General features: G+C 35.9%; 59 protein-coding genes, 2 tRNA genes and 1 riboswitch (2 of these 62 cut by a window edge). Of the genes, 36 read left to right on the top strand and 25 right to left on the bottom strand.

Annotation, left to right across the window (positions count from 1 at the left end):
• A protein-coding gene (locus J2Z60_RS02765) for a glycerol-3-phosphate acyltransferase (protein WP_425352208.1) crosses the window boundary here: on the top strand, positions 1-375 show its 3' portion. Its footprint begins 252 nt before the window's first position; only the last 375 of its 627 coding nucleotides appear in the window; its start codon lies off the left edge, out of view; it ends in the stop codon at positions 373-375.
• A 104-nt stretch (positions 376-479) separates the two neighbouring features.
• On the top strand, positions 480-3455 hold the full coding sequence (locus J2Z60_RS02760) for a sulfatase-like hydrolase/transferase (protein ID WP_209686142.1): 2976 nt from the start codon (positions 480-482) through the stop codon (positions 3453-3455).
• 56 nt (positions 3456-3511) lie between these two features.
• On the opposite strand, the gene J2Z60_RS02755 is transcribed toward J2Z60_RS02760, so the two are convergent.
• Positions 3512-4078: a TMEM175 family protein gene (locus J2Z60_RS02755; RefSeq protein ID WP_209686141.1), complete on the bottom strand. Its 567-nt coding sequence runs from the start codon at positions 4076-4078 to the stop codon at positions 3512-3514.
• Between the two features lie 355 nt (positions 4079-4433).
• On the opposite strand from J2Z60_RS02755, the gene tyrS reads away from it, so the two are divergent.
• The 9 genes from tyrS to J2Z60_RS02710 all read left to right on the top strand — a co-directional run bounded on the left by tyrS (position 4434) and on the right by J2Z60_RS02710 (position 13717).
• The gene (gene tyrS, locus J2Z60_RS02750; RefSeq protein ID WP_209686140.1) at positions 4434-5696 is read left to right on the top strand and encodes a tyrosine--tRNA ligase; all 1263 of its coding nucleotides are present in this window, start codon (positions 4434-4436) and stop codon (positions 5694-5696) included.
• Between the two features lie 159 nt (positions 5697-5855).
• A complete protein-coding gene (locus J2Z60_RS02745; RefSeq protein WP_209686139.1) occupies positions 5856-7481 on the top strand; it encodes a peptide ABC transporter substrate-binding protein in 1626 nt (541 codons plus the stop codon).
• A 127-nt stretch (positions 7482-7608) separates the two neighbouring features.
• Entirely contained in the window at positions 7609-8538 is a 930-nt protein-coding gene (opp3b, locus tag J2Z60_RS02740) for an oligopeptide ABC transporter permease (protein WP_209686138.1), read from the top strand.
• A gap of 2 nt (positions 8539-8540) precedes the next feature.
• Positions 8541-9572, top strand: coding sequence for an ABC transporter permease (locus tag J2Z60_RS02735; protein WP_209686137.1), 1032 nt, complete (start codon positions 8541-8543; stop codon positions 9570-9572).
• A gap of 8 nt (positions 9573-9580) precedes the next feature.
• A complete protein-coding gene (locus tag J2Z60_RS02730; protein WP_209686136.1) occupies positions 9581-10627 on the top strand; it encodes an ABC transporter ATP-binding protein in 1047 nt (348 codons plus the stop codon).
• A gap of 16 nt (positions 10628-10643) precedes the next feature.
• Entirely contained in the window at positions 10644-11585 is a 942-nt protein-coding gene (locus tag J2Z60_RS02725) for an ABC transporter ATP-binding protein (protein ID WP_209686135.1), read from the top strand.
• A gap of 56 nt (positions 11586-11641) precedes the next feature.
• Positions 11642-11714 (top strand) — tRNA-Thr (locus J2Z60_RS02720).
• Positions 11715-11745: 31 nt separating this feature from the next.
• Positions 11746-13059, top strand: a complete 1314-nt coding sequence (locus tag J2Z60_RS02715) for a C1 family peptidase (protein WP_209686134.1) — start codon at positions 11746-11748, stop codon at positions 13057-13059.
• A 1-nt stretch (position 13060) separates the two neighbouring features.
• Positions 13061-13717 carry an HD domain-containing protein gene (locus J2Z60_RS02710; RefSeq protein ID WP_245328689.1) on the top strand — a complete coding sequence of 219 codons (657 nt, stop codon included), beginning with the start codon at positions 13061-13063 and terminating at the stop codon, positions 13715-13717.
• 239 nt (positions 13718-13956) lie between these two features.
• Here the strand turns inward: J2Z60_RS02710 and J2Z60_RS02705 are convergent, their stop codons facing one another.
• The 5 genes from J2Z60_RS02705 to J2Z60_RS02685 all read right to left on the bottom strand — a co-directional run bounded on the left by J2Z60_RS02705 (position 13957) and on the right by J2Z60_RS02685 (position 17869).
• Positions 13957-14439 (bottom strand): hypothetical protein, encoded by a 483-nt coding sequence (locus J2Z60_RS02705; protein WP_209686133.1) that lies wholly within the window; start codon positions 14437-14439, stop codon positions 13957-13959.
• Entirely contained in the window at positions 14432-15031 is a 600-nt protein-coding gene (locus J2Z60_RS02700) for an ATP-binding cassette domain-containing protein (protein ID WP_209686132.1), read from the bottom strand. Before J2Z60_RS02700 ends, J2Z60_RS02705 begins: the two co-directional genes overlap by 8 nt.
• Positions 15032-15043: 12 nt before the next feature.
• Positions 15044-15610, bottom strand: a complete 567-nt coding sequence (locus J2Z60_RS02695) for a hypothetical protein (protein ID WP_209686131.1) — start codon at positions 15608-15610, stop codon at positions 15044-15046.
• Positions 15610-16425, bottom strand: coding sequence for a hypothetical protein (locus J2Z60_RS02690; protein ID WP_209686130.1), 816 nt, complete (start codon positions 16423-16425; stop codon positions 15610-15612). Before J2Z60_RS02690 ends, J2Z60_RS02695 begins: the two co-directional genes overlap by 1 nt.
• A gap of 133 nt (positions 16426-16558) precedes the next feature.
• The gene (locus tag J2Z60_RS02685; protein ID WP_209686129.1) at positions 16559-17869 is read right to left on the bottom strand and encodes a C1 family peptidase; all 1311 of its coding nucleotides are present in this window, start codon (positions 17867-17869) and stop codon (positions 16559-16561) included.
• 165 nt (positions 17870-18034) lie between these two features.
• Here J2Z60_RS02685 and J2Z60_RS02680 point away from each other — a divergent pair, with 165 nt between their 5' ends.
• The 4 genes from J2Z60_RS02680 to J2Z60_RS02665 all read left to right on the top strand — a co-directional run bounded on the left by J2Z60_RS02680 (position 18035) and on the right by J2Z60_RS02665 (position 19854).
• Positions 18035-18586, top strand: a complete 552-nt coding sequence (locus J2Z60_RS02680) for a hypothetical protein (protein WP_209686128.1) — start codon at positions 18035-18037, stop codon at positions 18584-18586.
• On the top strand, positions 18587-19048 hold the full coding sequence (greA, locus tag J2Z60_RS02675) for a transcription elongation factor GreA (RefSeq protein ID WP_209686127.1): 462 nt from the start codon (positions 18587-18589) through the stop codon (positions 19046-19048).
• Positions 19049-19104: 56 nt separating this feature from the next.
• On the top strand, positions 19105-19431 hold the full coding sequence (locus tag J2Z60_RS02670; RefSeq protein WP_209686126.1) for a hypothetical protein: 327 nt from the start codon (positions 19105-19107) through the stop codon (positions 19429-19431).
• Positions 19432-19650: 219 nt separating this feature from the next.
• Positions 19651-19854, top strand: a complete 204-nt coding sequence (locus J2Z60_RS02665; protein WP_209686125.1) for a hypothetical protein — start codon at positions 19651-19653, stop codon at positions 19852-19854.
• A 140-nt stretch (positions 19855-19994) separates the two neighbouring features.
• Here J2Z60_RS02665 and J2Z60_RS02660 read toward each other — a convergent pair whose 3' ends face one another.
• Together J2Z60_RS02660 and J2Z60_RS02655 are read right to left on the bottom strand one after the other, a co-directional pair.
• Positions 19995-20813, bottom strand: coding sequence for a LytR/AlgR family response regulator transcription factor (locus J2Z60_RS02660; protein ID WP_209686124.1), 819 nt, complete (start codon positions 20811-20813; stop codon positions 19995-19997).
• 17 nt (positions 20814-20830) lie between these two features.
• Positions 20831-22213, bottom strand: coding sequence for a GHKL domain-containing protein (locus J2Z60_RS02655; protein ID WP_245328688.1), 1383 nt, complete (start codon positions 22211-22213; stop codon positions 20831-20833).
• A gap of 263 nt (positions 22214-22476) precedes the next feature.
• Here J2Z60_RS02655 and J2Z60_RS02650 point away from each other — a divergent pair, with 263 nt between their 5' ends.
• Together J2Z60_RS02650 and J2Z60_RS02645 are read left to right on the top strand one after the other, a co-directional pair.
• On the top strand, positions 22477-23289 hold the full coding sequence (locus J2Z60_RS02650; protein ID WP_209686123.1) for a CPBP family intramembrane glutamic endopeptidase: 813 nt from the start codon (positions 22477-22479) through the stop codon (positions 23287-23289).
• Positions 23290-23320: 31 nt separating this feature from the next.
• Positions 23321-23515 carry a hypothetical protein gene (locus tag J2Z60_RS02645; RefSeq protein ID WP_209686122.1) on the top strand — a complete coding sequence of 65 codons (195 nt, stop codon included), beginning with the start codon at positions 23321-23323 and terminating at the stop codon, positions 23513-23515.
• A gap of 67 nt (positions 23516-23582) precedes the next feature.
• Here J2Z60_RS02645 and J2Z60_RS02640 read toward each other — a convergent pair whose 3' ends face one another.
• Positions 23583-24008, bottom strand: a complete 426-nt coding sequence (locus J2Z60_RS02640) for an Hsp20/alpha crystallin family protein (protein WP_209686121.1) — start codon at positions 24006-24008, stop codon at positions 23583-23585.
• 102 nt (positions 24009-24110) lie between these two features.
• Positions 24111-24941 carry an AraC family transcriptional regulator gene (locus tag J2Z60_RS02635; RefSeq protein WP_209686120.1) on the bottom strand — a complete coding sequence of 277 codons (831 nt, stop codon included), beginning with the start codon at positions 24939-24941 and terminating at the stop codon, positions 24111-24113.
• Between the two features lie 225 nt (positions 24942-25166).
• Between J2Z60_RS02635 and J2Z60_RS02630 the strand changes: the two genes are divergently transcribed.
• Genes J2Z60_RS02630 through gtfA form a run of 6 tightly spaced genes read left to right on the top strand, consistent with a single transcriptional unit; the run spans position 25167 to position 32944 of the window.
• On the top strand, positions 25167-26423 hold the full coding sequence (locus tag J2Z60_RS02630) for an extracellular solute-binding protein (protein ID WP_209686119.1): 1257 nt from the start codon (positions 25167-25169) through the stop codon (positions 26421-26423).
• Between the two features lie 11 nt (positions 26424-26434).
• The gene (locus J2Z60_RS02625) at positions 26435-27307 is read left to right on the top strand and encodes a carbohydrate ABC transporter permease (RefSeq protein ID WP_209686118.1); all 873 of its coding nucleotides are present in this window, start codon (positions 26435-26437) and stop codon (positions 27305-27307) included.
• An 11-nt stretch (positions 27308-27318) separates the two neighbouring features.
• On the top strand, positions 27319-28152 hold the full coding sequence (locus J2Z60_RS02620; RefSeq protein ID WP_209686117.1) for a carbohydrate ABC transporter permease: 834 nt from the start codon (positions 27319-27321) through the stop codon (positions 28150-28152).
• Positions 28153-28163: 11 nt separating this feature from the next.
• The gene (locus J2Z60_RS02615; protein WP_209686116.1) at positions 28164-29276 is read left to right on the top strand and encodes an ABC transporter ATP-binding protein; all 1113 of its coding nucleotides are present in this window, start codon (positions 28164-28166) and stop codon (positions 29274-29276) included.
• 17 nt (positions 29277-29293) lie between these two features.
• Positions 29294-31492: an alpha-galactosidase gene (locus J2Z60_RS02610; protein WP_209686115.1), complete on the top strand. Its 2199-nt coding sequence runs from the start codon at positions 29294-29296 to the stop codon at positions 31490-31492.
• A gap of 12 nt (positions 31493-31504) precedes the next feature.
• Positions 31505-32944 carry a sucrose phosphorylase gene (gene gtfA / locus J2Z60_RS02605; RefSeq protein WP_209686114.1) on the top strand — a complete coding sequence of 480 codons (1440 nt, stop codon included), beginning with the start codon at positions 31505-31507 and terminating at the stop codon, positions 32942-32944.
• A 116-nt stretch (positions 32945-33060) separates the two neighbouring features.
• Here the strand turns inward: gtfA and J2Z60_RS02600 are convergent, their stop codons facing one another.
• Complete coding sequence (locus J2Z60_RS02600; protein ID WP_209686113.1) at positions 33061-34509, bottom strand: 6-phospho-beta-glucosidase; 1449 nt, start codon at positions 34507-34509, stop codon at positions 33061-33063.
• Positions 34510-34718: 209 nt separating this feature from the next.
• Here J2Z60_RS02600 and J2Z60_RS02595 point away from each other — a divergent pair, with 209 nt between their 5' ends.
• From J2Z60_RS02595 to J2Z60_RS02575, 5 genes are all read left to right on the top strand, one after another.
• Positions 34719-35213, top strand: coding sequence for a PTS cellobiose transporter subunit IIA (locus J2Z60_RS02595; protein WP_245328687.1), 495 nt, complete (start codon positions 34719-34721; stop codon positions 35211-35213).
• Positions 35214-35234: 21 nt separating this feature from the next.
• On the top strand, positions 35235-36596 hold the full coding sequence (gene celB, locus J2Z60_RS02590; protein WP_209686112.1) for a PTS cellobiose transporter subunit IIC: 1362 nt from the start codon (positions 35235-35237) through the stop codon (positions 36594-36596).
• A gap of 97 nt (positions 36597-36693) precedes the next feature.
• Complete coding sequence (locus J2Z60_RS02585; RefSeq protein ID WP_209686111.1) at positions 36694-37401, top strand: GntR family transcriptional regulator; 708 nt, start codon at positions 36694-36696, stop codon at positions 37399-37401.
• Positions 37402-37473: 72 nt separating this feature from the next.
• Entirely contained in the window at positions 37474-38046 is a 573-nt protein-coding gene (locus J2Z60_RS02580) for a VanZ family protein (protein ID WP_209686110.1), read from the top strand.
• A 283-nt stretch (positions 38047-38329) separates the two neighbouring features.
• Positions 38330-39553, top strand: coding sequence for a CPBP family intramembrane glutamic endopeptidase (locus J2Z60_RS02575; protein ID WP_209686109.1), 1224 nt, complete (start codon positions 38330-38332; stop codon positions 39551-39553).
• A 184-nt stretch (positions 39554-39737) separates the two neighbouring features.
• Here J2Z60_RS02575 and J2Z60_RS02570 read toward each other — a convergent pair whose 3' ends face one another.
• The 8 genes from J2Z60_RS02570 to J2Z60_RS02535 form a co-directional block, all read right to left on the bottom strand.
• Complete coding sequence (locus J2Z60_RS02570) at positions 39738-39944, bottom strand: hypothetical protein (protein ID WP_209686108.1); 207 nt, start codon at positions 39942-39944, stop codon at positions 39738-39740.
• Positions 39945-40255: 311 nt separating this feature from the next.
• The gene (locus J2Z60_RS02565) at positions 40256-40462 is read right to left on the bottom strand and encodes a hypothetical protein (protein WP_209686107.1); all 207 of its coding nucleotides are present in this window, start codon (positions 40460-40462) and stop codon (positions 40256-40258) included.
• Between the two features lie 309 nt (positions 40463-40771).
• The gene (locus tag J2Z60_RS02560; protein ID WP_209686105.1) at positions 40772-40978 is read right to left on the bottom strand and encodes a hypothetical protein; all 207 of its coding nucleotides are present in this window, start codon (positions 40976-40978) and stop codon (positions 40772-40774) included.
• 181 nt (positions 40979-41159) lie between these two features.
• A complete protein-coding gene (locus tag J2Z60_RS02555) occupies positions 41160-41882 on the bottom strand; it encodes a GntR family transcriptional regulator (RefSeq protein WP_209686103.1) in 723 nt (240 codons plus the stop codon).
• A gap of 4 nt (positions 41883-41886) precedes the next feature.
• On the bottom strand, positions 41887-42210 hold the full coding sequence (locus tag J2Z60_RS02550) for a PTS lactose/cellobiose transporter subunit IIA (protein ID WP_209686101.1): 324 nt from the start codon (positions 42208-42210) through the stop codon (positions 41887-41889).
• A gap of 99 nt (positions 42211-42309) precedes the next feature.
• On the bottom strand, positions 42310-42630 hold the full coding sequence (locus tag J2Z60_RS02545) for a PTS sugar transporter subunit IIB (RefSeq protein ID WP_209686099.1): 321 nt from the start codon (positions 42628-42630) through the stop codon (positions 42310-42312).
• Positions 42631-42746: 116 nt separating this feature from the next.
• The gene (locus J2Z60_RS02540) at positions 42747-44051 is read right to left on the bottom strand and encodes a PTS sugar transporter subunit IIC (protein WP_209686240.1); all 1305 of its coding nucleotides are present in this window, start codon (positions 44049-44051) and stop codon (positions 42747-42749) included.
• 24 nt (positions 44052-44075) lie between these two features.
• The gene (locus tag J2Z60_RS02535) at positions 44076-45455 is read right to left on the bottom strand and encodes a glycoside hydrolase family 1 protein (RefSeq protein ID WP_209686097.1); all 1380 of its coding nucleotides are present in this window, start codon (positions 45453-45455) and stop codon (positions 44076-44078) included.
• Positions 45456-45681: 226 nt separating this feature from the next.
• Between J2Z60_RS02535 and J2Z60_RS02530 the strand changes: the two genes are divergently transcribed.
• Positions 45682-46350: a CPBP family intramembrane glutamic endopeptidase gene (locus tag J2Z60_RS02530; protein ID WP_209686095.1), complete on the top strand. Its 669-nt coding sequence runs from the start codon at positions 45682-45684 to the stop codon at positions 46348-46350.
• Between the two features lie 49 nt (positions 46351-46399).
• On the opposite strand, the gene J2Z60_RS02525 is transcribed toward J2Z60_RS02530, so the two are convergent.
• Both J2Z60_RS02525 and J2Z60_RS02520 read right to left on the bottom strand, forming a co-directional pair.
• Positions 46400-46470: transfer RNA gene (locus J2Z60_RS02525), tRNA-Gly, on the bottom strand.
• A gap of 54 nt (positions 46471-46524) precedes the next feature.
• Positions 46525-47133 (bottom strand): SOS response-associated peptidase family protein, encoded by a 609-nt coding sequence (locus J2Z60_RS02520; RefSeq protein WP_209686093.1) that lies wholly within the window; start codon positions 47131-47133, stop codon positions 46525-46527.
• 126 nt (positions 47134-47259) lie between these two features.
• Here J2Z60_RS02520 and trpS point away from each other — a divergent pair, with 126 nt between their 5' ends.
• The 3 genes from trpS to J2Z60_RS02505 are packed head-to-tail and all read left to right on the top strand — an operon-like array spanning position 47260 to position 49365.
• Positions 47260-48282: a tryptophan--tRNA ligase gene (gene trpS, locus J2Z60_RS02515; protein ID WP_209686091.1), complete on the top strand. Its 1023-nt coding sequence runs from the start codon at positions 47260-47262 to the stop codon at positions 48280-48282.
• 20 nt (positions 48283-48302) lie between these two features.
• Positions 48303-48797, top strand: coding sequence for a deoxycytidylate deaminase (locus tag J2Z60_RS02510; protein ID WP_209686089.1), 495 nt, complete (start codon positions 48303-48305; stop codon positions 48795-48797).
• Positions 48787-49365, top strand: coding sequence for a TPM domain-containing protein (locus J2Z60_RS02505; RefSeq protein WP_209686087.1), 579 nt, complete (start codon positions 48787-48789; stop codon positions 49363-49365). Before J2Z60_RS02510 ends, J2Z60_RS02505 begins: the two co-directional genes overlap by 11 nt.
• 102 nt (positions 49366-49467) lie before the next feature.
• Here the strand turns inward: J2Z60_RS02505 and J2Z60_RS02500 are convergent, their stop codons facing one another.
• Entirely contained in the window at positions 49468-49800 is a 333-nt protein-coding gene (locus J2Z60_RS02500) for a helveticin (protein WP_209686085.1), read from the bottom strand.
• A gap of 101 nt (positions 49801-49901) precedes the next feature.
• Between J2Z60_RS02500 and J2Z60_RS02495 the strand changes: the two genes are divergently transcribed.
• Positions 49902-50483: a hypothetical protein gene (locus J2Z60_RS02495; protein ID WP_209686083.1), complete on the top strand. Its 582-nt coding sequence runs from the start codon at positions 49902-49904 to the stop codon at positions 50481-50483.
• Between the two features lie 47 nt (positions 50484-50530).
• Here the strand turns inward: J2Z60_RS02495 and J2Z60_RS02490 are convergent, their stop codons facing one another.
• Complete coding sequence (locus tag J2Z60_RS02490; protein WP_209686081.1) at positions 50531-52606, bottom strand: glycoside hydrolase domain-containing protein; 2076 nt, start codon at positions 52604-52606, stop codon at positions 50531-50533.
• A gap of 272 nt (positions 52607-52878) precedes the next feature.
• A riboswitch (M-box (ykoK) riboswitch) is annotated at positions 52879-53053 on the top strand.
• Between the two features lie 129 nt (positions 53054-53182).
• Between J2Z60_RS02490 and J2Z60_RS02485 the strand changes: the two genes are divergently transcribed.
• Together J2Z60_RS02485 and J2Z60_RS02480 are read left to right on the top strand one after the other, a co-directional pair.
• Complete coding sequence (locus J2Z60_RS02485; protein WP_209686079.1) at positions 53183-53899, top strand: P-type ATPase actuator domain-containing protein; 717 nt, start codon at positions 53183-53185, stop codon at positions 53897-53899.
• A gap of 396 nt (positions 53900-54295) precedes the next feature.
• Positions 54296-54940, top strand: coding sequence for an endonuclease III domain-containing protein (locus J2Z60_RS02480; protein WP_209686077.1), 645 nt, complete (start codon positions 54296-54298; stop codon positions 54938-54940).
• 90 nt (positions 54941-55030) lie between these two features.
• On the opposite strand, the gene J2Z60_RS02475 is transcribed toward J2Z60_RS02480, so the two are convergent.
• Together J2Z60_RS02475 and J2Z60_RS02470 are read right to left on the bottom strand one after the other, a co-directional pair.
• Positions 55031-55201 (bottom strand): hypothetical protein, encoded by a 171-nt coding sequence (locus J2Z60_RS02475; protein WP_209686075.1) that lies wholly within the window; start codon positions 55199-55201, stop codon positions 55031-55033.
• Between the two features lie 15 nt (positions 55202-55216).
• Positions 55217-56785, bottom strand: coding sequence for a multicopper oxidase family protein (locus J2Z60_RS02470; protein WP_209686073.1), 1569 nt, complete (start codon positions 56783-56785; stop codon positions 55217-55219).
• A gap of 274 nt (positions 56786-57059) precedes the next feature.
• Between J2Z60_RS02470 and metG the strand changes: the two genes are divergently transcribed.
• A protein-coding gene (gene metG, locus J2Z60_RS02465) for a methionine--tRNA ligase (RefSeq protein WP_209686071.1) crosses the window boundary here: on the top strand, positions 57060-57671 show its 5' portion. 1374 nt of this gene lie beyond the right edge of the window; only the first 612 of its 1986 coding nucleotides appear in the window; it begins with the start codon at positions 57060-57062; its stop codon lies off the right edge, out of view.

The following is a 57671-nucleotide window of genomic DNA, read 5'->3' as shown; positions in this document are numbered from 1 at the left end:
GCAATTGCTTGGTGCGGCTTAGGGCTAGTTTTAGGACACTCATTCCCATTTTGGAATCATTTTAATGGTGGTAAGGGAGTCGCTGTCAGCGCTCAATGGATTGTATTTTTCAATTGGCGCGCGGGCTTTACTTTTTTGTTAGTTGCTTTAATTTTAGTAATTTTTATGAAAAACCTAACCATTCCACCCCTAGTTTATATGTTAGGATATAGTATCTATGTCTGGTTATTAATGGGTTGGCAATGTGGCTTAATCTTCTTATTAGGCATGCTAGTAATGATCTTCAAGTTTAGAAAAGATATTATTGACTTCTTTACCGGGCAAGGTAAGAGAGTGGACATTTTAACAACTATTAAGAAAAAAATTAAGGTCTGAAAGTCCTTTCAGACCTTATTCTTTATTTTTTCGTAATAATTTTAGGATATAATGTGAACTGATTGTCAGAGTGCAATTAAATTAATTTTATGGAAGAGAGAAAAATGGATAAACAAAAGAAAAAATCTCTAACAGTTGGGCAAACTATTTGCTTAGTGTTAGTTACTTTCTTCATGCTCGCACAGGGTTTATCATTGGAATCAAGCTTCGGCAGACTTCCATTAGGCGGTCTACTAAGGTTTGTACCTGCGATGGCTGAGAATGCCTTCATGATATTTGTGCCGATGGTATTTGGGGCAATTTATAGTAAACAAAAATACCGTCCAACTGAAAGCTTTAGATTTTGGTTAATGGCGGTTGTCACTTTAGTATTGTATTACTTGGTTTTCTTTTTGAAGTCACCAGGTTCATTCAATATGTGGAAGTTGTGGGGAGTATTCTTCCCCGTCTTGACAAGTACATCAGTATTATTGACTGGTTTAATTGTCAGTATGCTAGTGCAGCCATATATTTATGATTTACAGCATAAATTAACAGCTAAACAAAATGTTTTAATTTTAGCTACCTTAACTGTTGTAGGGTTTGCGACAGTAGCAGGAGCTTTATCATTTAGATTTTCACTGTACGGTGTTTATTTAGTATTGTACTTTGCTTGGGGAATGTTCTTAGCTAGTGCCCAAGTGAAGGCGAAGATGTTTAGATGGATAATTTTCTCTAGTGTTGTATCCTTCTTTATCATTTTAGTTGGTGTACCAGGCTTCAATGCTGTTTATTGGTCACAAGTATTAGCAGGTAGAAGTGGCGGTAGCTGGAATAGTGGATTCTTAAACAATCCAACATCACCATTTCTTTTCTTGATGGTATTGGGAGTATTTCTAATCTTTAGAAGAATGATTACGACCTTTACTTACAGAATTGCACGTTACTTTATTCCGGTAATCATTCTGTGGCAGGCACCAATTGCAAGAAGCTTTATAACTGATTTTCCTCTTACTCATAGTGCAGGGGTAAATGAACTCATAGTTATTATTGTATTAATGCTAGCTTGTTTAGGCTTAGCCTTCTTATACAACAAGTACCTATATCGGATTCGTCCATTTAGAAATGCTATTATCTTCTTAAATCGTCAAGCTAACCTTGCTCAGGCGATTCAAGAGAGTTATAAGATCTTACTGGGTTGGATTAAGATACATCGAGTTAAGTTATTAACTTGGGGCTGGTTCTATATTCTGAGCTTTTCCTCATTCTTAATCGAATCTGATAATTTAAGAATTCAAATTTCAACTGCTAGTGATATTAACGCTGTTGTGTACTTATTAGGTACCAAGTTCTTTGCCATTGTCTTGACGACAATCTTCTTAGATGCAATGTTCTCTATATTGTATTTCATCACAACCCGTTATTGGCTATCTAGCGGCTTAGTGACAATTATTACCATAGGCTGGGCAATTGCTAATAAGATTAAGTTAAACTTGCGTGGTGAACCAATCTATCCAAGTGAATTAAGTGAGGCTTCTAATATGAAGACCCTAATTCCAATGATTGGACAGCAGACATTTGTCTTAATTATTGTTGCAATTGTTGTCTTAGTCGCAATTATTGCCTTCTTAGAAATTAAGATCCCAGTTGAAAAGCGTGGCAATTGGAAACGTCGCGGAATCTGGGCCTTATTGAGTGTGTTATTATTCTTAACACCGCTTCGCTTTAACCATGATGGTGGAATTATTTATAACATTAATCGTGGATTTGATAATAAACAATCATTCAGAAACCCAGAACGTGATATTCAGGTCAATGGTCCAGTTCTTAACTTCTTGAATTATATCGACTTACAAATTATGAATAAGCCGGATAACTATTCCAAGGCGACAATTGACCACTTGTATGATAAGTATTCTAGGGTTGCTGACGAAATCAACAAGACTCGCAAGAATACTTTGAAGGATCAGACTATTATCTTTAATTTAAGTGAAAGTTTTGTTGATCCGTATACTTTTCCAACTGTTAAGTTTGACAAGTCTGTTCCTGATCCTATTAAGTTTATTCGCTCACTTAGAAGCCAGGCTACTTATGGTAATATGCTTAGTGCTGGTTATGGTGGCGGTACTGCTAACATGGAATGGGAGACTCTGACTGGACTTAACATGGGAATGTTCAGAACCACCTTGACTCCTTATGTTCAAGTAGTTCCTCGTTACAAGTATTACCCAACTTTGGGGATGAACTTTGACTATAAGTCTGCAATTCACCCATTTATTGGTTCATACTATTCAAGAATTGAAGACTACAAGAGATTTAAGTTTAATAAGTTTGAATATGTAGGCTCTAAATATAAGATTATTGACCAAAAGAAGCTTGGTACTAGTTCATATAATTCTGACTTTACTGCTTATGCAAATGGCTTAAGGCAAGTTAATGCTCAAAAAGGTGGACAATTCATTAACTTGATTACTATCCAAAACCATATGCCATACAATAACTGGTATAAGAATAATGAATATATGGGCAAGATATCCGGAGAATTGTTTAACAGCAGTGCTGTCCGCGAGCAAATGGCAACTTATGTCAAGGGTACTCAATATACTGACCAAGCTGTGAAGGAATTCATCAATAAGATCAATAAGATTAAGAAGCCAATTACGCTTGTCTTTTATGGTGACCACTATCCAAGTATCTTGTCACAGAGCTATACTGCTAAGTATCCTGTTCAAATGCACTCTACTACTTACTTTATTTATTCTAATAAGTATGCTAGAGAACATGGCGCTGTAGCCAAGTTAACTAAGGATGCTAATTATGTAAGTACCAGTGACTTCATTGCTATGATGCTTGAACAGACTAATTCTAAGGTAACCCCATATCAAGCTCTCTTAACTGAAGTTCATAAGAAATTACCAGCTATTACAATTAACTTTGATGGTGATACTGGTATTGAATTAGTTGACCAAAAAGGTCGCCGCATTGATCCCAAGACCTTAACTAGTGAACAACAATCACTTCTCAAGGACTATGAAGAAGTTCAATACGATATGACTGCTGGTCAAGCTTATGGTTTACAGATTAAAGGCTTTTATAAGTAATATATTATAAAAAAGGTCCACTAGAACTGTAAAAATGTTCTAGTGGACCTTTTTGGCTAATCTTCCTTAATTCTTACTAAGCCAATTGTCCAAATGATAACAACAAAAGCAATAAATAAAAAACTAAAGATAGGCATAATAAAGGCAACAATCATGCCTAAAATATGACAACTAAAGGAGGTATATTTGATCCAGCCACTATAAGTTGGCTCTTTATTTTGTTCAGGGAAGTCCTTGATTACCTGATGCTCCATCAATTGAAAAATTAAGGCCCATAAAAACATCATCAAGCAGTATAGGAATTCTGGTAACGTCTTATCAGGGTGCTCACTGACCCACCTAGTAACAAATGGGATCAATGTTAGAACAAAGACCCAAATACCATTCCAAATGAATTCTTTAACTCCAACATAATCTACCTTGTCTAGTCCGCGATAGTAATTCAGCCATCCGATAAAAATTAGGCTAAAACTAATTAAATAAGCAATAAAAGTAGGCCACTGAGCAAATAAGCTTTGCCAGTTAGTTTGGGGTGGTGTAGTTAATTCTAGCACCATAATGGTTGCAGCAATTGCAACGATTGCATCAGTGAAGGCAGCTAAACGATCTTTTGAAATTTTCATTTTTATCCCTCATTTTCATTAAATAATTTTGCACTTATGTGTTTATCAATTAGGCAATTTACTATAACTCATCTAGTTTACATATAGCAATGTTTTTTTTGACTTTTTAGGTTGACTAATAAAATCTTAGTAGTTATCATAGTTTTAACAAAGTAGTTTCTAAGTTCAGTGTTCAGAGAACTGGCGTATGGTGTGAGTCAGGCAGGCTTAGAGAACGAAGTACATACGCGGGGTCGTTCCCATAGCAACTTATTTGAGGCGCAATAGCGCGAATATGGGTGGTACCACGGCTTGATGTAAGATAGTCGTCCCTAGTCCAGAAGGACTAGGGACTTTTTTATTTTATGGAGGAATTATGGCAAACTTTGATATTCTAGAAGACCTAAAATGGCGTGGGGCTATTAATCAACAGACTGATGAAGAAGGATTACGTGATTACTTGAAGAACCATGATGATTTGGCGCTTTACTGCGGAACTGATCCGACAGGTGATTCTCTTCATATTGGTCACTTAATTCCATTTATGATCTTGAAGAGGTTTCAACTAGCTGGTTATCACCCAGTTATTTTAATTGGTGGAGGAACTGGTTCAATTGGTGACCCATCTGGTCGAAGCACTGAGCGTGTTTTGCAGACGGCTGAACAAGTTAAGCATAATGAAGAAGCCCTAACTAACCAAATGAAGAAGTTATTTGGTACTGAAAACTTTGAAATTAGAAATAACGCCGAATGGTTAGGCAATATGAACTTAATTAGCTTCCTACGTGATTATGGTAAGTTCTTCCAAGTTAACAACATGATCAATAAAGATGTTGTTGCCAGTCGCTTGGAGAATGGGATTTCATTTACTGAATTTTCTTACCAGATTTTGCAAGCAATTGACTTTTACCACTTGAACAAAGAAGACGGTGTTCAGCTTCAAATCGGTGGTGGTGATCAATGGGGCAATATTACTGCCGGAATCGACTTAATTCATAAGCTTGAAGGATCGGACCGTCCTGCATTCGGATTAACTATCCCATTAATGCTTAAAGCAGATGGTACTAAGTTTGGTAAGTCAGCTGGTGGTGCTGTATGGCTTGACCCAGAAAAGACCAGCCCTTACGAATTCTACCAATTCTGGATCAACCAAGATGACCGTGATGTAGTCAAATACTTGAAGTACTTCACTTTCTTATCTCGTCAAGAAATTGAAGATTTAGCAGAAAAGACCGAACAAGAACCTTGGAAGCGTGCTGCACAAAAGAAATTAGCTGAAGAAGTAACTAAGTTCGTTCACGGTGAAGAAGGATTAAAGGAAGCCCAAATGATTACTGAAGCATTATTCTCAGGGGATGTTATGAGCTTATCCGTTCCTCAAATTGAACAAGCTTTAAGCAAGGCTCCAAGTGCTGAGGCAACTAATGAACCTAAGAATATTGTTGAATTCTTAGTTGAAACCAAGATTGAGCCATCTAAGAGGCAAGCTAGAGAAGATGTCAATAATGGTGCTATCTATGTAAATGGACAAAGACAACAAGATGTTGACTTCATTATTGAGCCAGAGGCTGCCTTTGATGGTAAGTATGTAATTATCCGCAAGGGTAAGAGAAAATACACCTTAGTAAAAATTAAATAGTAATTTTTTTAAAGTTAGGTCGGCATTGCCGGCTTTTTTTATTTTAAAAATAAAAAAATATTAAAAATATACTTGAAACATATAATTTATTATCGTATACTTACAACAACATTAAAAATAATAAATTGCATTTAATGCTTTTGAGAGGAGAGTTACCGAATGAAAGTGAAGAAAATTTGGGCTGCAGGTGCAACCTTATTCGTATCAGCACTTGCACTAACTGCTTGTGGCTCTAAGAATTCATCATCAGATAGCAATGCCAAACAAACTATTAGTTGGATGGAAAGTTCAGAAATTCCAACCTTAGACTTATCTAAAGCTACTGATGCAGTTAGCTTTAATCAATTGAATAATGTCATGGAAGGTCTTTATCGCTTAGGAAAAGATGAAAAAGTTGAAAATGCCTTAGCAACCAAGACTCAAGTATCTAAAGATGGTAAGCATTGGGTCTTTACCTTACGTAAGTCTAAATGGTCAGACGGATCACCTGTGACTGCTAAGGACTTTGTCTATTCATGGCAAAGAACTGTTAACCCTAAGACGGCTTCACAATATGCATACTTGTTTAGCGGGATCAAAAATGCTGACGAGATTGCAGCCGGTAAGGCACCGGTTTCTAGTTTAGGTGTTAAGGCTGATGGCGATTATAAGTTAGTAGTAACCCTTGATAAGAGAATCCCATACTTTAAGTTATTAATGGGCTTCCCATTATTCTTCCCACAACAAGAAAAAACCGTTGAAAAAGATGGCTCTAAGTATGGTACTTCTTCTAAATACATGGCTTACAATGGTCCATTCGTCCACTCCGGTTGGACTGGATCTAATCTTTCTTGGAAGTTGAAGAAGAACAACAATTACTGGGACAAGAAGGACGTTAAATTGTCCTCAATTAGCTACACTGTCCAAAAGACACCATCTACCGCATATAACCTATACCAGTCTAACAAGTTAGATGCGACTGTCTTAGATGCTCAAGAAACTAAGCAGCTCAAGAGCAATCCAGGATTTACTAAGCGTGATACTGCGGCAACGTTTTACTTACAATACAATATTGCTAAGAACAAGAACTTAAAGAATGCGGACTTGCGTCGTGCTATTTCCCTAGCAATCAACCGAAAGGCACTCTCTAACGCCTTAGGCGGTGTTAATACACCAGCAAACAGTGTAACTGCTAAGGGCTTAGCCAAAAAGGATGGTAAGGACTTCTCAGCAGCTGTAGCTAATGATAAGTACGATTCTTATAATCCAAAAGAAGCTAAGAAGTACTGGAGTAAGGCTCTTAAGGCTTTAGGTACTAAGAAGCTTAGCTTAGAACTCTTATCAGATGATACTGATTCTGGTCAAAAGACAACAGAAACCCTTCAAAGCCAACTAGAAGAAAACTTACCAGGACTTAAAGTTTCAACTCAGAATGTACCATTTAAGACACGCTTAAGTCGTTCAACTTCAGGCGACTTTGATATTGTAGTATCTGGTTGGAGCGCTGACTTTGCTGATCCAATTTCATTCGATGACTTATTTACTTCAAATAATGCACAAAATAATGGTAAGTGGGGCAACAGTACTTACGATAAGTTAATCAAAGAATCGAAAGAAACTAGCGATGCAACTAAGCGTTGGAATGACTTACAAAGTGCAGAAAAGATTTTGCTTAACGATCAAGGTGTAACCCCACTTTATTACAAGACTGAAGCTTGGTTAGTTCGCCCATCAGTTAAGAATATTATCTACAATGCAGCTGGTGCTAACTACAACTTTAAGGAAGCGTACGTTGCAAATAACTAGTCAATAAAAAATCGAAGATTATAGGGTCTTCGATTTTTTAATATTTTTAATGACATATTTAAAATATTTGCTATAATAAAACTATTAAAAAATAATAAAAAGGTTAAAAGCAAAAGGAGCAGTTAAGATGACGAAATACTTATTAAAGCGTATTTTCTATATGCTTCTTACTTTGTTCATTGTGGCTACGGCGACCTTCTTCTTAATGAAGGCAATGCCTGGTTCACCATATGCAAATGAAGCTAAGATGACACTTACGCAGCGCCATATTATGGATCAACAATACGGTTTGAATAAGCCAGTCATAGTGCAGTATCTAATATATTTAGGAGGGATGTTCAAGGGTGACTTTGGGACATCATTCCAATATGCTAACCAATCAGTATCAAGCTTGATTATGCCAAGATTAGGCGTGTCAATGCAATTAGGATTGCAAGCAATGATATTAGGTGTTGTATTAGGGGCATTGCTAGGGGCGATCGCCGCAGTTAAACGAGGCACTTGGGTTGATTCAACTTCTACAGTAATTGCCATTATTGGACGTTCTATCCCTAACTTTGTTTTAGCTGTAATTTTGCAATACTATATTGGCTTAAAGCTAGGTTGGTTCTCAATTGCAGGTTGGGGGTCATTTTCACAGACTATTTTGCCAACTATTGCCTTAGCAGTAGGTCCAATGGCAGAAACGGAACGTTTCGTTAGAACTAGTATGGTTGACAATATGAGCCAAGATTATGTGGAATTAGCACGTGCCAAGGGATTTAGCCGGATGGAAGTAGTTAGAAAGCACGTTATGAGAAATAGTATGATTCCAATCGTAACCTTACTTGGACCATACACGGTAGCATTGATGACTGGTTCGATGGTTATTGAGAATATCTTCAACATTCCAGGGATTGGTGAACAATTTGTTAAATCAATTTTGACTAACGATTACCCAACTATCATGGGTGTAACAATGGTTTACTCAATTGGATTAGTTGTCGTTTTATTGATTACTGATATTATTTACGGATTAATTGATCCAAGAATTAGATTACAAGGAAGTGAGGCTTAACAATGGAAGCAAAAGATATCAAGCTTAGTCCAGATGCATTTGAGCCATTACCAGCTGATGAAGCTCAAAGTAATGAAAACATTGTTGGCCCTTCATTAACTTTTGCTCAGAGTGTTTGGCTGCAATTAAAAAAGAAAAAATCCGCAATTATTTCCGCAATTATCATTATTGTGATGGTAGTAGTGGCCTTTGGCTCAACACCATTTATTAATAACAACACTTTAGTTAAGTCCCATCCACAATATGCTAATTTACCGGCTAAGGTTCCCGGAATGGGAGCAATTAATGGCTTTAATGGTAAGCTAAAACAAAATGGTAAGTGGGTTGATGTCTATGCCCAAAATAATATTCCTAAAGATAAGTATTTTATCGCCGGGACTGATTATTTGGGTCGACCATTAGGACAGAGAATTATCTATGGTACTAAAATTTCACTAATTGTTGCCTTCGTTGCGGCAATCTTCGACTTAACGATTGGGGTCGTCTATGGAATTATATCTGGCTGGAAAGGTGGAGCTGTTGACAATGTCATGCAGAGAGTAATCGAGATTATCTCGTCTATTCCTAACTTAGTTATTGTTGTCTTAATGCTAGTTGTCTTAAAGCCAGGTATGACTTCAATTATCTTGGCAATTGCTATTTCATCATGGACTACGATGGCGCGGCAGATCCGTGCAGAAACATTAACATTGAAGACACAAGAATACGTGCTTGCCGCCAGAAACTTGGGTGAATCAACTTGGAAGATCGCTTTAAAGCACTTAGCACCAAACTTATCAAGTTTGATCATTATTCAGATGATGTACACCATCCCAACAGCGATTTTCTTTGAGGCTTTCTTAAGTTATATCGGTATTGGTATTTCCTCCCCGCAGACGTCACTAGGTGTCTTACTTAACGAAGGACAGAAGAACTTCCAATTCTTACCATATCAAATGTGGTTCCCAGCAGCTGTATTGTGTATTTTAATGATTGCGTTTAACTTATTAGGTGATGGGTTACGTGATGCACTTGATCCAAAGACCAGAAGGTAGGTAAAAAGATGACAGAAAGAGTTTTAGATGTAAAAAATTTAAAAATTGACTTTCATACTTATGCTGGTGACGTTAAGGCGATTAGAAATGTATCCTTCCACTTGAATAAGGGAGAAACATTAGCAATTGTTGGAGAATCTGGTTCAGGAAAGTCCGTTACAACAAGAACAATTATTGGCCTTTTAGCCCAAAATGCCGAAATCAAGGGCGGAGAGATTAATTTTCATGGTAAAAACTTACTAGAAAATAAAGAAAAAGATTGGCGTAATATTCGTGGTAACGAAATTGCAATGATTTTTCAGGATCCGATGACTTCTCTTGATCCTACTATGAAGATTGGACAACAAATTGCGGAACCTTTAATTAAGCATAAGGGAGTTTCTAAAAAGGAAGCTTGGGACAAGGCCTTAGAGATGATGAAGGCTGTAGGGATTCCTAATGCAGAAAAACGTATTAATCAATATCCTCATCAATTCTCAGGTGGTATGAGGCAGCGGATCGTAATTGCAATTGCCTTAATCTGTGAACCTGAGATTTTGCTAGCTGATGAACCAACAACGGCTCTCGATGTAACTGTTCAAGCAGAAATCTTAGACTTAATGAAGAGCTTGCAAAAGAGGGTAAAGACCTCTATTATTTTCATTACTCATGACTTAGGTGTGGTTGCTGGCATGGCAGATCGAGTAGCTGTTATGTATGCAGGGGAAATTTTAGAATATGGAAGTGTGGATGAAATCTTCTATAACCCGCAACACCCTTATACTTGGGGATTGATTAATTCAATGCCAACGCTTGATAGCGAAGAACTAGATTCTATTCCTGGAACGCCACCAGACTTGCTTGATCCGCCTAAGGGTGATCCATTTGCCCCAAGAAATAAGTATGCAATGAAGATTGATATTGAACAAAAGCCCCCTTACTTCAAGGTATCAGATACTCATTATGCAGCAACTTGGCTCCTTCATCCTGATGCCCCTGCTGTAACGCCACCGCCAGAAATTCAGCGCCGTCAAAAGAAGTATGCCGAAATGATTAAAAAAGGTAAACTAAATTAGGCAAAGGAAGACTACTATGACAGAAAGAAAAAAGATTTTAGAAGTAAAACATTTAAAGCAATACTTTAAGTCGGGCCGTTCGACTGTCAAAGCAGTTGATGATGTTAGCTTCCAGATTTATGAAGGTGAGACCTTTGGCTTAGTTGGTGAATCAGGTTCTGGTAAGACAACTACTGGACGTAGTATCTTGCAGCTGTATAAGCCAACTGCTGGTGAAATTATCTTTGAAGGGCAAGACATCAGCAAGTTAACTAAGCGCAAAGATCAATTGCGCTTCCGTCGTAATGCTCAGATGATCTTCCAAGATCCCTATGCTTCGCTAAATCCAAGAATGACAGTTGAGGATATTATTGCCGAAGGTCTAGATATTCATGGCCTGGTTAAGAATAAGCAGGAACGTCGTCAACGAGTAGAAGAGTTGCTTGAAGTAGTCGGCCTTGATAAAAGACATGCCAGCCGCTTCCCTCATGAATTCTCTGGTGGTCAACGTCAGAGAATTGGTATTGCTCGGGCATTAGCTGTTCAGCCTAAGTTTATTGTTGCTGATGAACCTATCTCAGCCTTAGATGTATCCATTCAGGCTCAGGTAGTTAACTTGATGAAAGAATTACAAGAAAAGCGCGGCCTAACCTATCTCTTTATTGCCCATGACCTTTCAATGGTCAAGTTTATTTCTGATCGGATCGGCGTTATGCACTTTGGCAAACTACTTGAAGTAGGTCCTGCAGATGATGTATATAATAAGCCATTACATAACTATACTAAGAGTCTGATCTCTGCGGTGCCAATTCCTGATCCTGAAATTGAACGTCAGCGCACCAGAATTGCTTATGATGCCCAAGCTGAAGAGAATGATGGTAAAGAGCGTTCAATGCATGAAATTGTTCCTGGGCGCTTTGTGCGTTGTAGCGATGATGAAGTTGAACATTATAAGCAAGTAGCAGCAAGTTACGAATAAGAATTTCCGTCTTAAGGACGGATTTTTTTGTAAGATTAATGTGATAAAATAAAGTTGCTGCTTTAGCTCAGGAGGTAGAGCACCGCCGTGGTAAGGAGGAGGTCCCCAGTTCAAATCTGGGAAGCAGCTTTTTGCTTTATTTGATGAAAGAAGGAATACTATGGCTCATGAATTAACATTTGATGAAATTGATAATTTTAAAAAGAACTACCAAGAAGATAAGCAAAATAAGATTGCTGAACTAGCAGTAGTAAATAATGGTGTACAAGCCGCTAGCTTGAATAATGAAGCAATTCGACCATTAAATCGCACATTCTCGATTGAGATTCCTACTGATAATGTCACTAACCAAAAGCAATCTGGGCGTTGCTGGTTGTTTGCAGCTTTGAATGTTTTAAGACATGGCTTCGCTAAACAATATAAAGCTAAGAAATTTACCTTTTCACAGGCATATTTGTTCTTCTGGGACCGAATTGAAAGAGCAAATATCTTCTTTAATCATATTATTGAAACAGCCAACCAGCCAATTGATGATCGGACTGTTCACTATTATCTATCAGCTCCAGATACTGATGGCGGTCAATGGCATATGGCAATCTCATTAATTAGAAAATATGGTTTAGTGCCAAGTTATGCCTATGGCGAGAGTTTTACTGCCAATAATACTGCAGCCTTTAACCGTGCTTTAAATATGAAGTTGCGTCAAGATGCCTTGGTATTGCGAGAGCTTGTTAGCAAGGGCAAGAGCGAGGAAGTTGAAGCTAGAAGGCAAGAATTCTTAAGCGAAGTTTACCGGATGGCAACAATCGCCTTCGGTAGCCCAGTAGAGAAGTTTGACTTAGAATTTAAGGACGATGATGGTGAATATCAGATTGATACCGATCTTAGCCCTTTGGACTTCTTCCACAAGTATTTCGAAGATGATCTAGATGACTATGTTGTCCTCTTTAATGCGCCGGATCATGAATATGATAAGTTGTATGGGTTGCCATTTGAGGATAATGTAGCAGGTGGCAGTCCTGTTCAGTTTCTCAATACTAGAATTGAGAATCTTAAGCAGGCGGCCATTAAGCAACTAAAAGCTGGTGAGACTATCTGGTTCGGCTGTGACGTCGGTAAGCAAAGCGACCGCAAGCAAGGAATAATGGCTGCTGACTTATACGAAACCGACACTATTTTCAATATTGAGACTAAATTAAGTAAGAAAGAACGCCTTCAAACGGGCGCCAGTGGTTCAACTCATGCCATGACCTTAGTTGGTGTAGATATAGTTAATGGCAAGCCGCGCCAATGGAAAGTTGAGAATTCTTGGGGAAGCGACGTCGGCGACCAGGGCTATTTTGTAATGGATGACAAGTGGTTTGATGAATACTTATTTAAGGTAGTTGTTAAAAAGCAATATTTATCAGATGAGTTAGTTAAGATTTCAGAAGGGCCAGCAGAGGATATACCATGCTGGGATTCAATGGCTTAAGATGATTGATTTAGATAAAGTAAAAGAATTTACTCAAAAGCAACTGCAAGGTGAATCTACAGGGCATGATTTTTATCATGGTGAGCGGGTTGCTAACCTTGCCACTAAGATGTATTTAACAGATAATGACCAGGCTAATGAAGATAGTCGGATGGTTGCTATTATCCAAGCAGGCGGCTATTTGCATGATACAATTGATGAAAAAATTACCCCTGATCCGGCAGCTGTAGTTGAAAAAATTAAGAAGTTGTTACCAGCAGCTGGCTTTGAAGGTTTAGAAGTTAAAGATATTTTGTTTACAATACAACATATGTCTTTTTCAGCTAATATTGAACACCACTATCAATTGCCACTATCGGGGCAATACGTGCAAGATGCGGACAGACTTGAGAGTTTAGGAGCAATTGGTATTGCCCGGGCTTTCACTTATGGTGGCAAGCATGGCAATAAGATTTATGATCCAGAGATTAAGCCTGAGAAGTTGGTTAGCCATGACCAGTATCGTAATCATGAAGAAACAACAATTAACCACTTCTATGAAAAGCTATTTAATCTAGAAAAGACGATGAATACCCCTGGTGGTAAAAAAGAAGCTCATCGAAGAACTGAGTATATGCGTGAATTTGTCCAAGAATTTATGGATGAATGGAATGTATAAAGGTTATTTTTAACTAATATTTGAAAAAACAAAAAGAAAACCAGCATCTCTAATAGAAGAAGGGAGTTCTTCATTATAGATGCTGGTATTTTTATGCTTATTTATCTTAATTCTTTATGGAATAGTTCGTTGTGAGATCCTAACCTAACCAATCTAAAGCTGCGCTTTTTATTATTTTTAACTCCAGATTTAAAATTACTGGTAAAAAGCCATCGTATCTAATGTATAGTGTAACCGCGCTAAATGGTGAATAATATTCGTAAACATAATAAAGCAATCAAAATTAAAGCATTTTTGCTATGTTCAGATAATTTATATAAAGGTAGCCCAGCTAAAATAACCCAAATTATTGTAAAAATGGTTAATATTACCCAAGAAATAATTAGGTTTTGAGAATCAAATAAAAATAAGTGAATCGCAAGTGTTGGCAATAAATAAATCAAAAATTGCTTACCAAAAGCCTGCCATCGCTTTATAAAATAAACTTGTCTAGATATTAAAAGACTGGCCAATTCTTCTCCTTCATTCCTAGCCAAGATGAGGGATGCATAATCAAAAATGAATAGATAAACACTTAGTAAGGCTAATTTAAGCGGAGATTTAATTAAGGCAAAGTTTATGTGAAACATAGTAGAACTATCTAAGGTTAAGTTTTGCCTAGTTAGAATTAAGATTAAAATAGTAATCGCAGTATAGATAAAGAAAGACTGGCGTTTATTCACTTATTAAGACCCCATCTTGCAGTTTAAGCTCTTGATCGTAAGCTAAGCCAGGAATATCATCATGGCTAGCAATAATGACAGAACGATTTTGATTTTTTAATTTCGTTAAGATATCTACGAATACTTGTATGCTTTCTTTATCGATTCCACGGGTGGGCTCATCAAGTAAGATAATATTTTGATTTTCCATTATTGCTTGAATAATGCCCAGCTTTTGTCGCATTCCGACTGAATATTTTTTGACAGCTTGTGGATCATTAGGATCTAAGAAAAATTCTTCCATAAGTTGTTTTACTTTTTCTTCATTGTAATTATTATTTAGGTTAGCTAGAAATTTTAAGTTCTCAATTCCAGATTCGTATTCCAAAAATCCGGGATTTTCGATTAAAGCACCAATAGTATCTTGTTCTCCAAGTTCCACCGTTCCGCTATTTTGCTTTAAAATGCCAGTAATAATTTTAAAGATAGTAGATTTTCCGGAGCCGTTTTTTCCTATAATATGAAGTCGCTCGCCAGGCTTTAAGCTAAAAGATACCTTGCGCAGGACTTCCTTTTTACCAAAACTTTTGCTTAAATTTTTAACATTTAACATACGAAAAACTCCTTAGTAGTATTCATTGTGCATTGCTTGCCATAATGGATTGAAGATATGACTATATCTAGGCAATAAGATCGACCTTTCAAAATTGTAGTGATACATTAAGGTGATAAAAATAACAAAAATTACGATTAAGTAAGGATAAGGAAAATAATAACTGCTAACAATAATAAGCATTGCCATAAGCATCACTAACATGTGCAACATTAAGATTAATAATCCATAAGTTGGCTTGCCATATTTGAAAAGTTGTGCGTGATTAAAAATAGCATATGGAAGAAAGCTACAAATCCAAAAAATAAACCAATCTAAGATTACCAACTTAATAAGAAATTTAGTAATATATTCAGTCTGATGTCTGATAGTAATCAGATTGCGTACTTTCTTGAATGTAAGTATTTGAACAAATACAATAACATAAACTCCTGATTGAAAATAAAGTGAAAATCCATGAATATAAGCAACAACACGAACCATATCAGGAATATTAGCAAAATAAGAACTAGCAATTAAGCCCAGGATACCAATACACATTATTGAGAAGTAGAGGTATTTTTTAGTTTTTGTGGACATTAGGCACCTCGCAATTGTTTCTTGTGCCAAAGCTTAATTAAAGCAAAAGCAATCAAGCTATAAATAATGGCATTAATAATCCAGGTCCAAGTTAAGCCAAGTGGCGGATTAGGCTGACTAGCAAAACTAACTTGACCGGGAGCAAGTAAATTCATCGGAATAATTAAATTGCTAATAAAAATTGTAATATTATTGATCGGTATTAGTGCACAAATAAGTATGATACTGAATGCCACTACTAAGCTGCTTATTAAGAATATTGAGTCTTTTTTAATAAAGAGACCGATTCCAAAAATTAAGACAGAAAATATTCCCCAGCCAATAGATGAAGTAATAATATAGCTAATCAGATTGATTAAGCTATTAGTTGAAAAGTGCGCCCTTTGGCTAAGAAATAGTCCATTATTGGAGAAGGCAAAGGGAAAATAGGTCCAATTGATTATGATTATTTCATAAATTGAGATAATCAGTGAAATAAGACTAGAAATAGAAAAAACTTGTAGAACTGAATTTTTTAGAAATTTATTGTATCCTAGCCGCTGAATTATATTGGTAATTCCATTCGTGTTCTTCATGAAAATGATATAAAAAGAACTAAGTATAGAAATTACTACAAAAGGAAGGACTGTCATGATAATAAATGATCCATTAGCTCCAAATGGTTGTGCATAAAAATACATGTATACTGCATTATCTGTATGAAACTTGATACCAGGAACTAAAGACTCCTTAATACCAGCCATTAACGGAAAAGTTAAAATGATGAGATAGACAATAACACCTAAGATAAGAATTTGTTTTGTTTTTTTAGGCATTAGATGATTAAACCTCCGTATTTATTAATACTTAACTATAAATATAGTATTGCATTGTTTATCGAAAATAAAAAGTAGCTAATAAAAATCCCCAATCAAAAAGCAATATCTTTTGATCAGGGATCTTATATAATTATGCTAATGAATCCCAAGCTGGAAGTGGGGTTGGGATGCTGTCAGCTAGTTGTTTTTGGTCGTCAGTTAAGAAGTCTTTGCGAACAACTACTTCATAAACAAATTCTTCAAACCACTTGTCACTCATTGTGAAGTACCCCTTGCGGCCAGACTTATCGCCCCAAGAGTTTTCAACTTTCCACTTGCGAACTTCGCCCTTATCTAGGTCAACACCAACTAAGGTCATAGCATGGCTAACTTGTCCTTCACCAGTAGCCAATCTCTCAGCCTTGGTCATTTCAGTATCAATATCAAATAATTCGTCTGTCTTATATAATTCAGTATCTAAGAAGCCAGACTTACGGTCCATTTCTTTTAAGACGTCATTTCCGAACCAGACACTTTCGCCATCTTTTAATTGGTCAATAGCGGCATTACGCAAGTATTCCATTGGAACATTTAAGAAGGTGATTGGAGTACCACCATTAATATTATCTTCAAATGGTAGAGAATATAACTTGCCGTATTCATGGTCAGGAGCATTAGTTAAGCAGACATAATCGTCAAAGTTAATATCCCAATATTTATTAAAGAATTCAACTGGTGTTAAGTTCTTATCTAAATGGAGCTTCTTGTCATCATCTAGATATTCAAGATCAAATGTCTTAGGTGGTTCGCCAACGGCAATTGCTGTCATACGGTAGACTTCACTTAAGAATTGCTTGCGTGCACGTTCAACTTCTTCACTTTTGCCAGCCTTAACTAATTTACGCAGAACTAGGGCATCCTTGCGTTCCTTGCGGGCTAAAGCATCATCTAAGCCAGCAGTATGTTCGGTGTTGAAGCTTTCTGGCATGGCATAAGTTGGCACAACGCCGTACTTCTTAACTAGTGAAGCAGCCATTGCCCATTGACCACCATCAGCACCAGCGAAGCCTAGATAAGCTTGGACAGTACGGTCATCTAGTGGTTTGTCAGCTGATTCAATTATTGCGTCATAAAAGATATTAGCTCTTTCAATCTTGTCCCAGAAGAAGTTATATGCTTGTGATAAGGTGAAGTTCTTGGCTTTGTATTTTTTACCAAAATTATGACGCAAGGTATTTAAAGTTGAGAATAGCCAGCAGCGACCGGATTGCTTTTGGTTGGTGACATTGTCAGTGTCAACTTCAACTGAAAACACGTCATTTAAGCGTTCTTCAACTTTAGAATTAAATGATGCTTCCAAAACCCCAGATCGCATTGCAGCGCGAGATACAACCGCATTTCTTGAGTTATCAAACTCGTTGCGGAATTTTTCAATTTCTTGTAATGATAATTCGTGAGACATAAATAACCTCCTAAAATGAAAATATAATAATTACTTTATTATAATTTATATCATTTTGTAAGGAAATAGTTTTTTGTTAAATTATTATTTAGTCTGGTCAAATTTCGTACTAATGTCTTTGAAACAAGTATAATAAAGGTAAATATAATACGAGGGGGAACAGTTATGAAGAAGAATGTTTTAATTTCAGCTGTAGCATTATTAACAAGCCTGCTAGCAGTGGGATGCAGTAATAATAATTCTAAAAAATCAGCTGATTCATCTACTTATAAGGTTCATAAAACGTCAAAGAAAAGTAACCAAACTCAAAAATCCAGTTCAAGCGAAGATGACAGTAATTCATCAACTACTAGTTCAAGTGATGATACTAGCAAGTCGTCTAGTGTAAATAATAAAGCGACAGCTAAGAAGTCAACCCAATCAAGTTCTAAGAGTACTACTGAATCGACAAGCTCTAGCCAAGCAAGCAGTTCAAGTAGTCAATCAACTAGTGGAAATATATCAGAAGCTGACTTTCAAACTGTTGTAAATGATACAATTAAGCGTAACAATTATCCTGCTAACACTGCTATTAGCGACTTTAAGGTAATGCAGGGTGGCAATAAGATTGATGTTGCCGAGAAGAAGACTGGTACAATTGTTGCACACTATACAATTAAGAATGGCCATCTATATTATTATGATGTTGTAAGTGATAAGTTAGAACAGGTGAAGTAAGTGGTTTATTTTCAAAAGATGACGCCAGAAGGCTATAAGCAAATTGAAGATGAGATTGCTCGCCTGAAAAAAGATCGCCCGCGTAGGATTAAGATTCTACAAGAAGCGCGAAGCCTAGGCGATTTATCCGAAAATTCAGAATACACTACAGCTAAGATGGAACTAGGTCACTTGCAAAGTCGCTTGCGTTATTTGGGTAAACAATTAAAGTATGCTCAGATTATCGAAAAGAATGAAGATGGTAAGGTTGACTTAGGTTCAACGGTCAAGATCTTGTTTGAAGGGGATGATGAACCTGAAACTTACAAGATAGTTGGTCGCATGGAAGCTGACTTAGAGGCGGGCAAAGTTGGATTTGATTCACCGCTTGGACAGGCAATGATGGAGCATGTTGCCGGTGATACAGTAACTGTTGAAGCTCCTGCTGGTAGTTATGATGTGAAGATACTTGAAGTTGGATGAGATAGTAAGGCTGCTAGTTGGTGTTTTAAAGAAAAGGATAAATTGTACGGTAAAAAATGAAATTCACTAACATATTTATTTTCGTAATTAACATCGTGTTAGACTTGTTTATTGCATTTCAGGTGCTATTTTCACTAGGTGCGGGAATATATAATATCAATGATGCAATTATTTACTTACTGTTAGGAGTAGAAATTGTTTTATTATTAGCGTTGCCAATACTAATATTTAAGAAAATTAGTTTTAGTACAATTGCAATTCTTTCAATAATAGGAATAGTTGCTGCACTTATTGCCTGGAATCCGGGAATATCTACTATTTCGATAATTGATTTTCTATTGATAATAATAGTTACTTACTTTGAAAGTAAGCAGCAAAATTAAAAAAGCTGGTACTTATCGTTTTAACGAGATAGGTACCAGCTTTTTTCATTAGTTTGATAAACTTAGTTGCAGAATAAGTTCAAAATATGACCGAATACGCTCATTTTCATCATATAAACTTTTTTTGTTGTATATAATAGTTGTAGATGTAGTAAGCAATATGAGTTAACAAGTAACAACACAAAATAAATAACATGAAATTATTAAAGGAGCTTAATTATGAGAAAAGCAGCAATAATAATATTTCTAATACTCAGCAGCGTACTTGCTCTTGGCTGGTTTATTAAACCTTCAAGCATAATTTTTAGTGGTCTACTTGCTACTGCCGTTTTAGTTTTTATCATTGCAGATATTTCAGATATTATTGAAGTAGGGCTTATTATAGTGAATTTTTTTAAATCAAAAAGCAAAAAGAAAATGTAATATCAATATTATAAACATGAAAAAGCAGGGCTGATTTTAAACCAGTCCTGCTTTTTCGTGAACTTGTTGATACTTCTAATGCGAGCGCTATTTAAGTAAATTAATATATTAGATGCTCAGTTACTGTTCTTGATTAATTTTTAACGTAACAATAAAGTATTATTTTTCTTTTTGAAAATTGTGTCTTTTTTATAGTTAAATTGCATAAGTAATTTTTTCATTTTGGGCAGTGTTGGACGAGAAAATTCTTCAACATCGCCATTTTTAAAGGTGACCAAACGATTCTTTAAATCAATTACTTCAATGTTCTCAGGATTTGCTAAACAGGATTGGCTAATCTTTTCAAGAAGCGAGTTATCCTTGGCATATTCATTAATACTGCCGAAAAATTGAGCTTCACCATCGCTTCTAACTAATAATAGTTTGTGAGGTGTTGGTGTAGTGATAATATACATTACCTTGCTTAGTGGAATATTGAGGATTCGACGACCAACCTTATAAGTGAAAGTCATCTCTTGCATCTCATTCATCTTGGAAAGCTGGTAAAGAGCTACATCAACGGTTTTAACAACGCGCTTTTTATATTCGTCGAAATCGCTTGATTTTACAATATAGTCGACCGGTCCTAAGCGACGCTGATAAGTTATGATTGATAAGTCTGCATGACTAGTGACAAAAATAATTTGAGCGCGTTTGTCATTTTGTTTAATTAAGTCAGCTATATCGAAGCCATTTTCATCATTGACATCTTTCCCTAATTCAACATCTAAGAAATAAAGACCACCGTCGAATTGATGATGACGGAGATAATCAACTGAATCTTGGTAAGTTTGGGCGGTTTGGATATTGAACTTAATGGGTTCATCATCAGATAATATTATTTCAGCTGCTCCCAAGACTTTGATAGTCTGATTGATTTGTTGCATATCATCATCGCAGATAAATACGGAATATTCCATTTTGTTTCTTCTCCTTATCAAGGTAAAATTGTTAGATCAAAAATAAACCAGCCATCTTCAACTGTATAATTAACTAGCATGGACTCTTTATATTTTTCAGCTATGTCCATTACGTTAGCTAATCCAATCCCCATATGATTCTTTTTAGTTGTGTAATTTTTGTGACTAATTTTTTTAGTATCTATATCTTTATCACGAATTCGATTTCTGATTTCGAATTCCAATGTTTCATTTTCTAGGTAATACATGGCTTCAATTTTTGCTGAAGATGGATTACCAGTCTTTTTTTGAAGAGCAATACTTTCTTCGTATGCGTTGTCAAAGGCAATTCCGATGACTCTTGAAATATCTAAAAAATTAATCGAGGATGGAATTTTGTAAATATCGGTGTTACAGCCAAAGTTGTAATCTAATCCTGCATTATAAAGTTTGGTTAGTTTAGTAATGGTGATACTCTTGAGAGTTTCATCATGAAGTCGATTGATACCTGCATATTTACGTAATGCTTTTTCATCAATATGGGAATCAGTATATTCTTTTAACTTTTGGACTAGTTCCTTAGACTTTCCATTTTTTGCACTGATTATTAAACTGTTGAGCATATTTTGATAATCATGTTTGAATTTGCGTAAATCATCTTCGTTTTTGTCGAGATAATCGGCATATTCTCGTAACTGTTGATGTTCTTTGATTAATTTGTTTTGTTTTTCTTGAAGATGTTGATTTTTGACAGTGAGAAGTTTATTTTCTAATTTTTGTTTTTCTTGTTCTTTTTTTGAAAGAAGATTATTTTCCGTGTGTACCATTACGAAATAGAGAACAAAGGCAAAAATAGTTTGAAGGAGTAGCAGAGCCGCAGAAAGTACGATAACTTCACTAGCTTTATTGTCATTTGTAGTATAGAATTCTATTCCTATTCCAACTAAATAAAGATATAACAAAATACCGACAAAAATTTTTCCATTCTTGTCAGTAATTAATTTTCTTATTTGTATAATGTATTTTTTCAGAATTAAATAGCTAATAATTTCTGTTAAGATACTGATGAAGCTAGTTAAGTCTAACATAAGGTAGTAAAAAATCTGATTTAGTAAGTATAGTATCGTATCAAAAACTGAAAAAATAAGAATAGATCCAATTATTAAAAAGGTATTTACTTTCTTTTTTAAAAGCAAAAAACAAATTGATAAGCCTACAATTTCTATAAAAGTGCCTCCAATATTTCGTAAATTTATGTCTGCAATGAGTGCAAAACATAATGTGGCTACAAATACTATAGATTCATTGATTTTATCACGAGTTGACAATTTAATTGATATACAGTTATTAAAAATTAAAATGTCAATTATTAAAGAAATAACAATATTTAAAGGAGCCAAAAGAACATTAATAGTTTTCATTTTTTATTTTCTTTTTTGAATAGATTAGTTAAACGGGGGAGAAAAGATTTTTAGAGATGTAATAGATTCTATAAATATTTTAAAAGATTTCATCAAATAATGGAAAAGCTCATCATATTTTGTTTATTTGGTGTCGTATCTTGATGTTTTTTAACAAAATATGATGCAAAAACGACCAGATTGGATTGATTTGAATTTTAAGCCCCACTTTCTAATAAAATTACTATTATCAATAATACTAAAGAAAGTAGGAATATAAATTAATGAAAAATCTAGCATTGAATAGATACATTGATCTAGAAAATAAAGCTGAAAGAAATAACTATATTAAATCTACGCTAATAGGATTTATTATATTATCATTCGCCTATCTATTTTTACCATTTATTACTAGCGCCATAAGTAAAGTGAGTAGTGTATATTTAGCAGCAATTATTTTATTTATATTCGCAGTTGCCATTGCCACATTTGCTTATAAAATTTGCCAAACAACAAAGATTATAAACTCAAGGGTTAAATTAGGAAAAAGTGTAATCTTGACCATACTTGTATTGCTAATTTTAGTAGTCATTCCAATTATCTCTTCCATTCCTGAAAAAGTAGCTGTTTGGCATTCGCCTATAATAAAGTCCCTTAGAGTCATTATGACTGCAATATATGCTGGAATTTGTGAAGAGTTCCTTTTTAGGGGACTAATATTTAATGCAAGTTTAGCTTATTTTAGCAAAAGTAAATATAAATTTGTTTGGACGATTCTGACTACATCATTGGTATTTGCTTTATTTCATTTCATCAATATGCTTCACCAGCCGCTAACTTCAACTATCGGACAAGTGTTAAGTGTCTTTGCTATCGGAATGGCATGGGGCTACATCAGATTGTTAGCTAATGGAATTAGTATTATAATTTTGCTGCATATTTGGCAAGATATTGGGTTAGGTGTTCTTTCAACTAATCTTGGTACATCACATGTGGGAACTCAATTGGGTGTAGCTCTCGTTGAAGGGGCAATTATCTTGTTATGCTTGGTTATTTTTGATAAAAAGTATAGTGAGCAGTATAATGTCGCAAATTAAACAATATGAAAGTTATTAAAGGAGCTTAATTATGAAAAAAACAGCAATAATAATATTTGAAATACTCAACATTATGCTTATACTTAGCTGGTTTATTAAACCTTCAAATGAAATTTTGAGTGGTATAATTGCTACAATTGTTTTAGCAGCTATCATTGTAGATATTATTGCAGTAGGACTTTTCCTAGTAAATTATTTCAAATCAAAAAGCAAAAAGACAATGTAATATCAATATTATAAACATGAAAAAGCAGGGCTGATTTTAAACCAGTCCTGCTTTTTAAATGCATTTTTTATTCAATAGTAATAGAGTTTTCTTCCTCTTGTTCACTTAACTTAGGTAAAGTAACAGTTAGGACACCATTTTCATCTTTGGCACTAATTTCTTTAGCATTAATGTCAGGGATGCGGTAGCTTCTCTGGATATGACCTACGCTTCTTTCTTGGTGAAGTAAGTTGCCATTGTCGTCATTTTCCTTATTAAATGATGTTCGGCTACCAGAAATAGTTAAAACGCTATTCTTATAAGTAACCTTAATGTCTTTCTTATCCATTCCTGGCATGTCAACTTTAACGATGTAATCCTTGTCAGTTTCTGCAACATCAGATTGCATAATGTTCTTTACATTTCCTTCATCAAAGAAGTCCTTTGGAAAACCAAACCAATCGTTAAGACGGTCTAACATATCACTATTACGATTCATCATTTCGTTTGCCATAATGAATAACTTCCTTTCATTTCTCTGTTCACTATCTATTGTAGTAACTTTTTTTAGGAATTAAAGAATTTAGCACTCTTAATTTTAGAGTGCTAAATTATGTCAATTTTCTAGTTGCCTATAGGCTTTAGGACTAAATCCGCTATAACGCTTAAAAGCTTTAGAGAAGGTAAATTCATCAGTATAGCCAACAGATTGAGAGACTTGCTGAATGGAGAGGTTACTTTGATTTAGCTTATTCTTAGCTTCTTCCATTCTTATTTTAGTTAGGTATTGCTGGGGCGATAGGTTAAATTCCTTCTTGAAGAGGGAATACAAGTAACTGCGTGAAACGTTTAATCGATGACATAAATTGTTGATATTACAACTATGTTGTTCAAAATTATCATGAAGATAATTGATGGCTGAGTTGAGATAAGTATCGGATTTATTTTTGTTACTTTCTTTATGAGCAGGATATTCGATATTCAAATAATAGAAGGTTTGATAGATTAAGCTTTCAATTAGCAAGTCATTAGCAAAGGTATGAGTATTATGAACGGCATTATATAGCTGGGTTAAACTTTGATAGAAGTTAGAGTTTTGGGCATGTTTAATGTAGCGTTTGGTACCTAAACTTGATTGTTGTAGCATCGTGTTAATTTTAATTCCTGATAATCCTAGCCAGAAGTAGCTCCAAGGCTCTTGCCCATCTGCCTTATAAAAGCACGGCACACCCTTAGGCAAGATGAAGATATCGCCTTGTGCTAAGTTGACAATGGGATGATTAGCCGAAGAGAAGATCCCTTTACCTTGAGTAATAACATGAATGATATAGTTCTCCCTAACATTATTTCCAGTAAAGAAATAATTAGGAAGGCAATGCTCCTTACCAAAAAATACGACTCCTGTTTCTAAACTGTTTGTACTTAAAGTTCGATATTCACCAGACATATTAATCACCTATAAAAAAAGACAAAGATGCATGTCAATATGTTTACAATAATTATCTTATAAGCTGATTATATCACTATTTAATAGATAAACTATGTCAAAAAAGTTTATCCACAAATCGACATAATTTGTACTAATATAGCTATGGTAAGAAATATTTACCTGTAAGATAATATAGCTATATGAAAGCGTTTTACTATGTATTTATGAGAGGTAGGCAAGAATATGAATAGGTGGTTGAAAAAGACCATTACGGTTGGAGCAGTCTTACTAGCAACTGCAGGATTAGCGGCATGCGGTAAGAAACAGTCTGCTAATTCTAACAAAAAAGTAACAATAGAATACTTTAATCAAAAAAAGGAAATGTCAGGTACCTTAAAAGAAATTATTAAGGACTTTGAAAAGAAAAATCCTAATATTCATGTCAAAGAACTTGATGTTCCTAATGCTGGAACTGTCTTAAAGACAAGAATGCTTTCTGGTGATGTCCCTGATGTAATTAACATTTACCCACAAAACATTGACTTTCAAGAGTGGGCTAAGGCAGGTTATTTCGAAGATATGACTAATGCACCTTACATCAAAAATATCAAGAATCATTATGCAGATTCTTTCAAAATTAATGGCAAAATTTACAATGCACCGCTAAGTGCTAATGTTTATGGCTTTTTCTATAATGCGACAGAATTTAAAAAATTAGGAATTAAGCCGCCTAAGACTTGGGAAGAGTTCAAGCAAGTAGTCAAAAAGATTAAAGCCAGTGGCAAATCTCCATTTGCAGTTGCAGGTACAGAGCCATGGACATTAAATGGCTATCACCAATTATCTTTAGCAACAGTAACTGGTGGAGCTAAGCAAGCGAATAATTTATTAAGATTCTCGGCGCCTAACGGCATTAAGGTCAATAATCCTTATATTCAAAAGGACTTCACTCGCTTAGACCTTTTAAGAGAAAACGCTCAAAAAAATTGGCGTGGGGCCAGTTACAATGATGCCGTTGTTTCTTTTGCTAGTGGTGAGAGCTTAATTATGCCTAATGGTTCTTGGGCTCTACCCGTAATTAACCAACAAAAGCCTAAATTTAAGGTTAGAACCTTTGCCTTTCCAGCAGCTAGGGCAAATCATGAAATGACTGTTGGCTCAGGTGACTTGGCCTTATCAATTTCATCTAAGTCTAAACATAAAAAAGCTGCAGAAAAATTCGTTGCCTATATGACAACTCCTGCAGCAATGCAAAAATATTACGATGTTGATGGTAGTCCTGTAGCTGTGAAAGGCGTTAAGCAAAAGGGTGTGGATTCTCAATTGGGAGGTCTGTCAACTTTAGCCTTCACTAAGCATGATATGGTCTGGCTGGCTCAAGATTGGACTTCAGAAAATGACTTCTTTAACTTAACTGCAAGTTACTTAATGACTGGCAATAAACAACAAATGGTTAATAACATGAATACTTTCTTTAATCCAATGAAGGCAAGTAACTAGGGGAGATAAAAATGAAAAAGAACTTTTTTGAAAAATATTGGGGCTGGCTGTTCTTAATTGTCCCGATCTTATTACAAATTATATTTTTCTATTTTCCATTATTTCAAGGTGGATTTTATAGTTTAACTAACTGGACTGGTCTGACTTATAACTACAAATTTGTCGGTTTGAATAACTATAAATTGCTGCTGATGGATCAGAACTTTGCTAAGTCAATTGGCTTTACAGCAATCCTAACTATTGCATTAATTGTCGGTGAAATTGCAATTGGTATTTTAGTTGCCCGAGCTTTAAATTCTAAGATTAAGAGTCAAACCTTCTTTCGGGCTTGGTTCTTCTTCCCAGCAGTCTTGTCAGGATTAACAGTAGCACTTATTTTTAAACAAGTGTTCAATTATGGTTTACCAGCAATTGGCAATGCCCTTAATATTTCATGGCTTCAGACTAGCCTTTTAGGTACAGATACTGGGGCAGTGATTGCGACTATCTTTGTCTTACTTTGGCAAGGTGTAGCTATGCCAATTATTATCTTTTTAGCAGGATTGCAAAGTATCCCCGACGAAATTAAAGAAGCAGCTTCAATGGATGGGGCAAATAGTAATCAGATCTTTTGGCATATTGAATTGCCATACATGCTACCAAGCATTTCTATGGTCTTTATTTTGGCTTTGAAGTCCGGACTTACTGCATTTGATCAGATCTTTGCCATGACTGCAGGTGGTCCTAATAATTCTACTACTTCATTAGGACTTTTAGTTTATAATTACGCATTTAACAATAATTCCTTTGGTTATGCTAATGCGATTGCGATTGTTTTATTTATCTTAATTGCAATAGTTTCATTTATTCAAATTAAGATTTCTAATAAGTACTCTGTTGATTAGGAGGGGCAAAGATGGATAAAGATAAAAGTTTAAAAAAGTTTTGGAATTATGCCTTATTGGTAGTTGGCGGAGTCTTAATATTAATTCCTTTGCTATATACCTTTTTAAGTTCATTTAAGACAACCAAGCAAATTATGAATCACTTTTTTGCTTGGCCTAAGCCCTGGACGGTGGCTAACTTTCAAAGATTATTTGCGGATGGGGTTGCAGGATATTTCTGGAATTCAATTGTAATTACGGTCTTATCGCTGGTCTTGGTTATGATTTTTGTTCCAATGGCCGCATATTCAATTGCTCGCAATATGTCTAAAAGATCAGCCTACAATTGGATGTACATATTGTTGATTTTGGGAATCTTTGTACCATTCCAAGTTATTATGATTCCGATCACGGTAATGATGAGTAAGATCGGTTTAGCTAATATGTGGGGCTTAATTATCTTATACCTAACATATTCTGTACCACAAACGCTTTTCTTATATGTTGGCTATATCAAGCAAAGTGTCCCAGACAGTTTAGATGAGGCGGCTGAGATTGATGGTGCTAATAAGATTACTACTTACTTCAAAATTATCTTTCCATTATTAAAGCCAATGCATGCGACTACATTGATTATTAATGCAATGTGGTTCTGGAATGACTTTATGCTACCGTTATTGATTTTGAATAGAGATTCAAAGATGTGGACCTTGCCGCTCTTCCAATATAACTACACTGGTCAATATTTCAATGATTATGGTCCAAGTTTTGCATCATATGTAGTAGGTATTATTACCATTACAATTGTTTACTTAATTTTCCAGAAGAATATTATTGCTGGTATGAGTAATGGGGCAGTTAAATAGTGAGGTAAAAAATGGTTAAAGTAGATTTAGATCATGTTTATAAAAAATATACAGGTAATGATAAGTATTCAGTTAAAGATTTTAATTTACATATTGACGATCAGGAATTTATTGTTTTTGTTGGGCCATCTGGTTGTGGTAAGTCCACGACTCTGAGGATGATTGCAGGACTTGAAAATATCAGCAAGGGAACTTTTAAAATTGGTGGCAAGGTTATGAATGATGTTGCACCTAAGGAACGCGATATTGCTATGGTATTTCAGAATTATGCCTTGTATCCACATATGACAGTCTATGACAACATGGCTTTCGGTCTTAAGCTAAGAAAGGTTTCCAAAGAAGAAATTGATCAAAAAATTAATCAAGCTGCAGAAATTTTGGGCTTAAAAGATTATTTAAAGCGTAAGCCTGCCGCTTTATCTGGTGGACAGCGTCAACGTGTCGCTTTAGGGCGGGCAATTGTTAGGGATGCACCGATCTTTTTGATGGATGAGCCATTATCTAACTTAGATGCCAAGCTTAGAGTAACCATGCGGGCAGAAATTGCTAAGTTACACCAACAGTTAAAAACCACTACTATTTATGTAACTCATGACCAAACAGAAGCCATGACTCTAGCAGATAGAATTGTTGTTTTAAAAGATGGTGAAATTCAACAAGTTGGCAGCCCACTAGAAGTTTACAATAAGCCAGCTAATGTGTTTGTAGCAGGATTTATTGGCTCACCAGCCATGAACTTCTTCCATGTAGTTTTGCAAAATGGAAAAATTATTGATAAGGACAATAATGACTTTGCCATTCCGGTTCCAGAAGGTAAGTTAAAACTTTTAAAGGCTAAGGGCTATGAAGGTAAGGAATTAATCTTCGGTATTCGACCTGAAGATGTACATACGGAAGAAGTTTTCTTAGAAGCGTACCCAGATAATATAGTTGAATCGACTGTAGTAGTTTCAGAATTACTAGGTGCTGAAACACAACTTTATACCCGAATTGGACAAACTGAATTAGTTTCAAAGGTTGATGCACGTGACTTTGCCAAACCAGGTCAAAAAGTAAAGATGGGCTTCGAAATGAATAAGGCTCACTTCTTTGATCCAGAAAGTGAGCTAGCGATAGATAATTAATTGGATGGAAAGATATTATGAAAAGAGATTTAATTAGTTTTGATCAAGAAAACCAAGTCTTTCACTTATCTAATAGCCAGATTTCATACCTGATTGGGGTTGAAGATGGTGGCAGCTTGAGTCATTTATACTTTGGCAAAAAGGTAAGTTCATATCATAATCAACTGAAGTTCCCACGACTTGACCGTGGCTTTTCAGGAAATTTACCTGGTAGTTTAGAAAGAAGATTTTCTCGGGATACTTTACCTAAAGAATATAGTTCAAGTGGTGAAATGGATTATCATAGCCCAGCTACTATTATCAGGAATCCTGATGGGTCTAATGCCTTATTTTTAACTTATCAAGGTTATGAACTTATTGCTGGCAAGCCTGACTTAAATGTCCTGCCACATACTTGGGTAGAGAATCCAGATGAAGCACAAACCTTAATTATTAAGCTAGCAGATCAAGATAGCAAGCTTGAGTATGATTTAATATATACGATTTATCGGGATTATCCAATTATTGCTCGCTCAGTTAAGGTCATAAATAAGGGCGAGAGCGCATATCTTGAAAAAATTGCCTCAATGCAGCTGGACTTTGTAGACAAAAACTTCGAAACAATTACCTTACCTGGTGCTCATGCTAATGAAAGACACTTAGAACGTAGTAAGATTGCCCAAGGAATTCATAACTTTGCCAGCAATCGCGGAACTTCAAGCCACCAGATGAATCCATTTTTAGCTTTAGTGGATCCAGATACTAATGAATTTTCTGGAGATGCATATGGCTTTGCTCTTGTTTATTCTGGAAATCATAAGTTCGAAGTAGAGCGCGATCAATTTAATCAGATTCGCTTAAATATCGGGATCAATGACTATAACTTCAAGTGGAAGTTGGATCATGGTGACCAGTTCCAAACCCCTGAAGTATTAATGACTTACTCTAATTGTGGCTTGAATCAGATGAGTCAGGCATTCCATGAAATAGTTAGTCGACGTCTAATACGCTCTAAATTTAAAGATGAAGTTAGACCAATTGTCGTAAATAATTGGGAAGCTACTTACTTTGACTTTGATGAAGATAAACTAAAGCCAATCGTCGATAAGGCTAAGGAATTAGGCGTTGAAATGTTTGTCTTAGATGATGGTTGGTTCGGTCATCGGGATGATGATAATTCTTCATTAGGTGATTGGCAGGTTTATTACAATAAGTTCCCTAAGGGATTAGGAAACTTTATTGATTATGTTCATAATCAAGGATTAAAATTTGGTCTTTGGTTTGAGCCGGAAATGATTTCGATAGATTCTAAGCTCTATCAAGATCATCCTGACTTTTTAATGCATGTTCCAGGCCGTAGGCCTAGTCCTTCTAGGAATCAATATCTGCTTGACTTAGGACGTAAGGAAGTTCGAGATAATATTTTTAACCAAATTGATAAATTATTATCTGAAAATAAAATTGACTATATCAAGTGGGATATGAATCGGCACCTATCAGATATTTATGAGGCGGATTTACCAGCAGACCAGCAAGGTGAGGTGTACCATCGCTATTGTTTAGGGTTTTATGATTTAATAAATCGAATAGTGAATAAATATCCTGATATCTTAATTGAAGGTTGTTCTGGTGGTGGCGGACGCTTTGATTTAGGCGCCGCATATTACACACCGCAGATATGGACTAGTGATAATACGGATGCTATTGCACGTTGTGTAATTCAGTATGGCACTAGCTTGGTTTACCCACAAGCGATGATGACGTCTCATGTTTCAGTTTCACCAAATGAACAACTAGGACGCATTACACCATTCAATACTAGAGGAATAGTCGCAATGTGGGGCAACTTGGGATATGAATTAGAACTAACTAAGTTAAGCGTTGAAGATCAACAAGCTGTAAAAGAGCAAATACAAAAATATAAAAAAATCAGAGAATTAACCCAATATGGTAAGTTATACCGTCTAAAGAGCCCGATGGACTCTAATCAAGCAGCTTGGATGGTTGTATCTTCCAACCAAGAAGAAGCAATTGTTAGTGTCGTTAATATCTTGGCTTATGCTCAGCCATACTTGACCAAAGTTAAATTAGCAGGACTTGACCCTAATAAAAAGTACCAAGACTTAGATAATAATCAAGTCTACGGTGGTGATGAATTAATGAATATGGGCTTATATGAACCAGCATGGCATGGTGACTTTCAAGCTAAGATGTATCATTTTAAGGCAGTAGAATAGCAGGTGCAGTAAATGCTAACCAATAAAGTAATGTTAATAACTTATCCAGATAGTTTAGGTCAAAATTTAAAAGATCTTCAAGATGTATTGGATAATGAATTCAAAGGCGCAGTTGGTGGGGTACATATCTTACCCTTCTTTCCGTCAACGGGTGACCGCGGGTTTGCACCGACTGATTATACTGTAGTAGATAAAAAATTCGGTGATTGGACAGACATTGAAAGACTGGGCGAGAAGTATTATTTAATGTTTGATTTTATGATTAATCATATTTCCAAGCATTCTAAATATTATCAAGACTACCAAGAACATCAAGACCAAAGCCCGTATGCAGAACTGTTTCTCAACTGGGATAAGTTCTGGCCCAAGGGTCGGCCAACGCAAAGCGATATTGATCTAATCTATAAGAGAAAAGACCGTGCCCCTTATCAAGAAATAGAGTTCTCTGATGGAAGTCGGACTAAATTATGGAATACCTTTGGTGAGGAACAGATTGACTTAGACGTCCGCAAAAAAGTAACACAGGAATTCATTAAGCAGACTTTACGTCAACTTATTGATCATGGAGCAGATATTATTCGCCTAGATGCCTTTGCTTATGCAGTGAAGAAGTTAGATACTAATGACTTCTTTGTTGAACCTGAAATTTGGGATTTATTAAAAAAGGTCCAAGATGATATCGGTGATAAGGGAGCAATGATTCTTCCTGAAATTCATGAGCATTATTCAATGCCGTTTAAGATTGCCAAGCATGGTTACTTCATCTATGACTTCGCACTGCCAATGGTAACTTTATATTCAATCTATAGTGGTAAGTCTAATGAATTAGCTAAATGGTTAAGGTTGTCACCGATGAAGCAATTTACAACACTAGATACCCATGATGGGATTGGTGTTGTAGATGCACGTGATATCTTAACTGAAGCTGAAATTGAATATACAACTAATAATCTTTATAAGGTTGGTGCCAATGTAAAAAGAAAGTACTCCAGTGCTGAATATCATAATTTGGATATTTATCAGATTAATACTAGTTTCTATTCTGCACTAGGTAATGATGACAAGAAATACTTTATGGCACGCTTGCTGCAGGTCTTTGCCCCAGGGATTCCGCAAGTCTACTATATGGGGTTATTAGCTGGTAAGAATGATATTGAACTTTTAGAAAAGACTAAAGAAGGCCGTAACATTAATCGCCACTACTATAGTAGACAAGAAGTGGCTCAAGAAGTTAAGCGACCCATAGTTGCTAGTTTACTTAAATTACTAACTTTTAGAAATCAAGAACCAGCCTTTGACTTAGAAGGATCAATTGAAGTTCAAACACCAAGCGATGAAGAAATTATCATTGTTCGCCAAGATAAAGATAAGACTCATCAAGTGGTTCTTCATGCGAACTTAAAAGATTTAACTTATGAAGTAACAGCTGATTCAAAAAAGATTGATTTTTAATACTTTATTTTTCCCCCCCTAAAAAATAAATATTGCAATAAAAAAGGACTTGGAAAACCAAGTCTTTTTTGCATGCATTGAGAAATTATTATTGTTTGTTTTGTTTAACTAAATTATTAATCTAAATCTTGTCCGTTGGATTCGATAACCTTCTTATACCAGTTGAATGAATCCTTCTTTGAACGCTTCAATGTACCTTCGCCGGCATCGTTTTTGTCAACGTAGATAAAGCCGTAGCGCTTATCCATTTGACCAGTACCAGCAGAAACTAAGTCGATTGGCCCCCATGGTAAGTAACCCATCAAGTCAACACCGTCAAATTCAACTGCCTTTTCCATTTCAGCAATGTGGCTTCTTAAGTAGTCAATTCTGTAATCATCGTGAATTGAGCCATCAGCTTCAACCTTGTCGTAAGCACCTAGGCCATTTTCAACGATAAATAATGGTAGGTGGTAGCGGTCAGTCAAGTGGTTAAGTGAGATTCTTAATCCTTCAGGGTCAATCTCCCAGCCCCAATCGCTACGCTTCAAGGTAGGGTTAACAGCAACAGCCTTAGCTAAGTCACTTAATTCATCTGCCTTAACCTTCTCACTAGAAACAGTAGTTGATTGGTAGTATGAGAAACCTACATAATCAACAGTACCTTCCTTGAGAACGATCTTGTCTTCTTCAGTAATATCAGGACGGAATCCCTTGCGTCTGATATAAGCTCCCACAGCCTTAGGGTATTCACCGAATACTTGCACATCTGAGAAGAAGTCACGACGTTGTTCAAAGGCATCCGCAAGTAAGACATCATCAGAAGATGGGGTAAGTGGGCGAACTGGTGAATAGTTAATCATAGTACCGATTTGGAAGTTAGGGTTGATCTTGTGACCCTCCTTAACAGCTAAGGCAGAGGCTACGAATTCGTAATGGGCTGCTTGGTACATTGCTGCTTCTTTATCTTCATCAGTCATGCCGTCTTTGAAGAGAATACCAGAATTGGTAGCCATTAAGAAGTCGTTGTTAAAGCTAGATTGGTTGTCAATTTCGTTGAAAGTCATCCAATACTTAATCTTGTTCTTGTAGCGCTTGAAGCATACTTGTGCAAAGCGAACGAAGAAGTCGATTGCCTTTCTGCTAGTGAAGCCACCGTATTCATGAACAATGTGCAATGGAAGCTCAAAGTGAGAAAGAGTAACTACTGGTTCAATGCCATACTTGTGACATTCATCAAATAAGTCATCATAGAACTTCAAGCCGGCTTCATTAGGTTCTAATTCATCACCTTTAGGAAAGATACGAGTCCAAGCAATAGAAGTCCGGAATGCCTTGAAGCCCATCTCAGCCATTAATTTAATGTCTTCTTTATAATGATGGTAAAAATCAATTGCATCGTGGTTAGGATAGTTCTTGCCTGCTTCGACAGTATCAGTAATTTCACGTGGTCTTTCAGCAGAACCAACAGTCATCACGTCTGCAACAGAAGGTCCCTTACCATCTACGTCCCAAGCACCTTCTAATTGGTGAGCAGCAACAGCGCCACCCCATAGGAAACCTTTTGGCATTTTGTATCCAGTCATAAAAAAATCCTCTTTTCTTAAAAAGTAAACGCTTTCTACATAACAAATTGTACCTGAACAATTTTAAAATGTAAAGTCTTGCAAAAATATATATTTTAAAAAATAAAATATATATCAATTAGTTGTTGAAAAGGCTTTCAATTAGTGAGATTATATATGTGTTATCAAAAGAAATTGTTCAGGAAGAATTATAAAGGACAGAAACAATTATGAACAAAGACCAAAGTATTGAAGCAAAAAAACATGAAATGAGTGTCAGATCAATGTATTTTAGTCGATACATGATGATTAGATACTTCTCGGCCGCATATACATTTGTGAACTTGTTTTGGTTGATTTTTGCCCTATGTTATAAGGATATTCTAGCATCAGTAATTGCCTTAGTGATGATGGTCTCCATAGCAATGGCAATCGTAGAACAACTTTCTAAGTGGCATACTAAGAGTACTGATATGAGGTACACGAAGTTCTTTTATGTATTGCAGCTAGTTATGAATGTGATTTTTGCGATAGCTTGTTATACACCAGTAGGGAAGGCAATCTTTCCATTTATGACAACCAATGATGTAGCGAATATTATCTTTACTATTTTGTTATTAGGTATTGGGGGATGCCTGATAATTTTGAAGCGAATTAGCAACATTCAAAGTGGTAGGGATAGATATCTCCATGCAATTAAAACTTTTGAGAATAACAGACAATAACATATAGAGGGGGATTATATTATGTCTGATGCTGCTAAACCATCATTTAAAGATAATATGATGAAGTGGATTGGTAAGTTCTCTGGTTCACGCTTTGTACGTGCAATTATGAGTGCTGGTTATGCCATTATTTCATTTTCTATTATCGGATCTGTATTCTTAATTCTTACAGTTATTACGCAAGTTATTACTGCTAAAGGATTCGTTGATTTATATAACAGCACTTTAGGTCGTTTTAGCGACGTATACCAAGCTATTTATAACGCTACAATGGGTATCATCGCCTTGATCTTCGGTGGTACATTTGCATATAGTTATGCTGATATTTATAAGAAGGAAGAGAAGCTTAACCTTGATCCATTGAACGCTGTATTCCTAGCATTCATGGGCTTATTCATCACAGTTGCTCAATTTAGCTTCAAGGGTGGCATTGCTCACTTCTTAGTTGATAATAAGAACGGCATTATTGCTGGTTACGCTACTTCAACTTCTGGTATTACTAGAATTGGTGCAACTGGTATCTTTACTGCAATTATTGTTTCTTGGGTTGCAGTTCAGATCTACCGCTTCTGTATTAAGCATAATTGGCGGATTGCGATGCCTGCTTCAGTTCCAGCTGGTGTATCTAACTCATTTAGTTCATTAATTCCTGGATTCTTGATTGCCTTAGTTGTTGCTATTGCAGATATTATTCTTATTGCTTTAGGTACTGATATTTTTGAAGTATTGTACATCCCATTCTCATTCATTTCCAACATTGTTGGTACTTGGTGGGGCGTGCTTATCGTCTTCTTCCTCATTGGTTTATTATGGTGGTTCGGTATTCACGGTGCTACTATTATTTCAAGTTTCTACCAAGCAATTACCTTATCTAACTTAGCTGCTAACGCAGCTGGTGCACACCACGTATTTGCTGGTGAATTTACTAACGCATTTGTATTCCTGGGGGGGTCTGGAGCCACCTTAGGTATGGCTCTATGGATGGCCTTTGCTGCTAAGTCTGCTCAATTGAAGTCATTGGGTAAACTTGAAGCCATTCCTGCCTTATTCAACATTAACGAACCTATTCTATTTGGTTTGCCAATTGTTTATAATGTTTACCTATTCCTTCCATTCTTGCTTGCTCCAATGGCAAGTAGTATGGTTGCCTACTTTGCAATTGCAACTAATCTTGTACCTAAGATCATTGTTCAACAACCATGGCCTACACCAATTGGACTTGGTGGTTTAGCCGCTACTACTAGTTGGCAGGGGGCAGTGCTTTCTGTTGTTTGTGCAATTGTTGCCTTTGTAATTTGGTATCCATTTATTAAAGCTTACGATAGAAAGTTATTGAAGCAAGAACAAGAAGATACCGCTAAAAACGCAGCAGCTAACAATTAATAGTTAGCAATAATATTCTGGAGATAAATAAAAAGTCCTCTGTAGTTAGTAAGTTCAGACTATAGGGGATTTTTTTATTAGGAGGTGAAGCAAAATTATGAAGAAGTATCAATTAGTAGCAGATAAAATTAGACAAGCTATTAAAAAGAATAATCTTAAAAGAGGAGATAAGCTACCTAAGATTAAAGATTTAGTTGATGAATTTGGCGTTAGTAAAGCAACAGTATTACAGGCTTTAGCGCTCTTAGCCAAGCAGGGGACAGTGTATAAGATACAAGGCTCGGGGATATTCGTTCGTGAGCCAGCTGACTTAGAAGGCTACATGTCGTTATTAACTAATAGGGGACTCACAGGGGTAGTTGACAATATCTCTACTGAAGTTATCAGTATTGATGAATTAGATGAGCCACCTGAGAAGGCTAAGAAGTATTTTGAAGATGAAGATTTAAGATGTTACTGTCTTAAAAGATTAAGAAAAACCAACGATAAGCCATTTGTGTTAGAGGAGTCATATTACTTAAAGAAGTATGTTCCCTTTATATCTAAAGAAATCGCTCAAGGATCAATGTTTAAGTATATCTCAGAAGGATTAAATGAAGAAATACGCTTTTCTGACAAGTTTATGTGGGTTGAAAAGCTGAATGAGTGTGTAGCTAATAAACTTGAGCTGAAAGCAGGAGATCCAGCATTGATAGTCAATGATCTGTATTATATGGGTAATGGTAAGATATTTGATGTATCGTTTTTGACTTATAATTATCAAAATTCCAAATTCTTTGACCAAAGTTCTGATGAAATAATTTAGGTAGAAATTTTTAAGGGAAATTGATTATTTTTTGCTGTAGAATAATATTATTTAGAATTTAAGAGAGGAATAATGATATTAATTGACAGTAAATGGTATATTGCACCTATAGAATTAAATGGCTTAATTTTAACACCAATAATTGTAGTACTAGCAATAATACCGCTAATCAAACAATTATTTAGAAAGCAGATTCATCTAAAGCGTGAGTTGATCTGGATAATATTCTTAATATATGTTTGGCTTTTAGTGGATGTTACGCTGTTTCCAATAGCTTTATTTGGTCAAGGATCAGAAATATATAAATTAGGATTTGGCAAGCAATTATTTATCAATCTAAAGCTAGACGTATTGAAGAATTATCTACCCCTACAGTTAATTGGTAATGTCCTGCTATTTGCTCCTTTGTCATTGTTTGGAGCAATTTATAATTCTAAGTTTGCTAAATGGCATAATAATTTCTTACTAGTCTTTTCTGGCTCGTTGATAATTGAAGTTACCCAATTAATTATGAATTACTTTTATTTGGGGAATCGAGTATTTGATATAAATGATTTAGTCTTGAATTCGTTCGGGGGATTATTGGGATTATTGATTTTTAAGCTTTTTAGAAAAATAAAAAACCTAGCAACAACTCGCTGCTAGGCTTTTTTGATGTGATGTGAGTATTAAAATTTATACTACACGTATATTTTAATCGGATTTTTGGTCTATGGCAATTGTTAATTTATTGATTTATCAAGGTTTTTGCAGAAGATTTTTATTTCTAACTTAAATATGATATTATTAAATAAAAATTAGAATTATTAATATTGAAGTATAAAAAATATTTTTATTGGCATTATTTTTAACTATAGTAACATTTATTCAGTATTGTACATAAGTAAATATAATAATGCTGATATACAAGCATAAGTGGTAAAACATTATGAAGCATAAACAATTATTAAATATCCAGATATTTTTTAATCTGATTTGGGCAATCTATGAACTATTGAATCCGATGAATATGCATAAGCAGGTTGGAGTGTATATTTATGGCGCAATAATAATATTATTAGCGGCTTTTCTAATTACGAGTAACATCAGGGGAAAGCTAAGTAGTATAATTACCTCAGCATTAAGCGTCATAGTTCTTCCATATATTTTACTAATGTTATGTGGATCATTCTTTTCCAAATTATGTGAAGTGTTACCTAATTTTAGGATAGGTTTTCAAGTTATCTATTTTTTGGTGCTTTCTGTAACTTTAATTCCAAATATTTTACAAAATTACGGCAAACTAAATAATTGGATTTATCGTTTAGTTAGTGTTTTGGCTATTTGCGAAGGGATGCTTTTTAATGGTGGAATGGCGCCACAAGCCCATAGCATCATGACTACAGTAATTAAATCCGGTCTAGATTTAGCTTTTGCAATGTTAGTGACATCGTATTTTTTAATGAAAGTTTGGAACATTAGATACAGAATCAACTTTATCCCAAAGAATAGTAAGAATTTTCAATTAAGTGTTCTAATAATTTTAATTATCGCATTTACATGGTATATCTTGGTTGATACTTTTCGTGATACCATAGATACACCGTTAGAGGCATTTTGGAAGTTTGATTTTAGTATTCTTGACCCGAGCCAGTCTGTCGAAGGATTATCATCATTGGCGGTTGTACTGATGCCGATATTTGCAGCAGTTTTTGAAGAAACTATGCGTTATGTGAACTTAGTAATTGTACTGAAAGGTCTAAAAGGTCGCTTTCGTTTAGAATTAGCTGTCTTAATTAGTGCAACTATTTTTGCACTGGTGCATTACGGCAACATTGTTACACATCAACAAAGCTTTGTAGAAACAAACTATCAAGTTGCAGGATCATTAGGGTTTGGTGGCATGATGGCAGTTCTGTATTTATATACAGGTCAAATTTGGTTGCCTATGTTATTACACTTCTTAAATGATTACATCTTGTTTGCCCATACGCCACTAAGTACGGGAACAGCGGGTAATTTCTATGGCTATGGCATCTCGCCGATTGTTTTAGAAATCATTATAATTGGTATTTCGATTTTATTTACAATACTTATGTTATTTGGAAAAAGGCGCAAATACATGGAAGAAAATGCTGATAAATTAATAGAACCTATTCACTCTGCCTTTTAGGAAAGTATTTTTAATAATTTATAATAAGCTCGTAATCTTTACAGAACATACTTTATATAATAAAATGAAAGTAAAGAAAAAAGCACTCTGCAAAGTGCTTCTTTCAACCAGACCGTTAAACGCGGCAACACAATAGCAAATTATAAAAACGCTTTGTATTATGTAGAAAAGTTAAAAAGCGTTTTTATTTTGTCCTCTTTTTAGCTAGCGAGTTACGTACTTTCATAATGAAACTATGTAAATATCGCCACACTAACTTGGCAAAACCTACTGTAGCAAGAAGGGCTACAGAGAGATAGCGCATAGCTACAATTTGAGCTTCGACCATCAAGGTTAATGCCCAGAAAATGGTAGTAGTCGCCAAAATAGCGCCTAAAACCATTGTAAACAAAGTCAGACACCTCCTACTTATGGATTTCTGTGCTTAAGTAAAAACATAAGCACTCACTCCCTTCTAAATAGAAGTGTCACCGCTATTAAATTAACTTTTTCTGGTCCAGTTAATTATAGCAAAGCTTCTCAAAAAAGTATTTGTGATAATGCGATTAACTTATAATCTTTACAGAACATACTTTATATAATAAAATAAGAGTAAAGAAAAAAGCACTCTGACAAGTGCTTCTTTCAACCAGACCGTTAAATGCGGCAACACATAGAAAAGTTAAAAAACGCTTCTCATTCTGTCAAAAAGTTAAAGCGTTTTTATTTTGTCTTCTTTTTAGCTAGCGAGTTACGCACTTTCATAAAGAAACTACGAAAATATCGCCACACTAACTTGGCAAAACCTACTGTAGCAAGAAAGGCTACAGATAGATAGCGCATAGCTACAATTTGAGCCTTGGCCATCAAGGTTAATGCCCAGAAAATGGTAGTAGTCGCCAAAATAGCGCCTAAAACCATTGTAAACAAAACACGACACCTCCTATTTATGGATTTCTGTGCTTAAGTGAGAACATAAGCACTCACTCCTTTCTAAATAGAAGTGTCACCGCTAATAACTTTTTCTGGTCTAGTTAATTATAGCAAAGCTTCTCAAAAAAAGTATTTGTGATAATACGATTAACTTATAATCTTTACAGAACATACTTTATATAATAAAATAAGAGTAAAGAAAAAAGCACTCTGACAAGTGCTTCTTTCGACCAGACCGTTAAATGCGGTGACACTGATAAAAAAACGAAAAACGCTTTAAACCATCGTCAAAAAGTCAAAGCGTTTTTATTTTGTCTTCTTTTTGGCTAGCGAGTTACGCACTTTCGTAAGGAAACTGCGAAAATATCGCCACACTAACTTGGCAAAACCTACTGTAGCAAGAAAGGCTACAGAGAGATAGCGCATGGCAACAATTTGAGCCTTGGCCATCAGGGTTAATGCCCAGAAAATGGTAGTAGTCGCCAAAATGGCGCCTAAAACCATTGTAAACAAAACACGACACCTCCTATTTATGGATTTCTGTGCTTAAGTGAGAACATAAGCACTCACTCCTTTCTAATAGAAGTGTCACCGCTAATAACTTTTTCTGGTCTAGTTAATTATAACAGAAGATAAACATTAAAAAAGCGCATCCCCAGTAATGGAATTAATCCAAAAAGGAGGAATGCGCTTTTTAAAAGTCTTTATTTTGAAAGACAACGTAATTTCTCGTATCGAAGCGATTACGCGAAGTGGAATATTCAATTGGATGACCATTGGTAAGCCAAATTATCTGTTCTAATTCTAAAATAGGATCATCTTGCTTAGCTTCAAGATATTTTTTATCCCATGCAGTAGCCTTACTTGCTCGAATCTTACGGTAAGCAGTGCCAAACTTCAATCCTAAATTATGGTGGATATAGTGGTAAATCGAACCTTTCAAAACAGTTTCATCAAGATTGGGAACTAGCTTAACTGGCATATAAGTATGCTCTAAGACGAAGGGATTTGCTTCTAAACGTCGCAGACGTAAGACTTCGTAGACTGGATCGCTGCTTTTAAGGCGGAGATTCTTTTGAACTTGTTCACTAGGGAACTCAATTGCGAACTTGATGATGTCGCTAGTGATCTTTTCTTCACCTATTTCTTCTTGTAAGCCACTAAATACGCTGGCAGAAGTATCATGGTCAGTCTGAATTGGAATATCACCTAAGACGAAGGTTCCTAATCCTGATTGCTTATAAAGAAGGCCCTTGCGTTCAAGACCGTCAAGCGCTTTCTTTACAGTCAAACGACTGACGCCTAATTCTTGTGCAAGAGCCTCTTGGTCGGGAAGGGGCTCTTGAGCTTGGTAAGTCCCATCCTTGATTCTATTTTGAATGATCCGAGCAATTTTTAAGTATTTTGCTTCGGTCATAATATTAATCCTTGTCAGCTACTTTTTTATATAATTCGACAATTTCCTTAGCTAAGTCAATAAAGGTAATTGCAGTCATTAAGTGGTCTTGAGCATGAACCATGTATAAGTCAACCTTAACGTGGTCGCCTTGAGCTTCTTTAGTTAACATGTCAGTTTGAACATTGTGGGCGTTTACCAAGTCCTTGTTGGCTTGCTTAACGAATTCATCAGCCTTGTCAAAGTCGCCAGCCTTAGCAGCAGTGATTGCCTGCATAGCAGCAGCCTTAGCGTTACCGGCTTCCATAATAATTCCCATAACAACTTGCATATTGTCTTCTTGTGCCATTATAAATAACTCCCTTAGTAAAAATTCTCTAATAAGAAAAAATGTTGCAGACATTTAAATTTAATTTTGTCTGCAACATTCAATGTCCCCAATTATTAATTAGTCATTAATCAATGCTTGTGCAGTTGCAAGAACCTTTTCACCGTTCATCATGCCGTAATCTTGCATGTTGATAACGTCCATTGGAATACCTGCAGCATCAGTCATTTGCTTAACGCTGTCCTTCATGTATTGAACTTGAGGCCCTAAGAGTAATACGTCTGGGTGTTCAGTATCTAATTCATCTTGAATACCAGAAGCTGAGGTAGCGAAGATCTTGTAGTCCTTGCCTTGAGCTTTTGCTGCTTCTTGCATCTTAGAAACAAGTAATGATGTTGACATACCTGCTGCGCAGGCTAACATGATAGTTTTTTCTGCCATAATGAAATATCTCCCTTTTTTTCATTAAGTCTATATTTAAAATCTCAATGTATGCACTTTCACTATTTCTTGAAAGCAATTATATTATAACTCAAAAAATTGTTCATGTAAACGCTTTATTGTTCTGTAACTTTTGCTTGAGCTGCTAAAACATTGTCATTAGCCTTAACAAATGGAATGTAGATTAAGACACCGATAACTATGATGATCACTTGCAGTATTACAGCCCTCCAGTCACCAGCAGTAGCTAAGAATGGTGCAATGATTACTGGTGTTGTCCAAGGAATTTGAATTACGCAGGGACTGATTAGACCTAGGGCAGTTGCTGTATAAGAAAGAATAATACCAATAGCAGGAATTAAGACGAAAGGAATCGCCATTGTAATGTTATAAACAATTGGATAGCCAAAGATAACAGGTTCGTTAATATTGAATAATCCTGGTGCAATAGCTAGTTTAGCTACTGTCTTAGAAGCCTTATTTTTAGAAACAATAAAGATCGCAATTAATAAGCAGAGTGTACATCCAGAACCACCAAGTAGGGCGAAGGTTTGAATTTGAGAAACGTTAATGATGTTTGGAATAGTTTGATGAGCTTGGTAGGCAGCAATGTTCTCTGTAATGTTAACAATTAATAGTGGCTCTAAAATTGATGAATAAATAACTGCTTGGTGAATACCGAATAGCCAGAGTAAGTTACCTAAAGAATATAGAAATACAGTTCCCCATAGACTAGTTCCTACATGTCTTAATGGCTCTTGGATGAAAGTGGTAATTAAGTTGATTAAATTCATGCCGAATAAGTTATTAAGTAATGCGGAAATAATCGCAAAGATCGACATGACAATAATTACAGGAATTAAGACACTAAATGATTTACCTACTGCGGGTGGGATATTGTCACCTAAGTTAATCTGCAATTGCTTAATGTTAGATAAGCGTACAAATAACTCAGTCGCAAGTAAGCCAACGATAACCCCAGCAAACATTGAACCGGTACCTAAGTTAGAAAACGGCATCGCAGCACTAATTGATACAGCCTTCTTGGCACCATCAGGTATAATCTGGACAACGTTAGGCATCATTACAACTAATGTAGCGATTGAAACCATTGATGCGGAAAGTGGGTTTTTGAATTTGCGATTTTGTGATAAGTGGTAACCGATTAATCCAGCTATTAAGATGCCTGAGATATTCAAGGTACCATTGGTAATTACCGTGCCCCAATATTGAATATCAGCTAAGGTCTTACCATGGAACAGCCAGGTAAAGACAGTATTATTAAGTAAGACAGCTAATCCTGCTAAGATGTATAGCGGCATGATTGTTGCAAAAGCATCACGTAAGGTGCGCAAGTGAATTTGGTTACCTAATTTAACAGCAATCTTGGTTAAGCCCTGAATAGCTTTAGAATTTTGCATTGAAGTATTCATTTTTATCTTCTCCTATAGTGAATCTCCATTATCTTTAAGTATCTTTTGGAACCAATAGAATGACTTCTTGGGTACTCGTTTCAAGTCTTTTAAGTCATGGTTGGATCGGTTTACATATACAGCGCCATAGCGCTTCTCAACATCCGCGTGTGAACTAGGTATATCAATTAAGCCCCAGCCAAGATAACCTAAGACCTTAGCTCCATCGAGAAAGACCGCATCTTTAAGAGCTTTAATGTGGTCGTGATGATAAGCAATTCGTTCATCATCTTCAATCATATGTTCTCCATCCCAGACTTCTTTTAGACCGATACCATTTTCAATTGGAAAGATTGGAATTCGGTATCGGTCATACATTGTTGTAATCGCATTTCTGAAGCCTAGAGGATCAATAGTCCAGCCCCAATCGTTGGCTTTAAGGTATTTATTCTCAACGCCGGCGAAGTTTAAATAACGATTAGGTGCGACATTATCAGGAATCTTCTCACTTGAAATAGTCCAAGAGCAATAGTAACTAAAGGCTAAGAAATCAGCCTTAGCTTGCTTAAACTCAACTAAATCAGCTGCTTGTATATCTGCTTGAATGTTATTGTCTTGAATATACTGCATAACTTCTGGTGAATATCCATGGCCAGTGTCAATGTCATAGATATTGAAGTTCAAGAATTCTTGAATTTTCTTAGCTGTCCAAATATCTTGTGGCTGACAAGTTTCAGGATAGATTTGCTGATAAGCTAGCATTCCGCCAATCTTCAGATCATCATAGTTCTCATGAATATAGTTGGCTAAACGAACATGAGCGACTGCAGTATGGTGAAAGATAGTATACATATCATCTAGAGTTTTAGAGCCTTTTTCATATCCAGAGATATTAAATACTTCATCTTGAAAGTAAAGATTATGTTCATTAAAGACAATCCAATATTTAACTCGATCAGAGAAGTGATCAATCATCTTTTTACCAAAGCGTACGAATGCATCCAGTACGTGTCTTGACATAAAGCCGTTATAGTTATTAGCCAGATGAAGTGGCATGTCGAAGTGATAAAGACAGACCATCGGTTCAATACCTCGCTCAAGCATGGCATTGATTAAGAGGTCGTAGAACGCGATGCCTTTCTCATTGAATTCACCATCACCATCGGGACAGACCCTAGACCAAGAAATTTGGATCCGGTACATATTCATGTTCATATCTTTCATTAAGTCAAGATCTTCTTCATAGCGGTGATATTCGTCAATTGCGACATGCCAATCAGTTGTATTCTTACCAGCTGGGCGAATGTCGTAAACAGATAGCCCCTTACCATCTTCATTCCAAGCTCCTTCAGTCTGCATACTAGAGACCGAATTTCCCCAAAAGAAGCTTGAAGGTAATTTACGCTTAGTCATTTATATTCTCCTTTTGTAATCGTTTACATTTCACAAATACATTATACATATTTTATTTCTATAAAGTAAAGTATTTTTATTATAAAAATATATATTTTTAAAAATGGAGAAAATAAAAATTTAAATTTAAAAGATACATATTTTAAATAAAATAATTTTTATTAAAAGTAGCGGTTATTTTTGTTATAATTATTGCGATGTACTTACGACTTGAGGAAGTGAAAATATGGGTCTTAATACTCCCCAATCAAAGCAAGGAAATCTAGTAAGATATGGTGTTTATCTATTTTTATATTTGATAGTTATTGCTTGTAAGACCTGGGGATTATGGGGTAAGAAGCTCCACATAGCTGGAGAAGTGTTTTTTATTTTAATAAGCTTGGGTGTGTTATATTTTTATATTCGTCAATATAATCATGAACAGCGCTACTTTGAACAGCGCTTCTCATTGCCTTTATTAGCTGATTATGGCTTTACCATTGGAATGAGCATTTTGGTGATTGTTTCAAGGTTTATAGTTTCTTATCTGCAAGCTCAAGGTCATCTAGCGACGGCATATTTTCAATTGACTTATGCCGAGAGTGATTCCAAGCCTTTGTTTTGGTTTTTGATATTTTGTATTGGCTTGTTATTGCCAGTGTTACAGATCTTTTTAAGTACGGGATTTTTCTTTAATTATTACTTCCGTAGTCAAGACCTAGTCAGTGCAATTGCTGGGATTATCTTCTCTGGGATATTCTTCGGTGTCTTGAATTTTCAATTTTCAATTTCGTTGCTTGTGATTAATAGTCTATCTGGGATGCTATTCGCCTGGGCGTATATGTATACTCAGACAATTGCGATGCCAATTTATTTAGCTGTGCTAAATGGCATGTTCATGGTTGTCCTAGCTTAAAAAAACAAAAAAAGGATTACGAAAACCATCGTAATCCTTTTTAAATATAAGCGGATAGCGTGAATCGAACCCGCATCTTCAGCTTGGGAAGCTGACGTTCTACCACTAAACTATACCCGCGTAACGAGTAAATTATAGCATTTATTGCTAGGACGTGGCAACTAGAAAAAATAATTAATCTAAGATTGGCGTCTTCACCAATTCAATTGACTTGTCATTTAGAATGCTTGAAATATCATATTGGAACCAATTATTAAGATTAGCTGCATTAAGAATCAGGGGCATTCTGTCGTGCACTTGAGCATAGGATGTTGTCGGCTGCGTCGTAATCATGGCAAAGTGATCTTGTTCATAAATACCAGCAATGAAGGTTAGGGGAGCTGACTTAGTTTTGAAGGAGAACTTCTCCCTGTATCGCTTACCATTTTCGGCAAGATAGGTATCATAGCCCGCTTCGAAGAATTGACTAGCAATAATAATACAGCGGCGCTTTTGAAATGATTCACGCCACATAGAATTGCTATATTGCATCTTTTCAATCCGAGCATTGATGATTAACTTCTTCTCATCGAATGGGTTAGGATAGCCCCACTTCTTGGGCATGAAGCCAACCTTACCACTGCTACTCTTCAATAATAGAAGAGATTCCTTCTTAGGGAAGATGTGCTGGCTCTCAGTATAAATACTCTTACTAAAGTCCTGGTCAGCAAGTGGCAAGTGAAGATCTTCTTTAAGATATTGTTGCATTAACTTGATACTAGGTTGTTGGTAGTGGCTGCACATAATATCACTTCTTTCAATTTTTAATTATAGCTGATTACTAGGGCATTAGTTTAAAGATTGGCTTATTTTTGCTAGAATAACTAACATAAAGACTAGTATATTGAATGTTAATTTTAGGAGAATTAAATGGCAAAAGAAATCTTATTAACCGGTGATCGTCCTACTGGTAAGTTACATATCGGACACTACATCGGCTCATTAAAAAACCGCGTAAAACTTCAAAATGAAGGTAAATATGAACCCTATATCATGATTGCAGATACTCAGGCACTAACTGACAATGCTCGTGATCCTGAAAAAATTAGAAATAGCTTGATTGAAGTGGCATTAGATTATTTGGCTGTTGGCTTAGATCCAGAGAAGTCTACTATCTATGTTCAATCACAGATTCCTGCCTTGTTCGAGTTAACTGCTTATTACATGGACTTGGTAACAGTTGCACGTCTAGAGAGGAATCCGACTGTTAAGACTGAGATTAAGCAAAAGGGCTTCAAAGATTCAATTCCGGTGGGATTTTTGAATTATCCAGTTTCTCAAGCAGCTGATATTACTGCCTTCAAGGCAACCTTAATTCCAGTTGGGGACGATCAAGAGCCAATGCTTGAGCAGACACGTGAGATTGTCCGTACATTCAACCGTGTATACGATACTGATATTTTGGTTGAGCCTAAGGGATATTTCCCACCTAAAGGTCAAGGCCGACTCCCTGGACTTGATGGTAATGCTAAGATGTCTAAGTCACTGGGCAATGCAATCTACTTATCTGATGATGCGGCAACAGTTAAGAAGAAGGTTATGTCAATGTATACTGACCCTAACCATATTCATGTTGAAGATCCAGGACAAGTTGAAGGCAATACTGTCTTTACTTATCTTGATGTCTTTGCACCAGATAAGGATAAGGTGGCAGAACTTAAAGAGCAATACCAAAAGGGCGGCTTAGGAGATGTTAAGATTAAGAAGTACTTGAATAAGGTCTTAGAAGCAGAACTAGCCCCAATTCGTGAGCGCCGTGAGAAGTTTGCCCAAGATCCAGATAGTGTATATGAGATGTTACTTGAAGGTTCTAAGAAGGCTAATAAGGTTGCTAATGAAACATTAAGACAAGTTCGTGATGCTATCGGCTTGAATTACTTTGACCGTAAATAGTTAAGATAGAAGGATTTTTTATGTCACGTGATCGTATTCCTTGGAAGCAGTATTTTATGATGCAGGCGCTGGTTATTGCCCAACGTTCAACTTGTAATCGTGCTTTAGTTGGTAGTGTAATTGTTAAGGATGATCGGATGATTGCGACCGGTTATAACGGCAGCGTATCGGGTCAGCCTCATTGTGATGATGTGGGGCATTTAATGGTTGATGGTCATTGCGTCAGAACCATTCACTCTGAAATGAATTCACTAATCCAGTGTGCCAAGAATGGTATTTCTACTGAAAACACCGAGATATATGTGACTTATTTCCCATGTTTTAATTGTGCTAAGGCCCTAGTGCAAGCAGGGATTAAGAAGATCAATTACTACTATAATTATCATGATGACCCTCTTACTTTAGAATTGCTTAGGGATAAGGGTGTTGAACTTGAGCAAGTTAAGCTTGAGAGTAAGTATTTCGAGAGCTTAGAGAGTCACTTGAAACAGGCAGAAGATAACGATGAAGCGTAAGATAGGGGTAATATTTTTTCTGTTAATAGGAATATTTAGTTTGGCAATGGCTTCTAATTCTGTTACTGATCCAGTTCATATCTTTAACCAACAAGTTATTAAAAACGTTGAGCAGAGAAATGCACGTTATCAGACTATTAAGTCTAAGCCGCATTTGTTACTTAAGAGTAGTTCAGGTCAAAATGTTGCTCAACTTCATCCTAAGGCTAATGAAGTTATTATCGCCGTAGGTCATGGTAAAAAGAATAATGTGCAGATCTTCGTAGGGAAGAACTTTAGCAAGAGCTTGACTACTTCTGAAACGATTAATATTATTCGTTATGCGGGGGATGACTTGCGTAGCCCAAGTAATAGTAAGTTCAATAGGGGCATTAATACTTGTATTAACGCTGTGGCTACTCTGATTAATCAGCAATATTCCCTGACGCCAGCTAAGGATGACTTAACTTCAAGCCAAATGACTAAGGTTAATCATCCCCAGAGTGTGAACTTAGGATTAGGAATCGTAATTGCAATTGTTGCAACTGGAGCATTTGCCTGGTATCAGAATTATCGAATTAAACATTAACTAAAAAAGCAGATTGAGATCTACTAAGATAGAATCTTAACCTGCTTCTTTATTTGGTTAATTTAATTCAAGGAAGGAAGAGAGATTGCATCACCTCGATTATCAAACAAACTTGCTTTTTTGCTTAAGACGAAGATCGGTTACTACATGTTCTACGCCTGCAAAAATATTTTGCAAGTCGGTTTTGCTTACTTCGAAGCCTTTCGCTCGAAGTCCGTCAACTACGGCATTAACTACGTTATTTAACTTTTTGTCGTTTGACATTACGCTCTTGTCATAGAAGTAAACGTAGTTAGTCATTAAGGTTTGTGCGGTATCTCTGAATTCTTGTAGTCGTTGATTTTTAAGATGAAAATGTCCTAAAATTCCAGCCCCTACAAGACTAATGATCCACAATAGCAAACCTGCTAGTTCGAGATAGTCGTTAATAGTCATTGAATACGTCCTTTAATTAATTGAAATTCTGTTTGTAATAATGCTAAGCTTAAAATATCATTTTATAGTTGCGATTATCTTTATCTGGAAGGGAAAACTCTATGAATAAATCAATGATACCCGTGTTTATCTACATACCTACAAAATGGAGTAGGTTTAAATTCGTTTATATATCAACTCTTTTAGCAAACATTTTGTTTATTGCAAGATCTAGAAAAGTTAGAATATTTTATCATTGGGTTTATGCAGTAGGTATTCCCTTAGGAGCAATAATTTGCCTTTTTTCTTTTGTTCCATGGATAGTAAGAATTTTATTCATACTTAGCGTAGTTTCAATTTTTGTTTTCCCCGCCTTGATCACATATTTGCAAATTCTACGTGCGAAAAGAATGGTATATGTTTTAACGATGGATTATATTTCACCTCAACAGCAAGAAAAAGTTAAGCATGATTATAATTTGGATGACAATACATATTTTTGTGTTCTTACCGACTATAACTTTGATTTTTTCATAGAAACATCCAAGAATTACATTCTATGCAATTACGATTTAAATGATGAAAATAAGATACTAAGCAAATTTGTTTTTGGTATATCTAAGAAAGATAATCATGAAAGTATTGAAAAGACAAACTTTGTTCAAAAGATGGAACCACATTATAAGAGATATATTAGGCTATAATTTAGTAGTTAAATTGTTTCTATATTATTAAGAAAAACATTAGAATACTAAATTAATGTTGAAACAACTTCAGCTACTTCTCCAGCAATTGAAGAGCCAGCACCTCCTGTAATAAGAGTTACTAGAGCTACAATTAGTGCAATTAAAACTACACCTAGTGTAATTTTTATAGCATCACCATTTGGTAAACTATGGAAGAAGTCGGTAGGCTTCATTGTAATACCAAATTCAATAGAGAAAGTATTAGTAACTAGTTTATTGTCCTCTTTATAAACGTTACAACTGATTGATAATTTATAATCAGTCCCATTCGTTTGAGATACTGATATTGAAATATCACCATTAGTAATACCAGCAGAAACAGTGAACTTTTGTAATTCATCAACGGCAACACTAAGAGAGTTATTTTCCATGTTATATTTTTTCTTTAGCCAATTAGTAATGTCCACAGAATTTAGCTTACCATTATTGATAGTGAATATTGGAGAATCACCTGATCCTGCGAATTCATCGCTAGCTGATAACGTTACTTCTACAGTAGGCGTTTCTAAGATAGTTACCTCTTCACCACTCAAGTCGATCTGAATGTCTTGCTTCAAAGATTTAATAATCTCTTTAAGCGTATCTGAAGGTGAGATAGTTTCCTGCTTACGTGGAGAGAATGACTTAGTACCTTTATCTCTTCCTGAAGCTGCAACTTGGTCAATTGGAGTGCCACCAATGCTGTATTCTACGAACTGATCAAAAGCCCAATTCTTAGGCATTACAAAGCCCAGATTTCCACTCCAGCCGTAAGACATATCAGCTACGAAGCTGTTCTTCATGCCAAGTTTTTCACCATGAAGACAGACATTTCTAGTACCATAGATTCCTGGCTCAAAGTCAGTATACTTCAAGGCAGTGATAATTCCATTCATGTAAGGCTCTACAGTTCCTTCAATATCGCCATCTTGAATATCAAAGTCAACTGCAAAGTAAATTGTGGTACCTTTAGGAAAGCCCAGTTCACTAGCTTTAACAGCGGCAATAATACCATCTTTGTAACCTTGTTTTTTATTGAAGTAATCAATTTCGTATCCACCGTCTTCGTAGATAGGGAAGACACTCATACCTGAATCTTCAATACGCTTAATTTCGGCAGCTGTAAGATCTTTATCTCTTTTTGAAGATCCTACGCCAACTGAACCAGTCAGATAACGCCCCATGACGCTAAAGCCATAACGCTTAAAGTTGGCTAGATCTTGAGTACTTACTTGTGTTGAAGTATCTAGAGCAATGGAATCTCTATTAGTATTACCATTACTTGTAAGCAATCCTTTAATTACGGTTAAATCTGCTGTGCTAGTAAATGGAGGTAAGTTCATAAATTTACGGAATTTAATTATTGAGTCTGCTACTGTACCATCGAACTTGCCATCAAATGAACCGTCATAGAAACCATTTACATACAGTCCGTATTGAATAATTCGAACAATATCTCCACTTGCACCTTCTTGAACTGTAGGTGTTGCGGCAATAGTACCAGGACCATAGTTACCATTAGCGCCTGCAACTCCGATAACCTTTTGCAAGGCAAAGATCAATGCGGTATTAGTTGCTCTTTGGTAAATACCGTCACAAGGTAGAATTCCTAATTCATCGCTGTATCTGCTGTTAAGATATTGCTGCATTTCTCTTACACCTGAAACACCTCTGCCAGGAATAAGTACGAATGCACTCATGTCGAATAATGCAGCCATTAGATTGACGCTTAATTGACCATCTGCTTCAATACCTGCATCATTTTGTAGTTCTTCGATAGCGTTAGATAAATTAGTATTGAACTTAGAGTTGAAGTCAACTGGGCTAATACCTTTGCACCAGAACGCACCTTTAACTAACTTAATAATGTTGCCAGAATAACCAGGTGTTAATGATCCAATGACAGAGCTCAATGCGCTTCTTGTCATATCACCGAATCCTTCCGCTAATGGTGATACACCAAGTTCGTATTGCAATCCTTCACGCAAGCTGTAGATTGTGTCCCAGCCTGTGCGTCCATCTTCTGGCGCCTTCTTGAAGCCAGAAACATTACCATAGGTCTTGTTAAGCCAGACCTGAACGTCCTTTACTCTTTCATCCATTTTGATAAACTCCTTTGTTTTGTTAAATTTATTGGGTATATTCAAGGGTACTAATTTTGAATATATCCTTGCCTACAGTTTTTCGAAAAACTTTTAATTTTTGTTCTTAACTAAGAACAACTATATAGTACAGAATTATCTGGTATTAAATACCAGGTGCTCTTGATTAAAGAGCACCTGGTATTTGTCAATAATAAATTGAAAAAAATTACATCTAGGTTGACTAATACAGCTTTTACCTATAAAGTGTTATTAGTGTTAATAATAAGTAGCAAATAAACTGTTAGGTGAGACTCCTACGTGAACACATGCTGTCGCCCAGCAACATCCAGAGATGCCAACGGGTCAAACAGGGATCGTCGATCTAAGGCCTTCCCCAGCCAGCTAGTTATACGCTTGTATAGCCTTACGTCACGTAGTGTTAAAACTGAACGACGAGTATATATCGCTTGAAAATAGCCGGTACAGTTTTTTGTATCGGTTTTTTGTTTGTTTGCGACTCTAGAAAGGATGTTGAAATTGCTAAACCTCAACAATTCTAGTAGAAGACTACTTACAAACACCAAATTGGTGAAGATGATTGCCCAAGAAGATAAGTTCGCTACCTTGCAGCGCCTGCAAACTTCAATCAGTGGCTTAACCCAGATTGATGCAGCTCAACGTTTGCAAAAGTGTGGTCCTAACCAAGTTAGCAATAAGGAAGTTAGAAGCAGGTTCAACTGGTTTATGCCATTTGCTGCAGTCTTATTAGTTATTGCTGCAGGGTTATTGTTAGGAGATTTCTTATTAATTCCAGCGAGGCATCGAAGCTATAATGTAGCTATAATTGTATTAATAATGGGCTTGGTTTTAGCTACAGTAAGCATAATTCAGAAGATGCAAGCTGGTAGTAACAATAATAATTTAAATACGCAATTTACTATTAATGTAACGCGTGATTGTCAAGATCAAGAATTGGCACTTGAAGATATAGTAGTTGGTGATATCATCAATCTTTCAGCAGGGGATATTGTTCCCGCAGATATGAGATTGCTTAGCAGTGAAGATTTAGTATGTACACTCAATGCTATGAATAAGGCGCCACATTCAATTGCCAAGTCTGCTGAGATGAAGCCTGAATTAGATCGACTTGACGATTACTTGAACTATCCCAACATTGTATATGGTGGAACTTCAGTTATTTCTGGTTCGGGGATAGGTGTTGTTTTTGCAACTGGAGATAAGACTATTTTGAAGCGCCCAGCTTCGCAAGCTGTTCAATCTAAGATTAAGGAAACAATTTTAGGACAGTAAATATAAAAAATTCTAAGTTTAGTAGTGAATCGATTATCCGATAGGGTTAATTGATTCACTATTTTTGTTTAAGTGTAAACATAAAGTAGTGATAAAACGAGAAATAAAATAGACTACTATTTTGCTATATTATTAATAGTATTTACGTATATGAATATTTTAATACTTAGCTGAAATCGTGCTATAATTCTCATATAAGAAATCGCTTTCCTAATTTTAGGGAGTAGGTAAAATTATGAGCGACAAAAATAAATTGAAGCTGCAGCTAGTAGAGTCAAAGCTTGAAGTCTGCAGGTTAGCTACTTTAGTGGCTGGTAGTTAACAAATGTAGAAGCAATTGTAATAAGGAAAAGATAGAGATTTGCCACATGTATTGTTTAAAACCGAAAAATAATTATGAAAGTAATCACACTAACTCAGCTTTATAATTTAATGTATGATAATCTAAATCCTAACGGTTGGTGGCCGGGAAGATCTGATTGGGAGGTAGCTTGGTCAACTGTTTTAATTCAGAATACCAATTGGAAAAATGTGGAACGAGCGCTAGGTAGATTATACAAAATAACAAATTTTTCTCCGCAAATTATTTTGAAAATATCTAATGAAGAATTAAAAAATGCGATTAAGTCGGCTGGATTTTACGAAAGAAAAAGTAAAACTATCAAAAGCTTGGCACAATATTTTGCAAGCTATAACTTCGACTTAGATAGCATTAGACAATTACCAGCTACTAAATTAAGAGCAGAATTGTTATCTATCCCAGGAATAGGATCAGAAACGGCAGATGTAATTTTGCTTTATGTTCTATATAAGAAGGAATTCGTAGTAGATAAATATGCTAGGAAATTGCTTACTTGTTTAGGCTATCAGAATATTCCCACTTACGAAAAGTTTAAACCAATAGTTGAGAGAAAATTACATTTATCTACATTAAGGGAATATCAAAATTTCCATGCTTTGATTGATATTTTCAATCAAAAATATTTATTACCCAGAGATTTTGAAAAAAGTTTTCTAGCAGGATATAAGCTTAAAGTATAAGATTTTAAGGATAATAAAAAATACACGACCTTTGTAAAAGATCGTGTATTTTTGTTATTTAGAATACTTAAAGGTATTCAATTGTTAAATCTAGCAAGACTTCTTCCCTGGAAGGAAGTGGTAGACTAGGGAAACGATTGCTTCACAAAGCATTGCCCCAGCCATCCAGTTCATTGCTGCCATGTTACCAGTGAAAGTAAAGTAAGCTGTAATTGCATAAACAATTACCCAAACAATCTTCCAAAATAAATTATCAACCATTAACTTTACTTCCTCCTAGTGGTGGCTAGCACCGGAAGTGGAATCTGACTTAGCTTCTTCCATACCACAACCGTAGCCTTCAGTATCCATACCAGGCATCCAAACTTCTTCAGGCTTGATGCCTTTTTCTTCAGCGAAAGCCTTAGTTAAGGTTTCCATATCCATTAACTTGTAAGTCTTTGGATGATCTGGATCGAAGATCTCAATTTGAGCCATCATACCAGCATCTTCGTGTTCGATGATGTGGCAGTGGTACATGAAGACACCAAGTTGTGGGAATTCAACACGTAGACGAACAGTTTCACCAGGACGAACTGAGATAGTGTCCTTGTAACCATATTCGTTAGGGAATGGGTCACCGCCATTACGTGAAACAACAGTGAAGTGAGTTCCGTGAATGTGGAATGGGTGAAGCATACCGTGCTTCTTGTCGTTAGTGTTAGTTACGTCCCAGTATTCAGCTTGACCAACTCTTTGACGCATGTCAATACGTTGCATTGCGAACATCTTGCCGTTCATTTGGTTGTGGTAATCCATAGTAACCTTACGAACTGGTAAGCTTGGGTCTACTTCTGGAATTTCTGGTTCGAATAAGGTGTCAGGAATTACTGAGTCATCTTTTTCAAACTTGTGGATTCTGAATTCGATTAACTTGAAGTCGTCAGTGTAAAGATTTACTACATCGCCTTCCTTGTAGTTAGCGAAGTCAACAACAACTTGTAATCTTTCACCTGGAGTTACCAAGATCTTAGTCATCTTAACTGGGTGTGGTAAGAATGAGTCGTCACCAGCGATTTGAGTCATAACTAAGTCATCGTCGAAGTGAAGACGCCATTCACGTCTGTTAGAACCACCTAAGAAGAGTAGACGAACTTTTTGAGTAGTTACGTCAACGAATGGGCGAACAACACCGTTGATAAGTGGAGTTTCAGCAAATACACCCATTGGATCGTAATCTGCACGGTAGTCTAATTGGTTATCTTCGTGGAAAGTTCTATCTTGTAAGATAACTGGGAATTCGTCAACACCGTAGCTCTTAGGAATAGGTAACTTAGCTTCGTTGTCGTCAGTTACAACAACACCCATTGCAAGACCCATCCATACTTGTGCAGCAGTTGATGGACATGGGTGAGCGTGGAGCCAAGTTAAGGCAGCTGGTTGATCACAAACGAATTCGATTTGCTTCTCTTCGCCTGGATAAACAGGTGCGTGGCAACCACCATCAGTAATTGGGCCTGGTACATCCATACCGTGCCAGTGGTAAGTAGTTAATTCTGATAAGCTGTTCTTCAAGGTTACGTGAACGCGTTTACCACGGCTAACTACCATGGTTTGACCAAGAAGTGGAGCGTTGTATCCCCAAGTCTTAGTCTTCTTGCCTGGTAAGATTTGGCTTTCACCTTCCATTGATTCAATAGTGAACCAAACGTCGGTGTCAGTTTCTTTATCAGGTGCTAAGACAGGTGGTACAGCTAAAGGCTGAGCTTCAACACCTTCAGGAATACTTAACTTCTTGTAGTGGAAGTGATTCTTGTCAAAATCTTCATCTTCAATAAAATAATCTGTATAAACTTGTTCGGTCATGTGAGAACCTCCTAATGCTTTTACATTCTCTCTGCTATTAAATTAGCACAAGTTTAAAATGACTACAAGTGCTTTTGTATCAATTATGTAACCATTTTCACCATTTTAACATAAAATGCCTATAAAGCGCTATTTTTCCTGTTTAATTTTTCAAATAAAATTGTCAGCCGTCAAGATAAGTAACTAGAGGTAGGCTTTTGGTGAAAATAACTTTTTTGCTGGTAAAGTTGAAATGTTATACTAACATTAAACATATTTAGGGAGCGATAAATTTATGGCAGAAGAAAAAAAGACATTCTATATTACTACGCCAATATATTACCCATCAGGTAAGTTAACAATTGGTAATGCTTATACTACTGTAGCTGCTGATAGTATGGCTAGATATAAGCGTGCGCAAGGCTATGATACTTTCTTTTTGACTGGGACTGATGAACATGGTCTGAAGATTGAACAAAAGGCTGAATCTAAAGGAATCAAGCCCCAAGAGTTCGTAGACGAAAAGGCAGCTAGCTACAAGAAGCTCTGGAAGATGCTAGACATTTCTTACGATAAGTTCATTCGAACAACTGATGATGAACACGTCAAAGCTGTTCAAAAAATCTTTGAAAAGTTATTAAAACAAGGTGACATTTACTTAGGTGAATACCAAGGCTGGTATTCAGTTGAAGATGAAGAATACTTTACTGAAAGTCAGTTAGCTGAAGTTTATAAAGATGATAATGGTAAGGTTATCGGTGGTAAGGCGCCATCTGGTCATGAAGTTAAGCTGATTAAGGAACCATCATACTTCTTTAGAATGAGTAAGTATGCCGACAGGTTGCTTGAGTATTACAATGAACATCCAGAATTCATCTTGCCTCATTCTCGTGAAAAAGAAATGGTC

It is taken from the genome of Lactobacillus colini (assembly GCF_017874575.1).
GTDB classification, from domain to species: Bacteria; Bacillota; Bacilli; order Lactobacillales; family Lactobacillaceae; genus Lactobacillus; species Lactobacillus colini.
The sequence above is the reverse complement of the archived record's forward strand: the minus strand, read 5'-3'. Positions and strand labels throughout refer to the sequence as shown.

Bases quoted from the DNA above. Each gene is read 5' to 3' on its own strand.
- J2Z60_RS02615 (WP_209686116.1), top strand. From the start codon at position 28,164: ATGGTTAAAGTAGATTTAGATCATGTTTATAAAAAATATACAGGTAAT.
- J2Z60_RS02600 (WP_209686113.1), bottom strand. From the start codon at position 34,509: ATGACTGGATACAAAATGCCAAAAGGTTTCCTATGGGGTGGCGCTGTT.
- J2Z60_RS02545 (WP_209686099.1), bottom strand. From the start codon at position 42,630: ATGGCAGAAAAAACTATCATGTTAGCCTGCGCAGCAGGTATGTCAACA.
- J2Z60_RS02665 (WP_209686125.1), top strand. From the start codon at position 19,651: ATGAGAAAAGCAGCAATAATAATATTTCTAATACTCAGCAGCGTACTT.
- J2Z60_RS02480 (WP_209686077.1), top strand. From the start codon at position 54,296: ATGAAAGTAATCACACTAACTCAGCTTTATAATTTAATGTATGATAAT.
- J2Z60_RS02555 (WP_209686103.1), bottom strand. From the start codon at position 41,882: ATGACCGAAGCAAAATACTTAAAAATTGCTCGGATCATTCAAAATAGA.
- J2Z60_RS02535 (WP_209686097.1), bottom strand. From the start codon at position 45,455: ATGACTAAGCGTAAATTACCTTCAAGCTTCTTTTGGGGAAATTCGGTC.
- J2Z60_RS02540 (WP_209686240.1), bottom strand. From the start codon at position 44,051: ATGCAAAATTCTAAAGCTATTCAGGGCTTAACCAAGATTGCTGTTAAA.
- gtfA (WP_209686114.1), top strand. From the start codon at position 31,505: ATGCTAACCAATAAAGTAATGTTAATAACTTATCCAGATAGTTTAGGT.
- J2Z60_RS02500 (WP_209686085.1), bottom strand. From the start codon at position 49,800: ATGACTATTAACGACTATCTCGAACTAGCAGGTTTGCTATTGTGGATC.
- J2Z60_RS02690 (WP_209686130.1), bottom strand. From the start codon at position 16,425: ATGCCTAAAAAAACAAAACAAATTCTTATCTTAGGTGTTATTGTCTAT.
- J2Z60_RS02735 (WP_209686137.1), top strand. From the start codon at position 8,541: ATGGAAGCAAAAGATATCAAGCTTAGTCCAGATGCATTTGAGCCATTA.
- J2Z60_RS02685 (WP_209686129.1), bottom strand. From the start codon at position 17,869: ATGTCTCACGAATTATCATTACAAGAAATTGAAAAATTCCGCAACGAG.
- J2Z60_RS02635 (WP_209686120.1), bottom strand. From the start codon at position 24,941: ATGTCTGGTGAATATCGAACTTTAAGTACAAACAGTTTAGAAACAGGA.
- J2Z60_RS02620 (WP_209686117.1), top strand. From the start codon at position 27,319: ATGGATAAAGATAAAAGTTTAAAAAAGTTTTGGAATTATGCCTTATTG.
- J2Z60_RS02730 (WP_209686136.1), top strand. From the start codon at position 9,581: ATGACAGAAAGAGTTTTAGATGTAAAAAATTTAAAAATTGACTTTCAT.
- J2Z60_RS02670 (WP_209686126.1), top strand. From the start codon at position 19,105: ATGAAATTCACTAACATATTTATTTTCGTAATTAACATCGTGTTAGAC.
- J2Z60_RS02700 (WP_209686132.1), bottom strand. From the start codon at position 15,031: ATGTTAAATGTTAAAAATTTAAGCAAAAGTTTTGGTAAAAAGGAAGTC.
- trpS (WP_209686091.1), top strand. From the start codon at position 47,260: ATGGCAAAAGAAATCTTATTAACCGGTGATCGTCCTACTGGTAAGTTA.
- J2Z60_RS02575 (WP_209686109.1), top strand. From the start codon at position 38,330: ATGAAGCATAAACAATTATTAAATATCCAGATATTTTTTAATCTGATT.
- J2Z60_RS02755 (WP_209686141.1), bottom strand. From the start codon at position 4,078: ATGAAAATTTCAAAAGATCGTTTAGCTGCCTTCACTGATGCAATCGTT.
- J2Z60_RS02625 (WP_209686118.1), top strand. From the start codon at position 26,435: ATGAAAAAGAACTTTTTTGAAAAATATTGGGGCTGGCTGTTCTTAATT.
- tyrS (WP_209686140.1), top strand. From the start codon at position 4,434: ATGGCAAACTTTGATATTCTAGAAGACCTAAAATGGCGTGGGGCTATT.
- J2Z60_RS02710 (WP_245328689.1), top strand. From the start codon at position 13,061: ATGATTGATTTAGATAAAGTAAAAGAATTTACTCAAAAGCAACTGCAA.
- J2Z60_RS02490 (WP_209686081.1), bottom strand. From the start codon at position 52,606: ATGGATGAAAGAGTAAAGGACGTTCAGGTCTGGCTTAACAAGACCTAT.
- J2Z60_RS02510 (WP_209686089.1), top strand. From the start codon at position 48,303: ATGTCACGTGATCGTATTCCTTGGAAGCAGTATTTTATGATGCAGGCG.
- J2Z60_RS02630 (WP_209686119.1), top strand. From the start codon at position 25,167: ATGAATAGGTGGTTGAAAAAGACCATTACGGTTGGAGCAGTCTTACTA.
- celB (WP_209686112.1), top strand. From the start codon at position 35,235: ATGTCTGATGCTGCTAAACCATCATTTAAAGATAATATGATGAAGTGG.
- J2Z60_RS02475 (WP_209686075.1), bottom strand. From the start codon at position 55,201: ATGGTTGATAATTTATTTTGGAAGATTGTTTGGGTAATTGTTTATGCA.
- J2Z60_RS02580 (WP_209686110.1), top strand. From the start codon at position 37,474: ATGATATTAATTGACAGTAAATGGTATATTGCACCTATAGAATTAAAT.
- J2Z60_RS02495 (WP_209686083.1), top strand. From the start codon at position 49,902: ATGAATAAATCAATGATACCCGTGTTTATCTACATACCTACAAAATGG.
- J2Z60_RS02760 (WP_209686142.1), top strand. From the start codon at position 480: ATGGATAAACAAAAGAAAAAATCTCTAACAGTTGGGCAAACTATTTGC.
- J2Z60_RS02470 (WP_209686073.1), bottom strand. From the start codon at position 56,785: ATGACCGAACAAGTTTATACAGATTATTTTATTGAAGATGAAGATTTT.
- J2Z60_RS02520 (WP_209686093.1), bottom strand. From the start codon at position 47,133: ATGTGCAGCCACTACCAACAACCTAGTATCAAGTTAATGCAACAATAT.
- J2Z60_RS02585 (WP_209686111.1), top strand. From the start codon at position 36,694: ATGAAGAAGTATCAATTAGTAGCAGATAAAATTAGACAAGCTATTAAA.
- J2Z60_RS02645 (WP_209686122.1), top strand. From the start codon at position 23,321: ATGAAAAAAACAGCAATAATAATATTTGAAATACTCAACATTATGCTT.
- J2Z60_RS02485 (WP_209686079.1), top strand. From the start codon at position 53,183: ATGATTGCCCAAGAAGATAAGTTCGCTACCTTGCAGCGCCTGCAAACT.
- J2Z60_RS02550 (WP_209686101.1), bottom strand. From the start codon at position 42,210: ATGGCACAAGAAGACAATATGCAAGTTGTTATGGGAATTATTATGGAA.
- J2Z60_RS02650 (WP_209686123.1), top strand. From the start codon at position 22,477: ATGAAAAATCTAGCATTGAATAGATACATTGATCTAGAAAATAAAGCT.
- J2Z60_RS02655 (WP_245328688.1), bottom strand. From the start codon at position 22,213: ATGAAAACTATTAATGTTCTTTTGGCTCCTTTAAATATTGTTATTTCT.
- J2Z60_RS02660 (WP_209686124.1), bottom strand. From the start codon at position 20,813: ATGGAATATTCCGTATTTATCTGCGATGATGATATGCAACAAATCAAT.
- J2Z60_RS02610 (WP_209686115.1), top strand. From the start codon at position 29,294: ATGAAAAGAGATTTAATTAGTTTTGATCAAGAAAACCAAGTCTTTCAC.
- J2Z60_RS02595 (WP_245328687.1), top strand. From the start codon at position 34,719: ATGAACAAAGACCAAAGTATTGAAGCAAAAAAACATGAAATGAGTGTC.
- J2Z60_RS02640 (WP_209686121.1), bottom strand. From the start codon at position 24,008: ATGGCAAACGAAATGATGAATCGTAATAGTGATATGTTAGACCGTCTT.
- opp3b (WP_209686138.1), top strand. From the start codon at position 7,609: ATGACGAAATACTTATTAAAGCGTATTTTCTATATGCTTCTTACTTTG.
- J2Z60_RS02505 (WP_209686087.1), top strand. From the start codon at position 48,787: ATGAAGCGTAAGATAGGGGTAATATTTTTTCTGTTAATAGGAATATTT.
- J2Z60_RS02715 (WP_209686134.1), top strand. From the start codon at position 11,746: ATGGCTCATGAATTAACATTTGATGAAATTGATAATTTTAAAAAGAAC.
- J2Z60_RS02725 (WP_209686135.1), top strand. From the start codon at position 10,644: ATGACAGAAAGAAAAAAGATTTTAGAAGTAAAACATTTAAAGCAATAC.
- J2Z60_RS02530 (WP_209686095.1), top strand. From the start codon at position 45,682: ATGGGTCTTAATACTCCCCAATCAAAGCAAGGAAATCTAGTAAGATAT.
- J2Z60_RS02680 (WP_209686128.1), top strand. From the start codon at position 18,035: ATGAAGAAGAATGTTTTAATTTCAGCTGTAGCATTATTAACAAGCCTG.
- J2Z60_RS02745 (WP_209686139.1), top strand. From the start codon at position 5,856: ATGAAAGTGAAGAAAATTTGGGCTGCAGGTGCAACCTTATTCGTATCA.
- J2Z60_RS02695 (WP_209686131.1), bottom strand. From the start codon at position 15,610: ATGTCCACAAAAACTAAAAAATACCTCTACTTCTCAATAATGTGTATT.